53 protein-coding genes and 3 riboswitches (2 of these 56 only partly in view) are annotated in these 56,374 nt (G+C 65.6%); of the genes, 12 read left to right on the top strand and 41 right to left on the bottom strand.

Features of this window, described 5'->3' with window-relative positions; all coding sequences use genetic code 11:
- Positions 1-394 carry the start of a replicative DNA helicase gene (gene dnaB / locus ACIQLF_RS00785; RefSeq protein ID WP_400293683.1) on the bottom strand. 2,024 nt of this gene lie to the left of the window's left edge, so 394 of the gene's 2,418 nt are visible here — the first part of the coding sequence; it begins with the start codon at positions 392-394; its stop codon lies off the left edge, out of view.
- A 512-nt stretch (positions 395-906) separates the two neighbouring features.
- Between dnaB and ACIQLF_RS00780 the strand changes: the two genes are divergently transcribed.
- A complete protein-coding gene (locus ACIQLF_RS00780) occupies positions 907-1,332 on the top strand; it encodes a DUF1801 domain-containing protein (protein ID WP_400293682.1) in 426 nt (141 codons plus the stop codon).
- Between the two features lie 111 nt (positions 1,333-1,443).
- Here ACIQLF_RS00780 and ACIQLF_RS00775 read toward each other — a convergent pair whose 3' ends face one another.
- The 15 genes from ACIQLF_RS00775 to ACIQLF_RS00705 all read right to left on the bottom strand — a co-directional run bounded on the left by ACIQLF_RS00775 (position 1,444) and on the right by ACIQLF_RS00705 (position 18,343).
- Positions 1,444-1,953: a flavin reductase family protein gene (locus ACIQLF_RS00775; protein ID WP_400293681.1), complete on the bottom strand. Its 510-nt coding sequence runs from the start codon at positions 1,951-1,953 to the stop codon at positions 1,444-1,446.
- 72 nt (positions 1,954-2,025) lie between these two features.
- Positions 2,026-2,138: riboswitch (SAM riboswitch) on the bottom strand.
- A 266-nt stretch (positions 2,139-2,404) separates the two neighbouring features.
- Positions 2,405-2,860, bottom strand: coding sequence for a 50S ribosomal protein L9 (gene rplI / locus ACIQLF_RS00770; protein WP_400293680.1), 456 nt, complete (start codon positions 2,858-2,860; stop codon positions 2,405-2,407).
- Between the two features lie 15 nt (positions 2,861-2,875).
- The gene (gene rpsR, locus ACIQLF_RS00765) at positions 2,876-3,115 is read right to left on the bottom strand and encodes a 30S ribosomal protein S18 (protein ID WP_007269381.1); all 240 of its coding nucleotides are present in this window, start codon (positions 3,113-3,115) and stop codon (positions 2,876-2,878) included.
- A 62-nt stretch (positions 3,116-3,177) separates the two neighbouring features.
- Positions 3,178-3,771: a single-stranded DNA-binding protein gene (locus ACIQLF_RS00760; RefSeq protein WP_400293679.1), complete on the bottom strand. Its 594-nt coding sequence runs from the start codon at positions 3,769-3,771 to the stop codon at positions 3,178-3,180.
- A 46-nt stretch (positions 3,772-3,817) separates the two neighbouring features.
- A complete protein-coding gene (gene rpsF / locus ACIQLF_RS00755) occupies positions 3,818-4,123 on the bottom strand; it encodes a 30S ribosomal protein S6 (protein WP_209905970.1) in 306 nt (101 codons plus the stop codon).
- A 170-nt stretch (positions 4,124-4,293) separates the two neighbouring features.
- A complete protein-coding gene (locus ACIQLF_RS00750) occupies positions 4,294-6,402 on the bottom strand; it encodes an acyltransferase family protein (RefSeq protein ID WP_400293678.1) in 2,109 nt (702 codons plus the stop codon).
- 179 nt (positions 6,403-6,581) lie between these two features.
- Positions 6,582-9,341, bottom strand: a complete 2,760-nt coding sequence (locus ACIQLF_RS00745) for a hypothetical protein (RefSeq protein ID WP_400293677.1) — start codon at positions 9,339-9,341, stop codon at positions 6,582-6,584.
- Between the two features lie 1,535 nt (positions 9,342-10,876).
- Positions 10,877-12,157: a M18 family aminopeptidase gene (locus ACIQLF_RS00740; RefSeq protein WP_400293676.1), complete on the bottom strand. Its 1,281-nt coding sequence runs from the start codon at positions 12,155-12,157 to the stop codon at positions 10,877-10,879.
- 82 nt (positions 12,158-12,239) lie between these two features.
- Positions 12,240-12,404, bottom strand: a complete 165-nt coding sequence (locus ACIQLF_RS00735; RefSeq protein WP_400293675.1) for a hypothetical protein — start codon at positions 12,402-12,404, stop codon at positions 12,240-12,242.
- Positions 12,405-12,412: 8 nt separating this feature from the next.
- Positions 12,413-13,129 (bottom strand): response regulator, encoded by a 717-nt coding sequence (locus ACIQLF_RS00730; protein ID WP_400293674.1) that lies wholly within the window; start codon positions 13,127-13,129, stop codon positions 12,413-12,415.
- A complete protein-coding gene (locus tag ACIQLF_RS00725) occupies positions 13,126-14,457 on the bottom strand; it encodes a sensor histidine kinase (RefSeq protein ID WP_400293673.1) in 1,332 nt (443 codons plus the stop codon). The genes ACIQLF_RS00730 and ACIQLF_RS00725 overlap by 4 nt, the downstream gene beginning before the upstream one ends.
- Positions 14,458-14,488: 31 nt before the next feature.
- On the bottom strand, positions 14,489-15,352 hold the full coding sequence (locus ACIQLF_RS00720) for an ABC transporter permease (RefSeq protein ID WP_400293672.1): 864 nt from the start codon (positions 15,350-15,352) through the stop codon (positions 14,489-14,491).
- Entirely contained in the window at positions 15,349-16,299 is a 951-nt protein-coding gene (locus ACIQLF_RS00715; RefSeq protein ID WP_400293671.1) for an ABC transporter ATP-binding protein, read from the bottom strand. Before ACIQLF_RS00715 ends, ACIQLF_RS00720 begins: the two co-directional genes overlap by 4 nt.
- Before the next feature lie 155 nt (positions 16,300-16,454).
- On the bottom strand, positions 16,455-17,123 hold the full coding sequence (locus ACIQLF_RS00710; protein ID WP_400293670.1) for a response regulator: 669 nt from the start codon (positions 17,121-17,123) through the stop codon (positions 16,455-16,457).
- Entirely contained in the window at positions 17,111-18,343 is a 1,233-nt protein-coding gene (locus ACIQLF_RS00705; protein WP_400293669.1) for a sensor histidine kinase, read from the bottom strand. The genes ACIQLF_RS00710 and ACIQLF_RS00705 overlap by 13 nt, the downstream gene beginning before the upstream one ends.
- A gap of 132 nt (positions 18,344-18,475) precedes the next feature.
- On the opposite strand from ACIQLF_RS00705, the gene ACIQLF_RS00700 reads away from it, so the two are divergent.
- Entirely contained in the window at positions 18,476-19,531 is a 1,056-nt protein-coding gene (locus ACIQLF_RS00700; protein WP_400293668.1) for a lysostaphin resistance A-like protein, read from the top strand.
- Here the strand turns inward: ACIQLF_RS00700 and ACIQLF_RS00695 are convergent.
- The 16 genes from ACIQLF_RS00695 to ACIQLF_RS00620 form a co-directional block, all read right to left on the bottom strand.
- Positions 19,515-19,955: a hypothetical protein gene (locus ACIQLF_RS00695; RefSeq protein ID WP_400293667.1), complete on the bottom strand. Its 441-nt coding sequence runs from the start codon at positions 19,953-19,955 to the stop codon at positions 19,515-19,517. The genes ACIQLF_RS00700 and ACIQLF_RS00695 overlap by 17 nt on opposite strands.
- A 58-nt stretch (positions 19,956-20,013) precedes the next feature.
- Positions 20,014-20,649 carry a response regulator gene (locus tag ACIQLF_RS00690; protein ID WP_400293666.1) on the bottom strand — a complete coding sequence of 212 codons (636 nt, stop codon included), beginning with the start codon at positions 20,647-20,649 and terminating at the stop codon, positions 20,014-20,016.
- Positions 20,642-21,955, bottom strand: a complete 1,314-nt coding sequence (locus ACIQLF_RS00685; RefSeq protein ID WP_400293665.1) for a sensor histidine kinase — start codon at positions 21,953-21,955, stop codon at positions 20,642-20,644. Before ACIQLF_RS00685 ends, ACIQLF_RS00690 begins: the two co-directional genes overlap by 8 nt.
- A 104-nt stretch (positions 21,956-22,059) precedes the next feature.
- Positions 22,060-23,472 carry a phytoene desaturase family protein gene (locus ACIQLF_RS00680; RefSeq protein ID WP_400293664.1) on the bottom strand — a complete coding sequence of 471 codons (1,413 nt, stop codon included), beginning with the start codon at positions 23,470-23,472 and terminating at the stop codon, positions 22,060-22,062.
- Complete coding sequence (locus ACIQLF_RS00675) at positions 23,462-24,901, bottom strand: glycosyltransferase family 87 protein (RefSeq protein ID WP_400293663.1); 1,440 nt, start codon at positions 24,899-24,901, stop codon at positions 23,462-23,464. The genes ACIQLF_RS00680 and ACIQLF_RS00675 overlap by 11 nt, the downstream gene beginning before the upstream one ends.
- Positions 24,902-25,029: 128 nt before the next feature.
- Positions 25,030-25,476: an SRPBCC family protein gene (locus tag ACIQLF_RS00670; protein ID WP_400293662.1), complete on the bottom strand. Its 447-nt coding sequence runs from the start codon at positions 25,474-25,476 to the stop codon at positions 25,030-25,032.
- Positions 25,477-25,526: 50 nt separating this feature from the next.
- Complete coding sequence (locus ACIQLF_RS00665) at positions 25,527-26,480, bottom strand: acyl-CoA thioesterase (protein WP_400293661.1); 954 nt, start codon at positions 26,478-26,480, stop codon at positions 25,527-25,529.
- Positions 26,481-26,577: 97 nt separating this feature from the next.
- Entirely contained in the window at positions 26,578-26,988 is a 411-nt protein-coding gene (locus tag ACIQLF_RS00660) for a DUF302 domain-containing protein (protein ID WP_400293660.1), read from the bottom strand.
- Positions 26,989-27,111: 123 nt separating this feature from the next.
- Positions 27,112-28,380, bottom strand: coding sequence for an NERD domain-containing protein (locus ACIQLF_RS00655; RefSeq protein WP_400293659.1), 1,269 nt, complete (start codon positions 28,378-28,380; stop codon positions 27,112-27,114).
- Positions 28,381-28,568: 188 nt separating this feature from the next.
- Positions 28,569-29,765 carry a molybdopterin-synthase adenylyltransferase MoeB gene (gene moeB / locus ACIQLF_RS00650; protein ID WP_400293658.1) on the bottom strand — a complete coding sequence of 399 codons (1,197 nt, stop codon included), beginning with the start codon at positions 29,763-29,765 and terminating at the stop codon, positions 28,569-28,571.
- 172 nt (positions 29,766-29,937) lie between these two features.
- Positions 29,938-30,741, bottom strand: coding sequence for a thiazole synthase (locus ACIQLF_RS00645; protein ID WP_400293657.1), 804 nt, complete (start codon positions 30,739-30,741; stop codon positions 29,938-29,940).
- 64 nt (positions 30,742-30,805) lie between these two features.
- Entirely contained in the window at positions 30,806-31,045 is a 240-nt protein-coding gene (gene thiS, locus ACIQLF_RS00640; protein ID WP_400293656.1) for a sulfur carrier protein ThiS, read from the bottom strand.
- Positions 31,042-32,268, bottom strand: coding sequence for a glycine oxidase ThiO (thiO, locus tag ACIQLF_RS00635; RefSeq protein WP_400293655.1), 1,227 nt, complete (start codon positions 32,266-32,268; stop codon positions 31,042-31,044). The genes thiS and thiO overlap by 4 nt, the downstream gene beginning before the upstream one ends.
- Positions 32,262-32,393: riboswitch (TPP riboswitch) on the bottom strand. It overlaps the preceding gene by 7 nt.
- Before the next feature lie 112 nt (positions 32,394-32,505).
- Entirely contained in the window at positions 32,506-33,699 is a 1,194-nt protein-coding gene (locus ACIQLF_RS00630) for a serine hydrolase domain-containing protein (RefSeq protein WP_400293654.1), read from the bottom strand.
- Positions 33,700-33,750: 51 nt separating this feature from the next.
- Positions 33,751-35,403 carry an amidohydrolase gene (locus tag ACIQLF_RS00625; protein WP_400293653.1) on the bottom strand — a complete coding sequence of 551 codons (1,653 nt, stop codon included), beginning with the start codon at positions 35,401-35,403 and terminating at the stop codon, positions 33,751-33,753.
- A gap of 64 nt (positions 35,404-35,467) precedes the next feature.
- A complete protein-coding gene (locus ACIQLF_RS00620) occupies positions 35,468-36,721 on the bottom strand; it encodes an MFS transporter (protein WP_400293652.1) in 1,254 nt (417 codons plus the stop codon).
- A 259-nt stretch (positions 36,722-36,980) separates the two neighbouring features.
- Here ACIQLF_RS00620 and ACIQLF_RS00615 point away from each other — a divergent pair, with 259 nt between their 5' ends.
- The gene (locus ACIQLF_RS00615; protein ID WP_400293651.1) at positions 36,981-37,598 is read left to right on the top strand and encodes a TetR/AcrR family transcriptional regulator C-terminal domain-containing protein; all 618 of its coding nucleotides are present in this window, start codon (positions 36,981-36,983) and stop codon (positions 37,596-37,598) included.
- Positions 37,599-37,625: 27 nt separating this feature from the next.
- On the opposite strand, the gene ACIQLF_RS00610 is transcribed toward ACIQLF_RS00615, so the two are convergent.
- Positions 37,626-38,450, bottom strand: coding sequence for a DUF429 domain-containing protein (locus tag ACIQLF_RS00610; protein ID WP_400293650.1), 825 nt, complete (start codon positions 38,448-38,450; stop codon positions 37,626-37,628).
- A 116-nt stretch (positions 38,451-38,566) separates the two neighbouring features.
- Positions 38,567-38,881: a DMT family transporter gene (locus ACIQLF_RS00605; RefSeq protein WP_400293649.1), complete on the bottom strand. Its 315-nt coding sequence runs from the start codon at positions 38,879-38,881 to the stop codon at positions 38,567-38,569.
- Positions 38,882-38,891: 10 nt separating this feature from the next.
- Positions 38,892-38,957, bottom strand: a riboswitch (guanidine-III (ykkC-III) riboswitch).
- Between the two features lie 248 nt (positions 38,958-39,205).
- Here ACIQLF_RS00605 and ACIQLF_RS00600 point away from each other — a divergent pair.
- Positions 39,206-40,822 carry an alkaline phosphatase D family protein gene (locus ACIQLF_RS00600; RefSeq protein WP_400293648.1) on the top strand — a complete coding sequence of 539 codons (1,617 nt, stop codon included), beginning with the start codon at positions 39,206-39,208 and terminating at the stop codon, positions 40,820-40,822.
- Positions 40,823-40,896: 74 nt separating this feature from the next.
- On the opposite strand, the gene lhgO is transcribed toward ACIQLF_RS00600, so the two are convergent.
- The gene (gene lhgO / locus ACIQLF_RS00595) at positions 40,897-42,105 is read right to left on the bottom strand and encodes an L-2-hydroxyglutarate oxidase (RefSeq protein ID WP_400293647.1); all 1,209 of its coding nucleotides are present in this window, start codon (positions 42,103-42,105) and stop codon (positions 40,897-40,899) included.
- A 323-nt stretch (positions 42,106-42,428) separates the two neighbouring features.
- Here lhgO and ACIQLF_RS00590 point away from each other — a divergent pair, with 323 nt between their 5' ends.
- Both ACIQLF_RS00590 and ACIQLF_RS00585 read left to right on the top strand, forming a co-directional pair.
- Entirely contained in the window at positions 42,429-43,940 is a 1,512-nt protein-coding gene (locus tag ACIQLF_RS00590; protein ID WP_400293646.1) for a M16 family metallopeptidase, read from the top strand.
- Positions 43,941-44,065: 125 nt separating this feature from the next.
- Positions 44,066-44,896 (top strand): MerR family transcriptional regulator, encoded by an 831-nt coding sequence (locus tag ACIQLF_RS00585; protein WP_400293645.1) that lies wholly within the window; start codon positions 44,066-44,068, stop codon positions 44,894-44,896.
- Between the two features lie 25 nt (positions 44,897-44,921).
- Here ACIQLF_RS00585 and ACIQLF_RS00580 read toward each other — a convergent pair whose 3' ends face one another.
- The 6 genes from ACIQLF_RS00580 to ACIQLF_RS00555 all read right to left on the bottom strand — a co-directional run bounded on the left by ACIQLF_RS00580 (position 44,922) and on the right by ACIQLF_RS00555 (position 50,025).
- Positions 44,922-46,610: a long-chain-fatty-acid--CoA ligase gene (locus ACIQLF_RS00580; protein WP_400293644.1), complete on the bottom strand. Its 1,689-nt coding sequence runs from the start codon at positions 46,608-46,610 to the stop codon at positions 44,922-44,924.
- Positions 46,611-46,690: 80 nt separating this feature from the next.
- Positions 46,691-47,116, bottom strand: coding sequence for an aspartate 1-decarboxylase (gene panD / locus ACIQLF_RS00575; RefSeq protein ID WP_400293643.1), 426 nt, complete (start codon positions 47,114-47,116; stop codon positions 46,691-46,693).
- A gap of 471 nt (positions 47,117-47,587) precedes the next feature.
- Positions 47,588-48,247, bottom strand: coding sequence for a 4a-hydroxytetrahydrobiopterin dehydratase (locus ACIQLF_RS00570; RefSeq protein ID WP_400293642.1), 660 nt, complete (start codon positions 48,245-48,247; stop codon positions 47,588-47,590).
- Between the two features lie 299 nt (positions 48,248-48,546).
- Positions 48,547-48,846, bottom strand: coding sequence for a DUF4193 family protein (locus tag ACIQLF_RS00565; protein ID WP_387529446.1), 300 nt, complete (start codon positions 48,844-48,846; stop codon positions 48,547-48,549).
- A gap of 334 nt (positions 48,847-49,180) precedes the next feature.
- Positions 49,181-49,426, bottom strand: coding sequence for a hypothetical protein (locus ACIQLF_RS00560; RefSeq protein WP_387529449.1), 246 nt, complete (start codon positions 49,424-49,426; stop codon positions 49,181-49,183).
- Positions 49,427-49,572: 146 nt separating this feature from the next.
- The gene (locus ACIQLF_RS00555; protein ID WP_400293641.1) at positions 49,573-50,025 is read right to left on the bottom strand and encodes a MarR family winged helix-turn-helix transcriptional regulator; all 453 of its coding nucleotides are present in this window, start codon (positions 50,023-50,025) and stop codon (positions 49,573-49,575) included.
- A gap of 261 nt (positions 50,026-50,286) precedes the next feature.
- On the opposite strand from ACIQLF_RS00555, the gene ACIQLF_RS00550 reads away from it, so the two are divergent.
- The 6 genes from ACIQLF_RS00550 to ACIQLF_RS00525 form a co-directional block, all read left to right on the top strand.
- The gene (locus ACIQLF_RS00550; RefSeq protein ID WP_400293640.1) at positions 50,287-51,504 is read left to right on the top strand and encodes a cytidylyltransferase domain-containing protein; all 1,218 of its coding nucleotides are present in this window, start codon (positions 50,287-50,289) and stop codon (positions 51,502-51,504) included.
- A gap of 99 nt (positions 51,505-51,603) precedes the next feature.
- Positions 51,604-52,497, top strand: coding sequence for an N-acetylneuraminate synthase family protein (locus tag ACIQLF_RS00545; RefSeq protein ID WP_400293639.1), 894 nt, complete (start codon positions 51,604-51,606; stop codon positions 52,495-52,497).
- A gap of 155 nt (positions 52,498-52,652) precedes the next feature.
- A complete protein-coding gene (locus ACIQLF_RS00540) occupies positions 52,653-53,669 on the top strand; it encodes a glycosyltransferase family 2 protein (RefSeq protein WP_400293638.1) in 1,017 nt (338 codons plus the stop codon).
- Positions 53,666-55,036 carry a polysialyltransferase family glycosyltransferase gene (locus ACIQLF_RS00535; RefSeq protein ID WP_400293637.1) on the top strand — a complete coding sequence of 457 codons (1,371 nt, stop codon included), beginning with the start codon at positions 53,666-53,668 and terminating at the stop codon, positions 55,034-55,036. The genes ACIQLF_RS00540 and ACIQLF_RS00535 overlap by 4 nt, the downstream gene beginning before the upstream one ends.
- Positions 55,036-56,058 carry a hypothetical protein gene (locus ACIQLF_RS00530; protein WP_400293636.1) on the top strand — a complete coding sequence of 341 codons (1,023 nt, stop codon included), beginning with the start codon at positions 55,036-55,038 and terminating at the stop codon, positions 56,056-56,058. Before ACIQLF_RS00535 ends, ACIQLF_RS00530 begins: the two co-directional genes overlap by 1 nt.
- Positions 56,055-56,374, top strand: the 5' end (the start) of a protein-coding gene (locus tag ACIQLF_RS00525; RefSeq protein ID WP_400293635.1) for a DUF6716 putative glycosyltransferase. Its footprint extends 910 nt past the window's final position; the window shows 320 of its 1,230 coding nt (coding positions 1-320); the start codon lies at positions 56,055-56,057; its stop codon lies off the right edge, out of view. Before ACIQLF_RS00530 ends, ACIQLF_RS00525 begins: the two co-directional genes overlap by 4 nt.

Here is a 56,374-nt window from a genome sequence, read left to right as displayed (position 1 = left end):
TGGTCCCCGCATCAACCAAGCGACGCAGCACCGCTCGCTCACGAACAATTTCGGCATAGAAACCCGCGTTGGCCGCGGTCGGCACCGACTGAATCAAGGTGTGCAGATAGGCCGGGCCACCAATGCGAGTGATTTCTCCGCGCTTGGTGAGCAAGTCAGAGACGGTCACGGCGTCGGCAGGTTCGCCGCGTCCGTATAGGTCGATGATTGCTTCGAAGATCGATTCGTGAGCCGGGCGGTAGAAGTCCATGCCGCGCAGTACTTCAACGCAGTCGGCGATGGCATCCTTGGAGAGCATCATGCCGCCGAGCACACTCTGCTCCGCAACCAAATCCTGTGGCGGTGTACGGCCATAGTCGGATTCGGACGTGGCTTCCGTGCTGGACAGCGACATGGATTTTCCCTTCAAGCTTCGCGGGTTCCCGGTTTTCCGCATCATTATCTACTTCAGTGTCGCAGGGTCGGCCGACCTTTTGGTACGTCCAATCTCACGTGTGCGAAGAGACACGCAAGCCTGTGGAAATAGGTGGGGAACACTGTCACCTTAGACCCCATTTGCCTCAAACCCAACACCGTTATCCACAGGGGCTGTGCATAACCTGTGCACCTTGCGGCGTGTTGTGTGCACAGTCTGGGGAGAACATTGTGGATTACCGATGATTTTTGCCAAAAATATAGAGCTGACTAGGTATTATGCATTTACATGCCTGTGGACAGAAAGTAGTTATCCACAGGTTTGCGGAGTAAAAAACTTGGTTATACACGCAAAAACCCCGAGATTCCGCGGTTAATCTCCGTCGGTTTCCACGGTTACCCACAAACTATCCACAGCTATCCACGGGGTTCGGGGAAATCTGGGGATTAACAAGGTTGATGACCGTCGACAGCGCTGTAATACTGGCTCGCATGGCCGCCAATAAAACAACCCCCACCCGGGTTGATCCACACGAGTTCATCGCCTCCGTCACCCACCCCGTTCGGCGCGCCGACTCACGTGCGTTGCTGGAGATGATGGAGGAAGTCTCCGGGCAGCCGGCGACCATGTGGGGGCCGACGATCATCGGATTCGGAACCTACCACTACAAATACGATTCAGGCCGGGAAGGCGACGCCGGCGCGATCGGGTTCTCGCCCCGCTCAACGATCCTGGCTCTCTATGGCCTGACCATTGCGCCGGAGTCCGGGGAGCTCTTGGGCAAGCTGGGAAAGCACAAGCGCGGTGTCGCATGCCTGTATGTCAACAAGCTCGCTGACGTCGACTTCGGGGTTCTCACGGAGTTGGCGCGGTACGGGTACCGCCACATGATGGAAGTCGTCCACGACCCTTCCTAGTCGCAGGGGCGGTGCCTGCCTCGCTGCTTCCACCGAAAAGAGGAGGCCTGCCGGTAGACCCAACATGCGGTGCGGATCGCTACCGGCAGGCCCTGTGCTTCCGAGTGGCGTCTAGGAGACGAGCTGTTCGGCTTCCAGTCGACGGAATGCCGACCCGTGGAAGACCAGCGGGGAATTCGTTTCATCGCTCGTCTGGTGGCCGTGCACGCGCAGCAGCACGACGTGGTGGTCGCCCGCGGGAATCTCCTGCTCCACGGAGCAATCGAGCCACAGGCTTGCATCATGGAGCAGGAGGGCGCCCTCGTCGGTGGAATCCAGGCGGAGCCCCGCAAAGCGGTCTCCTGTCTTGGAAGCGATCTGGCGGCAAACCCCCTCGTTCTTCTCGCTGAGCACGGATACCCCGATGCGGGCACTGGATCGAACAACCGGCCAGGTGCGCGAGGTGTTCTGGACCGCGAACATCACCAACGGCGGATCCATCGAAACGCCGACGGTGAACGACGAGGCGACGATGCCCTGCGGCTCACCGTCGACGATGGCGCACAGTGCAGCAATGCCAGAGGGATGCTGGGCGAAAACGTTGCGCAAGGTGTCTGGGGTGAGGTCTGTTGCAAGAGTCATGGCTCGGTCCTTCGGCTTCATGCCCACCTTGAATCGGGTACGCGCCAAAAGCGCAGCTGCCCATCATCCAGTGTGCAGTACTTGCCCCCGGGGTCCCGCGGGCCGAATCGTCACCTGGAGCACCCCACTACCGCGAGAGGGTTGCCGGTCAACAAGCCAGGGCTTTTGCGTTGACACTCTTGATTCATGACTAACGTTAGGAGAAAGGTTTAGCTTCAGTCAAAGATTGTTTCGACACAATGGGTCACGAAGCGTAAGAATCGAACATTCTGCGACCAACATTCGCTTTTCGTCCTCATCTGTCGATATAGGGCCTCCGCACCATTTGGTCGATGCCGGCTCGTTGGCCCCATGCAGGCACCCAAGCGATCGGTTAACGCAATGAGGACCCCACCCGAAGGTGGAGTCCTCAATCGCTTATCGTCCCGAGGGGCGATGGGTGTGCAGAGAATTACTTCTTTGCAGCAACAACCAGCAGCGAGATGGTCGCGGATACATCGGTGTGCAGACGCACGGTAGCCGAGTAGTTACCCGTCGACTTGATGTGATCGTTGATCTCGATGTTGCGCTTGTCGATCGCGCCAACGCCGGCGGCTGCAACAGCCTTGGCGATGTCGTCGGTCTTGACGGTGCCGAAGAGGCGACCGGTAGCGCCGGCCTTGACGGTCAGCTTGACCGGCTTGGCGGAGATAGCGGCGGCAAGTGCCTGTGCTTCTTCCAAGGACGCAACGGCGCGAGCAGCACGGGCGGCCTTGATCGACTCAACCTGCTTCTCACCGCCCGGGGTCCAGGTGATGGCGAACGAGCGCGGGAGAAGGTAGTTACGTGCGTAACCGTTCTTCACCTCAACGATGTCGCCTGCGGCACCGAGGCCGGTAACTTCGTGGGTCAGAATGAGCTTTGCCATGTTTGTATACCTTCCTTAGCCGCGGCCAGCGCCGGAGTAAGGCAGCAAGGCTACTTCACGCGCGTTCTTGATGGCCTGTGCGATCTTGCGCTGTTCCTGAACGGAAACGCCGGTAACGCGACGGGCACGGATCTTTCCGCGATCCGAAATGAACTTGCGCAGCAATGCTACGTCCTTGTAGTCGATGACAGTGATGTCAGCGGCCTTCAAGGGGTTGGACTTTGGTTTGGGCTTACGGAGTTCAGCCTTAGCCATCGTGGAGCTCCTTTATCAGGTGGAGCCCGCAGAATTTTCTGCGGGATGGTGAATAATTTTGTTTAGAAGGGCGGTTCGTCAGAACCCGGGTTGCCCCATCCGCCGTTGTTTCCTCCGGCAGGAGCGCCCCAAGGATCGGCTGCAGGTGCATTCCAGCCGCCACCGCTGTTTCCGCCGGCGTTGCCGCCACCGAAACCACCCTGGCCGCCGGCGTTGCCGCCGCCGAATCCGCCGGCATTGGCGCCGGCATTCTGCTGTCCACCAAAGCCACCGTTGCCGCCAGTGCCGGAGCGCTGGGTGCGGGTGACCTTTGCGGAGGCGTAACGCAAGGACGGGCCGATTTCATCGACCTCGAGCTCGGTGACGTTACGCTTTTCGCCTTCTTTGGTTTCGTAAGAACGCGACTTGAGGCGGCCCTGAGCAATGACACGCATGCCCTTGGTCAACGTCTCAGCGACGTTTTCGGCAGCCTCACGCCACACCGATGCGCGGAGGAACAGCGTGTCGCCGTCCTTCCACTCATTGGACTGGCGATCGAAGGTTCGCGGGGTCGAAGCGATCGTGAAGTTCGCGACTGCCGACCCTGACGGGGTGAAACGTAGTTCTGGGTCACCGGTCAAATTACCGATTACCGTAATGACGGTCTCGCCTGCCATTGGAGCCTCCTAAAAGGTGTTGTTCTACGAAGATCGAAAAGCAGAATTACTCTGCAACGACCTTTGCCTCTTCCGGGCGGGTGATCTTGGTGCGCATGATGGTCTCATTGAGGCTCAACTGGCGATCAAGTTCCGCGGAAGTAGCGGGGGTGGCGGTGAAGTTAACTACCGCGTAAATGGCCTCATTCTTCTTCTGAATGTCGTAGGCCAGGCGGCGACGGCCCCAGATGTCAACGTTCTCGATGGTTCCACCATCGTTACGTACAACGTCCAGGAACTTACCGAGGGTCGGTTCAACGGTTCGCTCGTCGACCTCGGGGTCGATCAGCACCATCAATTCATAAGCACGCATGTGAACCCACCTCCTTTGGGCTAAACGGTCACGGCATTTCCGCAACAGGAGGTTCTTTGCATTTGCTGTCGTCGATACCCGATTGCCAGGTACGACAGAAACAGCCTTGTCCAGTCTAGCGGAAAATCGCTCCCTGACCCGACGGACCCGCGTGCGGTGCGTCACTGCGGTCACCGCACGCGGTCGTCCAGTCCGTCGGCGCGCAGCTTCGCCTCAAGTCGGGCGCCGAAGACCGGGGCAAGGGTGCGCATGTAGGTGTCGGAGATGTGGTGTTTGTCCCGGTATACCAGCACGTTCCCGATCACGGCCGGGCAGAATCCGCCGACACAGAACTGGTCGGAGAAATCCAGCACGCCGACCCGCGGCTCGCGCTTGGCCGCGGCGAGCGTGAAGTCGTTGGGCTCGAAGGCCCTGGATGCCGGGGCGCCGCAGGATTCCAGGTCATCCGGATGCTGCGCCACGCAGTCCCGCGCAAAAACCTTCGTCCCGGGGCGCGGGGTGTCAACGATCGGGTAGACCTTGATGCCGGCGTCCTCAAGCTTGCCCCAGTACTCGGCGAAGCCCTCTGCGGCACCCTTTTCCAGGACGGCCCCGGCCCAGTGACTGGTCACCACGGCATCCACGTCGCCGCGGGAGATGATCCGCTTCAAGGTGTCCGAGTTGGCCTGGTGGCACGAAATGCTGCCGTTTTTCTCGGCAATGCGCTCGGTGGCAGTGAACGGGCAGGAATTCTTCAGGTAGGTGAGCAGCGTCCAGCCGTGTTCCTTGGCGGTGGCTTCCAGCGCCCGGTACCAATGCGTGGCATGGGAGTCGCCCACCAGGGCGATGGTCAGGGTTCCGTCCTCCGCTCCCTCGGCGCATTCGCGGGTGAACGGGGAATCCGGTTTCTGCACGCACTCGCCCAGGTGCGGGCGGTCGCGCTCCGCGTCGGCGGGGACCGGGATGATCTGCTTCTTGCCCGGCAAATAGGGCGGCGCGCCGTCGGGGATCGAGGCGGCACCGAGCTCGGGCGGAGGTTCCGCCAACAGCGTGGCGGCCGCGTCTTCCTTCGCGACGGTGTCGCGTTGGGCCAGGGTCCCGGGGGCCAGGGACATCGCCGTAACCAGGGCGACCACGACCGCGCCGGCGCCCAATGTCCGCCACTTCGAGGAAGACAGCGGAGCCAGGGTGCGCACCGGGGTTTCGATCCAGCGGTGGCTGGCCCCGGCGAGCAGCAGCGACAGCACCAACAGCCCGGTTCCCTGGGCCGAGTCCGGCTCGCTGCCGGAGAAGTGCAGGAAGAAGATGAGTACCGGCCAGTGCCACAGGTACAGCGAGTAGGACACGTTGCCCACCCATTGCACCGGGGGAAGTTCGAGGATTTTCTGCGGGGCCAAAGCTCCACTGGTCTCCCCGGCCAGGATCACCGCCAGGGTTCCGGCCACCGGCAGCGCCGCGGACAGACCTGGGAAGGACGTGGCCGCGTCAAAACCAAAGGCCGCAGTGGCGATGGCGGCGAACCCTGCCCAGGCCAGCGCTGTACGGGCGCCTGGGGCATGGAACCAGCGGCCGTTGCGTCGTCGTCCGGGTTCGTGCGGGGCCAGCAGAAGCGCCAGGAGTCCGCCGGCGGCCAATTCCCAGACACGGGCCGGGGTGACGAAGTAGGCGGCAGGGCTCCCCGAGCCCACCAGTGCCATCGAGTAGGCAAGCGAGGCAACGACGACCGTGCCGAAGACCAGTAGGAGCGCGGTGCGCGGGAACGCGCCGGCGGTTTCCCGCCGGCCATACCGCATCTGGCCCAGCCATACGGCCAGCAACACCAGCAACGGCCAGACCAGGTAGAACTGCTCCTCGACACCGAGCGACCAGAAGTGGTTCAGCGCCGTGGGCGCGGAATCGGCCGCGAGGTAGTCCACGGAGTCGGCGGCCAGCACCCAGTTTTCCACCGAAAAGGCGGCGGCCAGGGCCGCGATTCCCACGGCTTTCCACTGCGTGGCCGGCAGGAAGGCCAGCGTGGCTCCCAGCACCGCGATGATCACCACGGCCGCGGCGGGCAGGATCCTGCGCACCCGCGCGGCCCAGAACCCCGGCAGGTCGATGCGACCCGTCTTGCGCACCTCGCGCAGCAGGTGCCCGGTGATCAGGAACCCCGAGATCGCAAAGAACACGTCGACCCCGATGAAACCGCCGGGAACCAGTTGCGGCGCGAGGTGGTAGGCCACCACGAGCAGCACCGCCACGGCGCGCAGCGCCTGGACCTCTGGCAGGACACTGCGCGGAAGCTTCGGTTCGGCGGTCATATCCGCGAGCAAAGCACGCTTCGGTGAACAGCGGGTAAAGCACCGGCGTCGGGAGGCCCCGACACTGCGCCCGTGCGAGCCCCTTCGGCGGCGAATCCGCAGTCCCCGACGCGGCGGAAAAGGCTGAAGCGCCCCAGGACAAGTGTCCCGGGGCGCTTCAGTGGATGGAGCAGGTGGTGCTAGTTGGCGGTGAGGTTCAGCTTCTTGGCCAGCTCGTCCACCAGTTCGTCGGCTGCGACCAGATCGGATTCAGCCTTGACCACGGCAGCTGCGGCCGCATTGGCGTCTGCAACGGCGTTTACGTGTGCGGTCTGGGCTGCATCACGAATCGCGGCGAGCGGGGCCAAGGTGGTTGCGGCCGCGGTCTGGGCGACCGTGGCGTTCTGCAGCTCGATGCCCTTGGTGAAGACCGTGTTCTGGGCGCCCATGAGGTTCATGATCGTGGCGCCCAGATCGGCGTTCAGGCCGGGGATGCTTGCCTGGACATCAGCCTTGGCAGCCTGGTCGCGAACTACGTCGCCCTGGGCAGCCAGGATTGCAGCAGCGTTGGCGTCGAGTGCGGACTGGGCCGCGTCGCGGACGTCCTTTGCGGACTGGGCGTCGTCCTCGGCGTCCTTGACGTCGCCCTCGACACCGGCAACATCAGCAGCCAGCTCCTCGGCGAAGTCCTTGGCGTCGTTGGCCGCATCCTGAGCGTTGTCGACAGCGGTCTCCAGCGCCGGGTTGACGTAGGCCGCGGCGACTGCGTCGTCGTGGTCTTCGGTGGCGTTGGAGAGAACCAGGGCGTCTGCAGATGCGGTCGCGGTCGCGGTCGCCTTTGCGGATTCCAGACCCGGAACCAAGGCCGCGGCGTTGGTCAGCTGGGTCGTCAGGGCGGCCAGCTCGTCTTCACGAGCGCTCTCGGCAGCCAGCGCATTGTTGAATGCGGTCTGCTTGGCAGCGACTGCATTGTGCGCAGCGGTGGCAGCCGACACAGCGTTGCTGTGGTTGGTCGTCGCAGTGTCCAGGATGCCGATGGCGGTGTTCAGCAACGCCGAGGCGGCGTCCTTGGCATCGATGAGGCCCTGGTTGGTCGGGTTGCCCAGGAGTGCGGCAACTGCGGCGTCGTAGGCGCCCTGCTTCTGATCCTTGTCCGACGAGGCGGCGATCTTCGCGTCCGTCGTGGTCACGACATCGAGGTCGGAGCCGGTCGCTGCCGTCTTGGCTGCGGCCAGTTCACCCGCGGCGGTGTCGACGTCATCGGTCGCGTTGTTGAGCTGGATCTGCTTGGCGGCCTTGTCAGCGGTCAGGGAAGTGACCTTTGCCTTGGCCTTGTTCAGGTCGTCGGTTGCCTTGGCGAGGGCGTCGGACGAAGCGGTCGACGCCGACTCAGCGGCCTCGAGGGCCGTCTTGGTGTCGGCGACGGTCTGGAGCTCTTCCGGCGTCGGGGTGGCAGTTGCCAACGCAGCCTTGGCATTTGCCAAGACCAGCTCCGCGGCGGCCTGGTCGGAGACGGCATCTGCATGGTTAGCCTGTACGTCGGCCAAGGCATCCTCGGCGTCAGCCAGATCGCTGTTGGCTGCGTTCAGGCCCGTGTTGGTCGTGTTGACGGTGGCCTGAAGGCCCGCCGTCTGCCCCTGCAGGGTCACGATCGAGGCCTGCTTGGTGCCGATACGGACAGTCAGGGACCCGACCAATGCATTGGCGCCATCGAGCTTCGTCTGTGCGTTCAAGACGGCATCCTGGGCTGCACCGTGGGCGTTGATCGCGGAGGCGTAGGCTGCCTGAGCGGCAGCCACTACGCCATCGGCGGAGTCCTTGGCCGACTGTGCCGGTGTGGCGGCAGCGTTGGCATTGGCGAAGGCAATTTGCATCGCAGCAGCTGTCGTTGCAGCACCGGCGCTGGCGATCTTGGCGTCGCCGACGGCCTTCTCGGCCTTGAAGAGGTCAGTCACTGCCGTACGGTAGTCGGCGGCGTCCTTGGAGGTCTGCGCAGCATCGGCAAGATCCTGGGCGGCCTTGTCGGCGGCGGCCTTTGCATCGGCGGCAGCAGCGTCTGCTGCTACCTTGTCCGCTGCGGCCTTGTCTGCCGCAGCCTTGGCTTCGGCGATCTGGGCATCGGAAGCGGTCTTGTCGGCGGCGGCCTTGTCGGCGAGAACCTTGGCCTCGGCGGCAGCCTTGTTGGCGGCAGCCTGAGCGGCGGCAGCCTCGTCCGCGGCAACCTTGGCCTCGGCAGCGGCCTTGGCGGCGGCGGCCTTGTCAGCTGCGGCCTGAGCGGTGGCGGCCTTGGCCTCGGCGGTTGCCTTCGCGGCGGCGGCCTTATCCTCGGCAGCCTTGGCGGTTGCGGCCTTTGCTTCTGCGGTCGCCTTCTCGGCGGCAACCTTTTCCTCTGCGGCCTTCGCTGCGGCGGCGGCCTTGTCTGCGGCAACCTTGGCAGCTGCGGCCTTCGTTGCGGCGGCCTTGGCGGCGGCGGCCTTGGCATCGGCAGACTTGGATGCTGCGGCGGCCTTGTCGGCGGCAGCCTTGGCCGCTTTGACGGCCTTGTCGGCGGCAACCTTCGCCTTGACCGAAGCCTTCTTCGCGGCAGCCTCGGCCTTCTTCAGCTTCGACTTTGCGGAGGCCTCTGCCTTGTCGGCCTTGTCGGCTGCAGCCTTGGCTTCAGCAGCCTTCTTGTCTGCGGATACCTTGGCCTTCGCTGCGTCATCGGCTGCTGTCTGGGCGCCTGAAGCCTTAACTGCTGCGGCTTTGTGCTGCGCGGCCTTCGCCTGTGCAGCGGTGATCGCGGTGTTCGTCGGGGTTGAGTATCCCGCCAGCTGGATGTTGTGCGCCGTCGGCGCAGTGGCCGATCCTGCGGCCGTACCGGATGCGGAAGTGCAACCGGTCAGCGCGAGCGATGCCAAGGTGGCAAACGATGCTACGGCCAGTACTGCTTTATTACGCTTGGGCGTGCTGTAGTTCAAGAGATACTCCATCGAGTCAAAGAGGGTTTTGAGCAAAAATGAGCGGACGTGTCCTGAACGGATTAGCGATCAGGCCCCAACACAATGAACCGCTCCGAGTTTAAGACACTCATTTTTAATGATTTCGAGGTACCAAAGAACTTGATTTTTTGTGAATATTTTTCAAATTCCCCCGGTGCAACACACTGTAACTCAAGAGATCAACGCTTTGGAAAACACTATTGGAGCGGATGAAAATTTCCCGCAAAAGAAATTAACAACCGCGCAAACAATTGTTCAACAATAAATTACCGTGCGATGAAATGTTTTTAATTTGCAGGCATTCTTTCCCTGGTTTCAGGGCGTCAAAATGCTTGAATTTTCAAGGTTATTTTGGGTTTTCCGGTGAGGCGGCCACAATATTCAAAAAAGGCCAATTTCCGCCGAGTTCCCGCAATCGCGAGAACCATTCACCCCACGATTCACCCTCTAATTCACCCTCTAATTGCCCCATAAATTTCCGCGTCATCTTCGGGTCACAATCGATAGACATAGCCTCGGGGACCCCGCGAATCGACCGCAAGGGGCGCGGGCAACCTTTTGTTGAGTTGGCAAAAGGCCCCTCCATGGCAACGTCCAGAGATTCGACATACCGCGGTTCCAGAATTTACCCTGGGCCCTCCGATCGATTTCCAGTCGAGGAATAGTCATAAAAACTTGACAGTGAACTGTTTCACACAACAATTTGCACTGCCATTGACAAGCACGTCGCGATACGAAGTCGGAGTCGTCTTCGGATCGAGTGAGGGCTTGCTCGGGAAAGGCCTCGGCACGATCGGGCCGAGGCAGCCTCGCCCTGTCCGGGATGCTGGTCGCAGATCTGCGGTACGGATTGCCCTACGGCTGGAAACATCCGAAATCAACGCGTGGTGCCGCCAGTTCCGGACCCACGGAAAATTCGATGGCAGGCGCGATGCCGTCCACGGCGCTCCCGATTTCGGATGGCACGTAGCGCCGGAGGCGTGACAATAGATCTTCGTTGCCGTTGACCCGCCGCAGGATTGCCACCTTCGCCAAGGAGCACTGCGGCAACCAGGAGCCTGCTTGCATAGGATCTGGAAGACAACGAGCCACCGGTGCAGCGGTCGGGCCTGTGGCCTCTGACCAAGAGCACAACCGGCAGCGTTCGTCACGGCGTCCTCAAAACCATCCAACGCGCTACCCGGAATTCCACGTCCTCGGGAACCATGGACTGGGTTCACACATTGCTCCGATGACCGGTAGCCCTCCCGAACCCACGGTCGACTTGCGCCGCTCAAGTCCGGAGCGACGGCAAACCGCCCAAGCTACCTTTGAAGTGGAAGCCGTCCGCCGGTTCCATTCCTCGATGTCTACTTTCTGGGGGACCGGATTCCTCGGCAGCTTGCCGGGCCTGTTCCAAGGCCCGGTAAGGACTGCGAAATCTCGACCGGCATGATCACAGGAGACCGGGAAATCGTCGAGGTTTCACCTGCCTTCCGGCACCGTGTTGCCAGCCGCCCCTGCGGAATGTAGCGCTATGCGGCGAAGAAGCCGGCGGCGACCTTGGCCAGACGCAGCGGATCCTCGACACCGCACAGTTCGCGGGCGGAGTGCATGGAAAGCAGCGGAATCCCCACGTCCACGGTGCGGATACCCAGGCGGGTGGCCGTCAGCGGGCCGATGGTGGAGCCGCACGGCATCTGGTTGTTGGAGACGAACTCCTGGTACGGGACCCCGGCCTGCTTGCACAGCGTGGCAAAGAGCGCGGCCCCCACGGCGTCGGTGGCGTAGCGCTGGTTGGCGTTGATCTTCAGCAGCGGGCCCTGCCCCAGCAGCGGGCGGTTGGCCGGGTCGTGGCGGCCGGCGTAGTTGGGGTGCACCGAGTGCCCGGCGTCGGCCGAGAGGCAGAAGGAATCCGCGTACGCGCGGTTGCGGTCCTCGGTGTTGGCGCCCAGGGCGTGGCCGATGCGCTCCAACACGTCCTGCAGGAACGGGCCGCAGGCGCCCGAGCGGGACTCGGAGCCGATTTCCTCGTGGTCGAAGGCCGCCAGGAGGGCGATGTGGTTCCCGCCGCCGGTGGCCGCGTGCTCGATCATCGCAACCAGCGAGGCGTGCACCGAGGAAAGGTTGTCCAGCCGCCCGCTGGCGAAGAACTCGTTGTGGCCGCCGAAGACCTCGCCGCGCTGCGCGTCGGCAATGACCACGTCGTAGCCGCCGACCTGCGCCGGATCGACGCCCGCGGACTCGGCCAGCACCGCAAGCACGTCGGCCTCGTCAGGGTTGCCGATCCCCCAGACCGGGTTCATGTGGGTCTGCTTGTCCAGTGCCAGGCCGTCGTTGACGGCGCGGTCCAGGTGGATGGCAAGCTGCGGGAAGCGCAGCATCGGGGCGGTGCGGGCCAGCACCGTGGTTCCGTCGGACATGGCCAGGCGCCCGGCGAGCAGCAGCTCGCGATCCAGCCAGGAGTTCAGCAGCGGGCCGCCGTAGACCTCCACGCCCGCCTGCAGCCAGCCGTACGCGCCGGTGGTCGGCTTGGGCTTGAGCTTGAAGGAGGGCGAGTCGGTGTGGGAGCCCAGGATGTGGAAGCCCGTGGTCGCGGTCGCGGATTCGGGCTGCACCCAGGCGATGATCGCCCCGTCGCGGACGACGAAGTACTTGCCGGCGCCCAGCTCCCAGGCCGCGCGCTCATCGAGTCCGGTGAAGCCGGCGTCTGACAGGCGCCGGGCCGCTTCGGCCGCCGCGTGGAAGCTGGAGGGCGAGGCCGCCACGAAGGAAGCGAGGTCGTTGACGTGGTCAAGTGCTGCTGCACTGGGCATGGGGGCGTTCCCTTGTGTCGTTGGGCCCGGGAGGGCCGTTGGTTTCAGGTTTCACGGAGCCGCCGGGAACAGCGGCCGGCCGCTAGATGCGGGTGCGGAGAACCGCTGTCACCAGTGAAAACACTCCAAGAACGATGCTAGCCCACCCGGCGAGCGGCCAGCCGAACACCGAGAGCAGGAAGGCGCCCGCCACCAGCAGGACCACGGAAAGCAGCAGCCACGGGCTGCGCAACAATTCGCTGTTCATTGCCGGCCCTAGTAGTCCAGTCCCTGGCTGGGGATGACCAGGCCCGTCTCGTAGGCGTAGACGACGGCCTGGACGCGGTCGCGCAGGTGCAGCTTGGTCAGGATCCTGCGCACGTGGGTCTTGACGGTTGCCTCCGAGAGGAAGAAGCGGTGCGCGATCTCGGCGTTGGAGAGCCCCTCGGACATGGCTCCGAGCACCTCGAGCTCGCGCGGGGTCAGGTCCTCGAGCAGCGGGTCGCGTTCCGGTGCGGGGGTCGCGCCGCGGGCCGGGGAGGCATTGCGCACGTAGGTTTCCAGCAGCCTGGCGGTGACCCGGGGCGCGACGACCGCGTCGCCGCTTGCCACCAGCCGCACGGCGTTGACCAGCTCCTCCGGGGCGACGTCCTTGAGCAGGAACGCGGAGGCGCCCGCCTGCAGCCCGGCGAACGCGTACTCGTCCAGGTCGAACGTGGTCAGGATGATGATCTTGGTGCCGAAGAGCTGTTCGGCGATGCGCTTGGTCGCCTCGATGCCGTCCATGTTCGGCATGCGCACGTCCATGAGCACCACGTCAGGCTTCAGTTCGAGCGCAAGCTTCACGCCCTCGGCCCCGTCGGAGGCCTCGCCGAGCACCTCGAGGTCGGCCTCGCCCTCGAGGATGAGCCGGAACCCCATGCGCAGCAGCGGCTGGTCGTCGACCAGCAGCACGCCGATCCGGGGCTTGGGGACGGTTTCTTCTGGATTCATGATTCGGTCCTGGTCTCGGTGGTCGGGACGGTGGCGGCAGCGCCAAGCGCATTCGCGCCGCCTGCCGGATGCGGGATTTTCAGGGTGGCGACAACACTCCAGCCGCCCTCGGCGGCGGGGCCGGCGGCCAGCGTGCCGTCAAAGAGGGCAGCGCGTTCGCCCATGCCGCGGATGCCCTGCGCGGAGCCGACGCCCTCGCGCCTGCCGCCCTGCTGGGTTCCGTCGTCGCTCACCCGGATGGTCACGTCGTCGCCCTCGCGTTCGACCAGCACGCCGACACGGGTGACGTTGCGGCCGTAGCGCAGCACGTTGGTGAGGGATTCCTGGATGATCCGGTAGACGGTCAGCTGGAAGGTCGCGTCCTTGGGCAGCGGCGGGCCAGATTGGGTGAAGCGCAGCGGCAGGCCCGCCACCGTGAACCCCTCGAGCATCTTTTCCATGGAATCCACGGCGGGTTGCGGTTCCAGCGGGGCGTCGTCGCCGGTGCGCAGTACGCCGATGACCCGCCGCATGTCAGCGAGCGCATGCCGCCCGGTGGCGGAGAGCTCGGCCAGCACCTCGCCGGCCCGTTGCGGGTCGCGCTTGAGCACCACGGAGGCGCCGTCGGACAGGGCGATCATCACGGAGAGCGAGTGGGCCACGACGTCGTGCATCTCGCGGGCGATCCGGTTACGTTCGCGCACCTGGGCGAGGGTTTGCACGCGGGCGGCCCAGTTCGCCAGTTCAGCCTCGTGCAGCCTGTGGTTCCGGACCGCGGAGCCAGCGGCCACGAAGAAGATGTTGGATCCGGCCAGGAAGGCCACGCCGAGGATCGTCAGGACTGTCCGGCCGCCGACGTCGGCCAGGGCCTGCTGGTCCTCGGGGGAATCGGTGAACATGCCGGGGACGCCGATCACCACGAAGATCAGGCACTGCAGGGCGCTGATCAGGATAGTGAGGACGAACATGCGCCTGGCGGCGTATTGCGTGGAGGCCGTGAAGAGCGCGATCCACAGGCCGGCGCTGCTGCCGAAGTAGGAGGAATCCAGGAGCGTTGCAACGCTGTCGGTCGCCGCCACCAGGATCAGGATGGCCATGGGCCAGCGGCGCCTGAAGTACAGGACGAACCCGGTCACGACCAGCAGCGCCACGGTCGGCCAGCGGGCTGCCAGCGCCGACTCGATGATGCTCGGCAGGGACAGCAGGAAATACAGCAGCACCACCACCGCGTCGACGCAGCGCGGCTTGCGGCGCATCAGGGAACGCAGGCGCCCCACGCGTTGGGCCGAGAGCTCGTCGAAGGAGACCTCCGGGGTTCCGGCGGCCTCCTTCGACGGGTTTTCGCTCATGTTCCGAGCCTATCCAGTGCTTGGCCCGAATCTAGATATCGCGGCGCTGAAGCACCAGCGCGGCGGCCGCCAGCGGGATGGCGACCCAGGCAGCGACCACGAGGCCGGACTGCCAGGTTTCGAGCATGTCCTCGCCGCCCGGAGCCACCATGAGCGCGGATGCCGCGTGGTCGGGCAGGAAACGGACCACGTCGGCAAGCCAGTCAACCATTCCGCTGAATATCGTGAGCGCGTTGGGAAGGACAAAGAACAGCGCGGCCAGGACGACGATGCCGCCGGCCGAGTTGCGCAGCAACGTGCCCAGCGCCAGACCGATCAGGGCGACCATCACCACGTACACCACGCCGAACCAGAGGTTGCGCTGGAAAACGTCGGACGTGAACTCGAGCGGCATGTTGTAGTTTGCCGCGATGGGCTTGGCTACGGCATATCCAAGCAGGATCGACACCAAGGCCACCGCCGCGGCGACCATCGTCGTCATCAGGGCCTTGGCCCACAAGACGGGTTGTCGTGTGGGGACCGCAACAAAGGTCGAGCGGGCGGAACCCGTCGCGAACTCGGAGCTCATGACCATGACGGCCAGCGCCCCGATGATCAACTGGGCAAAGACGATGCCGCTGGCGGGCAGCGACGCGGTCAACTCGTTGAGGTTGCCCATCTGCGCGGCCATTTCAGGCGAGGTGCTCGCCATGCCCAGGGTCGCTCCGATGCCCCAGGTGCTCAGGGCGGCAAACCCGGCCATGACCGCGATCGTGGAAAGGACCAGGACCAGGGTGGAGGGCAGCGACGTGAACTTGATGAACTCGCCGCGCAGGACGCCCCCGAAGGTGAGTTTCCCGTTTCCCGCGGCGCCGGGTGCCGTCGAACGGGGTCGGGTCATGGCTTCGGTGCTCATTTCAGGCCCTGCTTTCCGGTGGCGCTTGCGGCAAGTTCGTTTCCCAGATGGGAGTGGTATTCGACCTCGTCCTGGGTCAGCGACATGTAGGCGTCTTCCAGCGACTGCTGGATCGGCGTCAGTTCATGGAGCAGGATCTGGTGGTCCAGAGCGCGCCGGGCAATCATCCGGGATTCCAGCCCCACCACTTGGAGGGTTTCGGCGTCCACGCGGGTCAACTGGACGTGCTCGGCGGCCAGCGCGTTCATGAGGGATTCGACGTGGTCGGTCTTGACCCTGCTGGTGGGCAGGCCCCGGCCCTCGATGATCTGTTCGATCGGAGCGTCCGCGATGATGCGGCCGCGTCCGATCACGATCAGGTGGTCGGCGGTCAGCGCCATTTCGCTCATCAGGTGCGAGGAGATGAACACCGTCTTGCCTTGTGAGGCCAGGTGCCGCGCCAGGTTTCGCACCCAGAGCACGCCCTCGGGGTCCAGGCCGTTGACCGGCTCGTCGAGGATCAGCGTTTGCGGATCACCCAGCAGCGCCACGGCGATGCCCAGTCGCTGGCCCATGCCGAGCGAGAATCCACCGACTTTCTTTCTGGCAACTGCACCGAGGCCAGTCAGTTCGATGACCTCGTCGACCCGGGAGTTGGGAATCGAGTGTGTTGCGGCCAGTGCGCGCAGGTGGGTGCGGGCGCTGCGGGACTTGTGGACGGACTTGGCCTCAAGGAGGGCGCCGACCTCGCGCAGCGGGGCCGCGTGCTCGGCGTAGTGGCGCCCGTTGACCGAGACGGTGCCGGCCGTTGGCCGGTCCAGTCCGACGATCATGCGCATGGTGGTGGATTTTCCGGCGCCGTTCGGGCCGAGGAAGCCCGTGACCTTGCCGGGCTGGACGGTGAAGGAAACGCCGTCGACCGCTTGTTTGGTGCCGTAGGCTTTCGCCAATGCTTCAGCTCTGATCATGGCTTCAACGCTACGGAGAATCCGCTGCCCCGTCGCCGCCCCAGCGGATGATCTTGGATGAACCAACCGTCAGTCTTTCGGCGTACGGGTGAACCCCGAGACGCACCATTAGGGGTCGGGCCGGCACGGTTCTCCCGCACCCGGGACCGGAAGGGTCAGTGAGCCTCGGACTCGTAGATGCAGATCGCCACCTGCACCCGGTTCTCCGCGTCCAGCTTCTCCAGCACCCTGCCGATGTGGGTTTTCACGGTGGACAGGCTGATGAAGAGCTGCTCGGCGATCTCGGAATTCGACAGTCCCCGCGCGATGGCCGTGGCGATCTCGCGTTCGCGCTCGGTGAGCTGGCCCAGTTTTGCCAAGGCGCCGAGGCGCCGGGTGTTCGGCTGTGTTGAACCAGCCGCGTCGATCAGCGTGCGGGTCACCGACTCGGAGAGCATGGTCCGCCCCCCGGCCACCGCGTGGATGGCACTGACCAACTCGGCGGGCACCGTGTCCTTGAGCAGGAACCCGCTGACCCCCGTCTTGAGCGCGGTGAACACCGTTTCATCGACGTCGAAGGTGGTGAGCACCAGGATCTTGAGGTCCGGATGGTGCTCGAGGAGCCGCTGGCTGGCGGTGATCCCGTCCATCCGCGGCATGCGGATGTCCATGAGGACCAGGTCCGGGTCCAGCCTCTTGACCGCCGCGATGGCTTCGATCCCGTCGGAGCACTCCCCCACGATTTCGATCCCGGGGTCGCCCTCCAGGATCATCCGCAGCCCCACGCGCACCAGGTTTTCGTCGTCAACCAGCAGCACCCTGACGCGCTGTGTTACTTCTGCCATGGCAACCATGCCTTCAAAACAAACTCCTCGTTTTCCTGCGCCGAAACAACCATGCCGCCGTCGGCCAGGCGCAGCCGCTCCTGCAAGCCGGTCAACCCCAGACCGGAAATCGGCAACGTGCCCGCAGCTGCGCTTATCCCCGGCTCCGCCGACTGCGGCATGGGGTTGCTCATCCGGACCTGGATTCGTTTTCCCGGTCTTCCCTCAAGACACAGCTCCACCGGGACTCCCGGCGCATGCCGCCTGGCATTGGTCAGCCCCTCCTGGATCACCCGATAGAGGTGCCGGCCCGTGGAATCGGGCAGCAACGCCAGCCGATCTTCAAGACCCGGACCCAACGTCAGCTTCACTTCGGTGCCCACCTCATGGCTCTGCGAAATGAGCTCACGCAGCTGTCCCAGCGTCGGTTGCGGCCTGGCATCCTCATCGACGAACAACGTGTTGGGGTCGCGCAGCATGCCCAGCACCTCGCGTAGTTCACCCAACGCCATGTGCGCGTTCTCCCTGATCACCGTCGCGGTCCCGCGGGTGGCCTCGGCTGAAAGGTCGGTTCGGTACTCCAGGGCACCGGCGTGCAGGGCCACAAGCGAGAGCCGGTGCGCCAGGACATCATGCATTTCCCGTGCGATCCTGGTTCGCTCGTCCGCCCGGGCCGTATGGATGTGCGCCTGATTCTCACGTTCGGCGCTGCGCGCCTGGTCGCGCAGGCTCTGAAGCAACTGTCGACGACCTCCGATGTAGAGCCCGGTGAGCACAATGACGCCGATGAAGAGACCGTTGTAGAGCAGGGCCTCCCACCACATGACGGGCTCCGGGGCCGGCAACAATTTGTCACCAGCAATCGAACAGACCGCGAGGAGGAGGGTGATTCCGGCGATCTCATATTTTTTGCGGCGCGTGGCCAAGGAGATGACGGCCATCGCGCAGATCCCGGCGGACAGGGCCGAGAAGGTCGATAGAACCACGATTGCCGCAACCACCGGCACCGGATGGCGGCGCCTCAAGGGGTAGAGCAGGAATGTCGCGATGCCACAGACCACATCGAGCAAAATCAGCAAGTCCATGTGGGTTACGTTGCTGGCCGGTTCTGCGAGATACGACTCAAAGACCAGAAAAAAGGCACCGACACCGGAAATGATTCCCACGAGCAGCCGCCACGAATGTTCCCAAATGGTTCGCAGCGCTGAAGGCCGAGGATCGGCAACGGTGTCTGTAGTCATTTATTCAATGCTACCGACGGCGCACGTCCCGAGACATCGACCGAAAGGACCAATCGTTTTCCGTGCTGATGAGGCGCAAAGATCCTCCTTTGGGTCCACGAAAAGAGTACGTCCCTGATAAAGAATGGTCGTATGAGCAGCTATCCCCAGTTCCCGGTTCCGCCCGCGGGAGCACCGCACCCCGGCAACATGCCTCCCGTGTACACGCCAGCCGAGCGGCCACCGGCAGAACCCCTGCCGTACCACCGGCTCGCACGGACGTACCCCGTGTACCGCTGGTGGAAACCTATTGTGGTCGGCCTGATCGCGCTCGGTCTCTACATCGGCATGATTTTTCTGGCGACGATTGCATTCCTCATAGCAACCCTCGCGAACCCCTCGCTGGAAAGCTCCATGGAGGAGTCGCTGGAGACGTTCGAAAGCGTGGACATCGACATGAGCGATCCGACGACCTTCGCGTTCACCATGCTCTCGCTCATCCTCATGATTCCGGCGCTTTTCTGGGCCACTCGCATCATGAACTTCCAGAAGGTGGGGATGCTGACGTCGGTGCGCGGAACCATGCGCTGGGGTTGGCTTGGAACCTGCATGGCCGTCGCGTTCGGCGTCCTGCTCCTGAGCGTCGGAATAGCAACGGTGCTGGACCTGAGCCAGGGAATCCCGTTTGAACCCGATTTTTCGGCCCCTGACATGTGGACGCTCCTGCTGCTGACCATCCTGCTGGTGCCGTTCCAGGCGGCCGCCGAGGAGTATGTCTTCCGCGGTTACTTCATGCAACTCATTGGCGGCTGGCTGCGCCATCCGGCATTCGCGATCCTGCTGCCCATCCCGTTCTTTGTGTTCGGGCACATGTACGACATCTACGGTCAGCTCGATGTGGCACTGTTTGCGCTCGTGGCGGGTTGGCTGGCTTGGCGGACCGGCGGCCTCGAGGCCGCCATCGCCTTGCACGTCATCAACAATTCGGTCATCTTCTCCCTGGGCGCCATCGGATTGGCCGACGTGAACGCTACCGAAGGGAGTCTGGGCGGCCTGCTGATCTCAGCAGCCACCACGGCCATCTTCGTGCTCGTGGTCGTGAAGCTGGCAGAGAAGCGGAAGATCGAGCGGTTGAGTTTCTCGCCTGCCGCACCACCCGCCGCATCCATCGGATCGCCGAAGCAGGAAGGCCCTACCAACCCGTCGTGACGGGGAATTCCACGGCCAAGAGGGTTTCCTCCGGAAGCATCAGGATGCCCGCGGCATCGAGCTCCGAAACAACGATCCTTTGAGCGTTGCGGGGACGAACGGTTTCCCCGGGATTCCAGGTGCGCACGACGCAGACCCGGCTGGTGAAACGGGTGCGCCCCGGCAGTTCCTTCAGCCAGGCCGCGTAGTCTTCCGGACCGGGCACACCGGACCGCAATTTCCCCTCGCCGTAACCGACGGCGGAGTCGCAATCGCACATGTTCAGCGTCAGCGTGAAGGCGACGGCGGTCTTGTTGACCAGCTCCGGGGCGTCGATCCGCAACGCGCTCGCCTGGGGCTCCACGCCGAGCCGCTCGCCGGTCCATTCACGGAATCCGGGCGTGTACGCGGCGTGGTTGATCGCCCACAAGACGGTTGAGCACATGCCCACATCCTCGCACGCCACGGGACGGATTTGCCGCGAGTAGTGGCCGCGGGCGTGGCTAGCGGATCAGCCGGATGCTGCGCGCCCTGTCGATCGCTGCGGTGCGGTTGTCCACGCCGAGCTTGTCGTAGATGTGGATCAGGTGGGTCTTGACCGTCGACTGGGAGATGAACAGCTCCTGGGCGATTTCCTTGTTGCTCTGCCCGCGGGCCAGCAGCTGCAGCAGCTCGAGTTCACGCGGGCTCAGGTCGGTGGTGTTGGCGCGCGCCTCTGGGGCGATCCGGGCGGCGATGTCGGCGGAGAGCACCTGCTCCCCCTTGGCCGCCGATTCGACGGCGGCCAGCACGTCGGCCAGCGGGGCGTCCTTGAGCAGGTAGCCGGCGGCCCCCGCATCCAGCGCCGCACGGATGTCCGCGTCGGAGTCGAAGGTGGTGAGGATCAGCACCGGCGGCCCGTCCTGGGCACGGATCCGGGAGGTTGCGGTGACCCCATCCATGCCGTCCATTTGCAGGTCCATCAGCACCACGTCGACGCGCTGGCCGAGCGTTTCGAGGCGCGCCAGCTGGGCCAGCGCCGCGGCCCCGTCGGAGGCCTCGGCCAGCACGGTGAGCCCGCCCTGTTCGGTGAGCACCGCGCGCAACCCCGCGCGCACCACCGGGTGGTCATCGACCAGCAGGATCTTCAGTTCAGGCATCGTTCTCTCTTTCCGTTCCGTTCCAGGGGATGCGCACGGCCAGGACCGTGCCCTCGCCCGGGGCCGACTCGATGTCCAGGGTGCCGCCCAGCAGCGCCAGGCGTTCGCGCAGGCCGGCCAGGCCGAACCCGGTGCCGTCGGCCCGCGGCCCGCGGGGAAGTTCGCCCGGGTCCATGCCCCGGCCGTCGTCGAACACGTCGAGCGTGACAGCGTCGGGCAGGTAGCCCAGGCTGAGCACCGCGCGCGATGCCCGGGCGTGGGAGGCGACGTTGGCAAGCCCGCACTGGGCCGCGCGCAACAGCGCGGCGGAGACGGGCGCCGGCAGTGCCACGGCCGGGCCGTCCTGCTTGAAGACAACCTCGAAGCCCTGGCCCGCGGCCTCCGCGGTGCGCTCGGTGGAGACGCACAGCCTGCGCAGGCGCCCGGCCAGGCCCTGGGCCCCGGTCTCCCCGCCGGAGAGGTCGCGGACGAAGTCGCGGGCCTCGGCGAGGTTTTCCGCGGCCGTGGCGCCGATGGTTTCAAGCCGCTCGGCGGCCGCGGCGGTGTCCCCCGCGGCAAGGGCCGCGCTGGCCGAGCGGGAGACCAGCACGATGCTGGAGAAGCCCTGGGCCAGAGTGTCGTGGATTTCGCGGGCCAGCCGGGTGCGTTCGGACAGGGTTCCGGCTCGGTGCTGCTCCTGGGCGAGCGCCGCCCGGGTGGCCTGCAGCTCGATGAGCGCGCGGCGCTGGTTCACTCCCTCGGTGTACAGCGCCCGGTAGGCCATGCCCATGACCACCGCGAAGATCGCGCCGACCACCGGCCCGATCACCTGGGGTGCGCTCACCGAGCCCGAGTGGAAGGCGCCGGCGCCGATGACCACGGCGGTCAGCAGGGTCACGGCGATCAGCGAATGCCGGGGCCCCAGGATGTGCAGGTGCAGGAAGAAGAGCGGGAACGCCAGCCAGGAGTAGTCGGCGTTCAGGTACATCAGCACCAGCCAGAGCACCACCACCCCGCCTAGCCACCATTTGGCCCATTGCACGGTGCTTGGCGCACGGCCGCCGAAGTGGCGTTTTTCGGCAATGGTTCCGGCCAGGTACAGGGCCGCCAGCAGGCCGGTAAGGATGATCGCCAGCAGGCGCCGGCCCGGCGATTCCTCGGAGACGAGCATGCGGACCAGCCCGACGCCCAGCAGCGCGGCGAAACCCACGTGGAGCCCCACGCGCAAGACCCGAAGCACCAGGTCCCCAGCGGAGGCAGGCAGCTGGCCGGCATCCGCAGGGGCGGTGCCGGGGCTTGTCAGGTCATCGGGATTGCTGGTCTTCACAGCTCCAGCGTAGTGGGGTGTGCAACCCTTGCGGCTCAACCGTTTGGCTGAATCACAGTGGTTGAATCACGTGGGTTGAATCCGGGGTTCGCCGCGGACTCCGGCTATCCGGCGATCCCGAATTCGCGGCGCAGGGCGCTCAGCGCGGCGAGGTGGCCGTTCATGCCGTGCACGGCCGGACCCGGCGGGGTGGAACTCGAGGCCAGGTAGAGCCCCTTGGCAGGGGTGGCCCACGGATCTGCCGAGAACACCGGGCGCACCAGCATGCCGAGCATGTCCGTCATGCCGCCAGAGATGTCCCCGCCCACCAGATTGGGGTTCTGTGCCTGCAGCCCCGGGGCCGTGACGGCCTCCGAGTATTCGACGGTGTCCGTGAAGCCGGGGGCGACCGCCTCCAGCTGCCTGGTGATCGCCGCGGCCATGTCGCTTGGATCCCCGTTGGGGACGTGGCAGTAGGCCCACAGCACGTGTTTGCCCTCCGGGGCGCGGCTCGCATCGAAGCGACTTGGCTGCGAGACGATCGCGTACGGAGAGCCGGTAACGGCTATGCGGGCCTTGCGTTCCCCGCGGACGATCTGCGCGGCCGTGCCGCCCAGGTGCACGGTGCCGGCATCGGCAAGCGCGGCATTGCGCCACGGGACCGGGGCGTTGAGCACGTAGTGGACGACGCAGGACCCGGGGGCCCTGCGCGTTCCCCTGAGCCGCTTGGCGTACTTCTCTGGCAGCCGGGCGCCGGCGATGGCGGCCAGGGCCTCCGGCGAGGTGTCAAAGAGGACCGTCTTTTCCGGGACCTGCGCCAGGTCCGTGACCTCGGTGTCCAGCTCGATCCTGCCGCCCGCTTCCGTGAACATGTCCGCGAGCGCGTCGGAGATGGACTGGGACCCGCCCCGCGGGATCGGCCAGCCGGCCGAGTGGGCGGTGGCCGCCAGGAAGAGCCCCGCGCCCGTCGCCGAGGGCCCGCGTCCGCCGCCGGCGGTGTGGGCCCCGCAGCCGGCAAGCATGGCCGCCGACATTTCCCCGGTGCCGAGCCGCGGAACCATGAGTTGCGCCGCGCGCAGTCCGAAGGCCGCCAGCGCGCCGGGGTGCCGGGGAAGGCGCAGCAGCGGGTGCAGCAGCATGTCCGCCGTGGCATCCATGCGCCCGGCGATCGGGCCAAGGAGCCGCCGGTAGCCGGGGCCGTCGGCGCCCAGGCCCTGCACCGTCTTCTCCAGGTCGCGCCAGGCGATGCCGGCCCGGCCGTCGGCCAGCGGGTGGGCAAAGGAGATCTCCGGGACGATGAAGTCGACCTGTTGGCGCAACCCGACCCGTTCGAAGAACGGCGACACCAGGGACATCGGGTGCACCGCCGAGCCGAGGTCGTGCACGGCGCCGGGGTAGCCGAGCTCCCGGGTGCGCGCGGCGCCGCCGACGCCGGAATTCCTCTCGATGAGCCTGACACCCAACCCGGCCCTGGCCAGGGTGAGCGCCGCCGCCAGGCCGTTGGGGCCGGCGCCGATGACCGCCGCGTCAAAGGCCACGTCGGCCGCCCAGGACGAACTTGTCCGGCGCGCCGGCAAAGGCGCCCGCCTGCGGGTCGAGCTGCCCCACCCGGCGCACCGGGTCCAGCTCCGGCCTGAACATCGATTCGCCCACCCGGTACATCAGGTAGCCCGTGGCGATCATGTGTCCGAGCACCGCGAACACGTAGAACGACGTGGGGAACGTGTTGGACGCCTTGATGTCCGCGGTGGAGGCGTAGAGGTACATCCAGATCGCCCAGAAGTGCAGCACCTCGAAGAGCTGCCAGATGAGGAAGTCCTTCCACTTGGGCCAGGCCAGCGCGGCAAGCGGGATCAGCCACACCACGAACTGCGGCGAATAGACCTTGTTGAACATGACGAACGACGCCACGATCAGGAACACCAGTTGGCTCAGGCGCGGGGCCACCGGGGCGCGCAGCCCCAGGTAGGCGATGCCCGCGCAGCTGGCCACGAAGAGGCCCATCGCCAGCACGTTGATGAGGCTTGCATCGAGGGTGGCCATGCCCGGGACCGCCGCCGCGGTGACGTTCCAGATGTGCCAGAAGGAGGAGAGCCCGGCGCCGCGGTCCTCGGTGAAGGTGAAGAAGTGCTTCCACGCATCGAAGTTCACCACCGCCAGCGGCAGGTTGACGGCCGTCCAGGCCAGGGCCGCGCCGCCCAGGGACACCCACAGCGGCCGGTAGCGACCGGTGCGGATGGCCAGCACTATCACCGCGCCGAAGAAGAGTATGGGGAAGAGTTTCATGGCGGTGCCCAGCCCGATCAGCACCCCGGCCAGGAAGGCGTTTTGGCGCGACCACGCCAGCATCGCCAGGGCCAGGAAGGCCACGGCCCACATGTCCCAGTTGATGCTTCCGGCCAGGATGATGCCCGGTCCCAGCGCCACCATCGCCGCGTCCCAGGGCCGGCGCCCGGCGGTGCGTGCCGTGGCGATCACCACCACCATCCAGAGGCCCACCATCAGGAGGAAGTTCAGGTCGAAGAAGGCCAGCGCCCGGTTGTACTCCCCCGCGGGAATCAGCGCGGCGGTCAGCGACGCCACCACCGACATGAGCACCGGGTACTCGAACTCGGCCCCCGTGGCGAACGGGGCAAAGGGGTTCTCCGCGAACCCGCGGGCGTGGAACAGCGAGGTCCAGTCCGAGTAGCAGGCCCACGCGTAGGCATTGGTGCCGCCCCAGCCGTTCATCCGGCACGCGTTCTTGGAGGCCACGGCCAGCAGCGCGGCGATCACCGTGAGAATGATGAGGACGCGTTCGACGGTGAAGAAGCCGGGACTGATGCGCCCCGGGCTCGAATGCCTGCCCAGCGGCCCGCCAATGACCTCGGTGAATTTGCGCAGGAACGCGTCGCTGCGGCTCGGCACGGTGATGCGCACCGGGCCGATGCGCGGCTTCGGGGGGCCTTGGGTAGGGGTGTGGCTCATGGATTTCAGCCTAGTTGGTCGACCGGCCATAGCCTCCTCACGAATGCCTGTGGCGTGGTCCTGTGGACATCTGGTGGGGACGGCCTGCTGGTCCCTGTTCCCGCACGCGGGGCGGGCAAGGCGGTCTCCTACTTCTTGTTTTCGGCGAAGTGTGCGGCAAGCCGTTCCAGGGTTCGCTCCATGTTGGGTCCGGTGGTTCGGGTGTAACCCAGGAGCCGAAGCACCCATTTGTGCCGCAGGCGGCTGGCATCCCAGGTTTCACTGACCAGGGTTCCGCCCTCGCTTGGTTCCAGCTCGTAGCGCCAGCGGTGCCCGCTGAAGTGCCGCCAAGCAAGCAACGTATCCTGGTCGAATTCGACCACCGTGTTGCTGATCCGATACGGCACGCCCATGCGCATCTGCATCCCGAACTCACTGCCCGGCATGAGCTTGTCTCCCTTGCCCAGCGCGGCCCGAACCGTGCCGGAGCCGTCGATGAGAGGATGCATGGACGGATCCCTCAGCAGCTCGAAGACTTCATGGGGTGTTGCGTCGACGAAGCGGCTGCGGGTTTGCAGGAACGGGGATTGGTTCATCCGCCCATGCTATGCGTTGCACCGACCCATCTCCCCGTGTTCCGGTCGTTCTAGTACTTTCGTTCCTCGGCAAACTGCAGCGGCGACAGGCTGGCCCGCCGGCGGACCAGGTCCAGCGCGTGCTCGTCGAGCCGGCGGTCCTCGTCGCTGCGCAGCACCAGTTGCTGGACCTCTGAGGCGTGTCCCGATTCGTCGCGGGTGACGAAGATGCTCATGCATTGGGTCGTGTCGCGCCATTCGGTCCCGCGCGGATCCTTCGCACGGACATGCACGGCGATGTGCATGGAGTGCGGGCCGGTGTGGATCAGCCGGGCCTCGAGCTCGACGACGTCGCCGATGTGGATCGGGCTCAGGAAGTGGATGCCTCCGGAGTAGACGGCCACGGCGTCCTTCCCGCACCAGCTCATGGCGCAGGCCCGGGCCACCTCGTCGATCCAGCGCATGACAATCCCGCCGTGCGCATTCCCGCCCCAGTTCACGTCCGTCGGGGAAGCCAGGAACCTGAAGGTCTCGCGCGGCGTGGTGCCCGCATCCGTGTAGGCCTGGCCGAACATGGCATTGCGGATCTCCGCCCGCCCCGCAATGCGTTCGGCGGCACCGGCGGCCAGCTGCGCCGTTTCGGCGTCGGCCGGCTCGAAGTTCGGAATCTGCTTGGGCTTGCGGTCCTCGTCCATCGCAACAAAAACCAGGATGCAGTCCATGGCCGGGCGGAAGATGCGTTCGCGCACGTCGGCGGCGTCGACGGTAACGACCACCTGCATGCTGCTGCGCCCGGTGTAGACGATCCGGGCCGTGATCTCAATCAGATCGCCGTTTTCGATGGGCCTGGTGAAGTGCACGTTTCCGACGTATGCGGTCACGCAGTACCCGCCGCTGTAGCCGACGGCGCAGGCGTAACCCGCCTTGTCGATCCATTCGAGGACCCGGCCTGCCTGGACCGTGACACCGTCCTCGGAGACATCCGTCGGTGCCGCCAGGAAACGCAGCTTCATTACGTCGTTCATGGGGCAATCCTATCCGCGGGCCGCGCCACGGCGCGGAATGTTGCGTCGCGGGACCGCCCCGGACGGCGGCGCCCGACGGGCCGCACCGCGGGGGGGGTCAGCCGGCCCGCAACCGATCCAGCGCCGCCTTCAACCGGGTGTCCATGTCGTCGGCGACCTCACGAATGCCCGGGTTGCCGCTGATCCGGGCCAGGAGCTGTGCGTCGATGGCTTCTATCGTCGTTTCGGTCGCACCCAGGGCCCTGCGGACCACCACGTTGCAGGGCAGCAGCGCGCCAAGTTCGCGTTCGGTGAGCAGCCCGCGATTGGCCAGATGTGCGTTGAAGGCCCCAAGTATCACGTAGTCCCCGATCCTGTCGGCCGATTCCGGGCTGATCTCGGCGCTCAGGACTGCGCGCATGTCGATCTCGGTGAGCACCCCGAGTCCTTGGCGCCCCAGGGCCTCCTTGGTGCGGGCCACCGCCTCCTCCCACTCCAGTGGAACGGTGATGCTGTGCGTGTATCCCATGGCCGTGGTCCTCTCGCTGGTGCAGTGCGTTGCGCGTCGGCTTGCCGGTGTTGCGGCCCAGCCTAGCCGCGTTCAGGGGCGCTTGTCTGCCCCGGGGAACTTCCACCCCACCTCGTCCAGGGGCTACTTCAGCATCGCGATCATCCGCGCCATCAGGTAGCGGTCGACCAACCCGCATTTTTGCCCCTGCAACAGCCACTGCCCGATCATTTCGATGCCATCCTGGACCCCTGTTGCGGGGATGCCCGTCGGGGACACCTGCCCGCCGGGCGTGAACCTGATGGTTCCCGCCTCGTTGGGATGGATCAACACATGGCAGCCGACCTCGGCCGCGACCTTTGCGGTTGCGGGGTCCCGCTGGAGGTGGTCCATGTGGATGTCCCTGCGGTCGACGCGACTGCCGCGGACATAGCCCAGCTTGTCCGCCTCGAGCCACCGATACTCCCCCGGCTTCCAGTTCTTGGAGTCGATGAAGACCACCCTGTCGCCGTTGACCACGGCATGGTCGATGTCCGCCACCCTGCTGCCCGGAAATCGCAGGCCGTGGAAAATCCGTGTTCCCGGGATGTGCAGCAGCGATTCAAGGGCCAGGGCAGTACGCCTCTCCCCGATCACGCCCTTGGCCGTGTTTTCCTTGCCGAACCGGTTGCCGCCGTTCGACAATGCCCCTCCACCAATCCCGAACACCCTCTTTTTCACAACCCGTCGCGAGGCTGGCCGCGGCAATAGACGGCCGATCAGGACCAAACCCAGCCCACCCATGCAGCATGCCAGGAGGATGCCGGTCGACGGTGTTGCGGCCACCAAGTAGGTCACGAAATTGGCCACCAGGCCCAGCGTCGCGGCCACCATGCCAAGAAGAACCACCATGCGCGGCAGGTCGAATCCGGGCCCGACGCTTTCGCTGTGTTTCAGGCATTCTTCCCACCAGGACGGCTGCACCGCACTTGGCTGCGCAAGCCGTCCCGTAGATGCGGCGGCAAGAGGAACCCCGGACGAAGGAGGCGGGTTGCTTCCTGCAGAGGCCGAAGAGGCAGGGAACAAAGGTTCCGTCGAACTCGACATGGGCACGTCATCGGACACCCTTTCGGGCTGCAGCGGCCCCGACACATGCCGCTGCCCGGGCGCCCGCAGTACATCGGGTTCGGGAATCCGTTGCGGGGCGGCCCCGCGTTCAGCCGGCTCGAGGACTCCTTCGGGTGACGGGTGGGTCAGCAACCAGAAGTCGTAGTCGAAGCGCCGATCGGGGTCCCCGACGATGGACCAGGCGTCCATGATCCGCTCGGTCAGCTCCGCATCGGCGCCATAGCGCCACAGGGCCAGCCGTGCGGCGGCCTCGATTTGGTTGGGGGATGCGGAACGCCCGACCCCAAGGTACTGATAGTGATCCACTGCTTCTCCCCCAGGAAAACGGCCATCAACTCTCCCAGAGTTGCCCATAAGGGGACCGCGCACAAGAGGAACGGGGAGGGGAATATTTCCCCGAAACCTTGCGGAACGGACCGTGCCAGACCCGTTTGGGGTCCTCGCCGATCATCGAACGACCGCCCCGAGGGCGCCCGATAGAACCCGGAAAGGAACTACCGGTCCGCGCCGGGGAAACCAAGCTTCCAGGCATCGATCCCGCCCTCGAGGTGCAGAACGCCGCCGTAGCCGGCAGCGGCGAGGGCTTCCAACGCCTGCCCGGAACGTACACCCGCCTTGCAGTGCAGGATCAGCGGAACGTCCCGAGGAATCCGCCCCAGCGACGTCCCGTCCTTGATGCCTCCCGCCGGCACCAGCACGGATCCTGGGATGCGGGCAATTTCGAATTCCACAGGTTCGCGCACGTCGACCAGGACAAAGTCGTCCTCGCCCGATTCCCTTTTGGCCAGTCTGGTGGCCAGCTCTTCGACGCTGATCACCGTGCCGCTCGCGACAGCCTCGCCGGCCGGCTCGGGGAGCCCGCAGAAGGTTTCGTAGTCGACAAGTCCGGTGATGGGATCCGCTTCCGTGTCCTTGGATATGCGCAGCTCACGCCAGCGGGAGGAAAGCGCATCGAAGACCAGCAACCTGCCCAACAGCGTTTCGCCGACACCGGTGATGAGTTTGACGGCCTCGGTGACCATCATGGCCCCGATGGATGCGCACAGCATCCCGAAGACCCCGCCCTCGGCACAGGACGGGACCGAGCCCGGGGCCGGCGGATCCGGGTACAGGTCCCGGAGGTTGGGTCCGAACTTGTCCCAGAAAACGCTCACCTGACCGTCAAAGCGGAGGATGGAGCCCCAGACGCAGGGTTTGCCCAGCAATGCCGCGGCGTCGTTGACCAGGTACCGCGTGGCGAAGTTGTCGGTTCCGTCCAGGATGACGTCGTAGCCCTCGAAGACTTCCAGCACGTTGGTGGAGTCCAACCGAACCTGGTGAAGCCGTACCTCCACCCCGGGGTTGAGACCTGCAATGGAGTCCCTGGCCGATTCCAGCTTGCTGCGCCCGATATCGCCCACCCCGTGGATCACCTGGCGTTGCAGGTTGCTCAGTTCCACCTGGTCGTCGTCAACGATCCCGAGGGTTCCGACGCCGGCCGCAGCCAGGTACAGCAATGCCGGGGAGCCCAAGCCGCCGGCCCCGATGACCAGCACTTTTGCATTGCGCAGCCGCCGTTGCCCTTCGAGCCCGATCTGTGGAATCAGTGCATGCCGGGAGTACCTTTCGCAGTCTTCCGGGGAGAGCGGAGGCCCCGGCTCAACCAGTGGCGGTAGTTTGAAAATGACATTATTTACAGAGTTGCTTGCCATTGATTCTCGATTTCATTGGTATTTTTGCAGAACGACATCATGATTGTTTACGACGAGAAAAGCGTTAGATAACGTGTGTAAAGGACATGCTTTTCTGGGCATTTTTTGCAAGAAAAGATTATTTATCGTCGTTGTAAAATGCATTTCTACGTCGATCGACGCCGAGAAAAAATCACAGGCGAACGCGACCCTCCATGGCGGAGGAAGCCAAAGCGTGCTCGCGCTTGGGAATGCGTCCGGCGAGGGCGGCCAGCCGGCCGCCGAGAACCGAGTGCTTGAAGGCCTCGGCCATCCGGACCGGGTCTTGGGCTCGGGTCACGGCTGAGGCCAGCAAAACCGCGTCGCACCCCAATTCCATGGCCAATGCAGCATCCGAAGCGGTGCCGATCCCGGCATCGAGAATGACGGGGATTCCCGCCCGCGCCACGATCAATTCGATGTTGTGCGGATTCAGGATGCCCAGTCCCGTGCCGATGGGCGCACCCAGCGGCATGACCGCGGCCACCCCGAGCTGCTCCAGGCGCAGCGCCAGCACCGGGTCGTCGTTGGTGTAGGCAAAAACCTTGAAGCCGCGGTTCACCAGCTGTTCGGTGGCCTCGACCAACTCAACGGCGTCGGGAAGCAGGGTGTGCTCGTCCGCGATGACCTCAAGCTTCACCCAGTCGGTTTCCAGTGCCTCGCGGCCCAGTTCAGCGGTCATGAGCGCCTCGCGGGCGGTGAAGCATCCCGCGGTGTTGGGCAGCACGCGGATGTTGTTCTCGAGCAACAGGCCGAAGAGGTTGTTTCCACCGCTCGTCGCGGCATCGGGGGCGGTGTACCTGCGCATGGCGACCGTGGTGAGTTCGGTGCCCGAGGCGACCAGCGCCGCTCCCAGTCCCTCCAGGCTCGGGGCGCCGCCGGTGCCCATGATCAGGCGGGATCCCAGCGTGACGCCGTCGATGACCAGTGGGTCGGTCTGGGTGAGTACGTTGTTCATGATTCGCTGCTTTCTTCCAGAAAATTGTGTGGCGACAGCGCCGGCCGCCGGGCCAAGGGGAGCGTCAGCCGCCCTGCACTGCGGTGACGATTTCCACCTCGTCGTTGACTTGGAGTCCGGTGGAGGACCACTGGCTGCGCGGGACGATGCCCGCGTTCAGCGCCACGGCGACACCCAGCCTTCCGCCGTCGGCAGGGTGCCCGGTGGGCAGCAGGGTCCGGCCGGTCAGCTCGGCGATCAGTTCGGACAGGGTGCTTCCGGCGACCAGGGGACGGGTGGTGCCGTTGAGGTGGATGGTGGTCATGAAGTCTCCTGAAGGTGAAGGGCAGGTGAGAAACGGTCGGGGCGGAAACGGTCCCAGGCGGGGTCGCTCCTGCCGTGCAACAGCTCGGTGGCGATGTGGGCGGCAATCGGCGTCAGCAGCACGCCGTGCCTGAAGAAACCGGTGGCGAGGATGAGCCCGGGGATGTCCGTTCCGCGGGGATCGGCCACGCGGCCCAGCAGCGGCGCGTTGTCCGGCGTACCCGGTCGGGCCCGGGCGGTGGTTTCCAGCAGTTCGAGCTCGGCCACCGCCGGCAGGAGCACCTGGGCGTCCCGCAGGAGTTGGTGGACGCCCCCGGCACTGACCCCGGCGGATCCGTCCTCCCGCGAGGTCGCGCCGATGACCACGGTTCCGTCGCTGCGCGGGACCACGTACACGGGAAGTCCGCGGACCTGGCCGCGCAACGTGGCGGTGACCAGCGGCCGCAGGTTTTCGGGCACGCGCAGCCGCAGGATGTCACCGTACACGGGCCGCAGCGGAAGGCGCAGGCCCTCCGGCAGTCCGCCGAGGTGTGCGGCGCCAAGCCCGTTGGCCACGACGACTTCCTTGGCATGGACCTCGCGTCCGTCCGCAAGCAGCACCCCGGTGATCCGGGAATGGGTGTTCTCGGGGTCCTCGTGCAGCAGGGCGGCGGCGTTGGCGGCCACCAGGCAACCACCCTGCGTCGCGGCGTCGCCATCCTGGTCAACGGCCAGGCCGTCGAGGATTGCCCGGGCCACCGCGCGGGGATCGACCTGGTGGTCGCGCGGCACCAGGTAGGCCGCGGCAAGGTTCGGGGACAGCAGGGGTTCGAGTGCCCGGGCCTCCCGGAGGCTGAGCCGGCTGACCTCCAGGCCGTGCCGATGCTGCGCCTCGCACAGGTCGGCAAGCGCCTGGCGATCGGCGGGGTCGGCACCCACCACCAGCGTCGGCGTGGTCGAAAAGCAGCTCCCGGCCGGGCCCGTGGGCAGGGTTTCGGCGAAGGCCGGCCAGCGCCCCGCGGAGGCCAGCGTCAGTTCCAGCAGGTCTTCTTCCTGGTGGTGCAGCTCGCTGACCGGCGCCAGCATGCCGGCCGCGGCAAAGGTCGCGCCGGTTCCGGGGACGGGGTCGATGAGCACCACGCGGTGGCCGGCACGCCGTGCCTCCCACGCGATGCCGAGGCCCACGATTCCGCCGCCGACAACGGCAAGATCGGTGGTGATGTGGTCGGACAGGGTGCACGACATGAAGGCTCCTTCCCTACGCCGGCATGATCCGGATCAGGTTCCACGCCTTCCGCGTCGGAAGGCGTCTGTCGGTCGGCGCTCAAGGCGCCCTCTCAGCCAGCATCACTGGCTCCCGCGGTACGAAACCCAGTGTAGGGGATACGAGCCGGCCCACGCCGAACATGACGCCATGCCGTTCCGGTGGATCGGGAGGTACCCGCCCGGTCACCGTGGCACCGCGGGCAGGCGCCCGGACAGTCAGTCCCCCGGCGCGGGGGAGGTTGCCACGAGGTGGTCGCTGATCGCGCCGAACATCGCTTCCGCGGCCGGCCCCTCGAACGGGTCCACCGGCAGCGCGGTGGAGGAGAGCTTCACCCCGACCACGCCGCTTGCGCGGTTGATGTAGATCATCTGGCCGTGGATGCCCAGGCAGAAGGCCGCGTCCCGGTCCCCGGAGGGGAACCAGAACTGGCTCCGGTACATGCCGCCGGGCATGTCTTCCTCGTGGTCTCCCGCGGCGAAGGCCTCCCGGGAGTCAGCTCCCCCGGCGAAGATGTCATCCGCCCAGGCCCGGTCCACCACGCGTTGCCCGGTCAGCGACAACCCGCCGTCCCTGACCATCGCCCCGAACCTGGCCAGGTCGCCCAGCGTGGCGCAGATGCCGGCGTCGAACACCCCGGTGCCGTCTGCGTCCTGGACGAGGTAGGCGTCGTTTTCGGCGCCGATCCGTGACCAGAGCAGCTCCGAGGCCAAGTCCGCGAACGGCTTGCCGCCGGCCTCCTCGCAGAGCCAGCCAAGCACGTCGGTTTCGCAGCTGCGGTAGGCGAAGCTGCCGCCGTGTTCCCGCTCGCGCTGCAGGCTCCGCAGGAAATCCTTGAGCGTCTCGGGGGCTCCCTGAATCGGCGGCGCCCAGCCGATCGCCCGGTCGAGTTGCCGTACCTCCGACGCGGGGTCGAGGTATTCCTCGGAGAACCTGACGCCGCTGCGCATGTCCAGCAGGTCCCTCACGGTGGCGCCCTCGTACCCGGTGCCGCGCAGCCCTGGGATGCAGTGCTCGATTCCCGTGGCGACGTCGATGGCGCCGGAGCCGGCCAGGGAGCCGACGACGCAGGACACCAGGGACTTGCTCACCGACATCAGCAGATGGCGGGTGCCTGCACCCATCTCCCCGAAGTACTCCTCGGTGACCAGCCGGTCCCCGTGCAGCACCGCCCACGCGTCGGTGCGGGTCTCCGCCAGGATCTCGGCGACGCTCAGGCTGACGCCGCCGGGCAGCGGCACCTCAAGGGTCCTGAGGTCCCGCGGATGCCTGGCGAGTTCCGCCGCCGGGCCGGCGGCGCCGATGGTTGCGCTCGGGAAAAGCTCGTCCATGTGCTGGAACGACCAGCGCAGGTGCTCGGGTTCCTGCCATTGCGCGGCGGTGGGACGGTGCTGCTCGGTGGTCTCGGTCATGGGTTTCTCTCCTGTCGGGGGGGGCTGGCTCGGATTCGGGGCCGTACGGCGCTAGCCGGCCAGGCCGGACGCGGCGAGTTCCGCGTCGTAGGCGCCCTGCCCTGCCACCACGGTGCGCAGCACGCGCGCGGTGAGCAGCACGTCGTTGCCCTCGGTGAAGGGGTCCGCGTCGATGACCACGAAGTCCGCGGCGTACCCGGCGGCCAGGCGTCCGTGGGTGGCGCCGTCGCCCACGGATTCCGCGGAGTCGCGGGTGGCGTGGATGAGCGCGCTGGCCAGCGGCAGGGCCAGGTCCGGCTCGACGGCGCCGCGGGCGGGATCCAGCGCCGAACGACGGGTCGTGGCCACGTACAGGTTCGGCAGCGCCGCGTGGGGCGCCGTCGGTGCGTCGGAGGAGAACGCCAGCAGGGCGCCGGCAGCCTCGTACTCAGGCCAGGCGAAGCCGCGTTCGGTGCGCTCGTCCCCGAGCATCGCGTCCCAGTTCTCGCGCACCGCCGAGTCGGTGTGCACCGGCTGCATGGACGCGGTGACCCCGAGCTCCGCCATGCGTTCGGCGGTGCCGGGTGCGGCGTACTCAAGGTGTTCGATCCGGTGCCGGCGGGCCCGCGGTCCGTTGAGGTTGATGGCGTGTTCGATCGCGTCGAGGGCGATGGTGCTGGCCGCGTCGCCGATGGCGTGCACGGCGACCTGAAGCCCCGCGGCGTCCGCCGCGGCGAGAACCGGCTTGAGATGCTCCAGCGGCCAGATCGGCCCCTCGTTGCTGCCGTCGAAGTACGGTTCGTGCATGGCTGCGGTGCATGCGTCGATCACCCCGTCTGACACGAACTTCACGCCGACCACCCGGAATCCCGGGCCGAAGTCGCGGGCCGCCAGTTCGGCCGCGCGCCGCACCTGGGCGATGTTCGCCGCCTCGTTCCCGGTGTTTCCAACAAGCCAGTGCGCCGCCAACCGCAGCGGCAGCCGGCCGCCGCGGCGTTCAAGGGCACGTTCGATCGTGGCCAGGCCGATCTCGTCGAAGGCCATGTCCACGGCGCCGGTGACCCCGGCGGCGAGGTATGCGTCGATGGCCCTGTCGATGGCGAGGTCACGGTCCGCGTCGCTTGTCACGGAGGCCAGATATGGCCACACAATCTGTTCGACGGTGGTTTCCAGCAGCAGGCCCGTGGCATCCCCGTTCGAGTCGCGCACGATCCGCCCTCCGATCGGGTCCGGGGTGTCGCGGGTGATCCCCAGCTCGGCAAGCGCCGCGCTGTTGACCCAGCAGGAGTGGTAGTCGTTGCTGTCCAGGTACACCGGAACCCCGCCGAGCACCTCGTCGAGCATGGCGGCCGTTGGCCGGCCCTCGGGAACCGAATCGAAGAGCCAACCGCGACCAAGCACGCGGGCGTCTTCGGGTGCCGCAGCCCGCGCGGCAGCGAGCCGGGACTGGATCTCCTCCAGGGTGCGGGCGCAGGTGAGTTCGACCTTGGCCAGGGCCTCGCCGGTCATCAGCAGGTGGGTGTGCGAGTCGATGAAGCCGGGAACCACCAGGTTGCCGTCGAGGTCGACCTGTTCGGCGTCCGGGCCGGCGACGGCCAGGGCCTCGGTTGCGGTTCCCGCGAAGGTGATCTTTTCGTTTTCGACGACCAGGGCCTCGGCCCAGGACGCGGCCGGGTCGGTGTCGGCGGTGAAGATGCGGGCATTGGTGTAGAGCGTGGTGGTCATGCGGGGGTTCTCCTGGGTATTGAAGGTTTCGTGAAGGGCTGGCATTGCCGGCTGGGCCGGCTGCCTACTTGGCCAGGACATCCGGTGTCTCCACCAGGGCCGATGCGGACGGGGCGCGGTACAGGCGGGTGGCGAACACTGCGACGGCAACCGTCGGGACGGCCAGCAGCATGCTCGAGACGCCAAGGAAAATGGTGAAGCCGTGGCTGCCGAGCCATGCCAGCAAGGCGGCGCCGATGATCGGGGTCAGGCTGGAACCGACAAGGTAGACGGCAAGCAACGGGCCGGACCAGCGGCCGTCGGCCGAGAGCGCCGCGGACACCGCCACAAAGTACATGAACGCGACGGCGTAGACGGTGTTCCAGGCGATGAACAGGACGATGAACACGGTGGGATCGGTGGCAAACCCGGTGGCGATCTTCAGGGCGCTGCCGAGCAGTATCAGGATGGCCAACGGCACGGCGCGGCCGAGTTTGTCGCCGACGATCATCAGCAGGACCGAGCCGACCAGCCCGCCGGCGGTGGCACCGCTGAGCGCCAGGCCCAGGCCCTCCGGGGTCACCCCGGCCTGCGATTCGCCGAGCACCCCGCCCATGGCCCAGAGTGAATCCTCGGCCACGGCCCAGAGCGCGAAGACGACCAGCAAGGTGAAACCGGCAATTGTCACCCGGTGGTCGCCGGACCTCGTCGTTGTGCGGCCGCCTGGCATCGGCACGGCCTCGGCGATTGCGGCCGCGGTCTGCGGGTTCTCGACGGGCACCTGCGGCAGCCAGGCACTGAGCACCAGGCCGATCAGGCTGAACAGCGCCAGTGCGCCGAAGACGTTGATCGGGGCGAGGCCCAGCACCGGCAGCACGGCAAGCACCACGGTGATGATTGCGCGGTTGGCCAGCCCGTTGAACCCGGCAACACGGTCCGGGTTGATGAATGCGGCGAAGGCTGCGCCGGAGGCCGCAACGGCACCGCCGGCGCCGGCACCGCCGATCAGCAGGCCGGCGATGATCACCGCAGGGCTGGGGACCAGCGCGGCGGCGCCGAAGGCCAGCACGCCAAGGAGTAGCCCGCCGCGGGCCACGGAAAGCCGGGAGCGCCCGGCACACAGCGGCGCGACTGACAGGCCGACGATCGCGGTGGCCAGCAGCACCCCGGTGACGATCCACCCGGCGGTGATGAAGTCGACCCCGATGGACACCTCCAGCGCGGTGATCATGTACGGCGAGAGGTTGACGCCGAGGTAGCCGGCGATGGCAATGGCAAAGGTGGCCGAGGCGCTGGGCAGCCGCAGGGGGATGCGGCCGGCGTGGGGAGCGTGGGACATAGGGGGGTCTCTCCAGGATTCTGACACTGACGACGTGGAAACGGTGAGCGGGGAATGCGACCAAGGGGCGACATTCACGTAAACTAACGGTGTTAGTTTTAACGAGTATGACTGCCGTCACATCATTTGGGAAGACCCCTTTTGGAGTCCGCCGCCACATGACATTGCGCCGCACGGCGCCCGCCTTGTCCTAGGCTGGGTAAGCTGGCAGGTCACCGCCCGCCCACGACCGATTGCCCCCGACCCCAGGATGCAGCCCATGGCCCGACCGCACCGCGCTGTGCTCACGGCAGAAATCATCGCCGATGCCGCACTCACACTCATCGATTCCGGGGAACCCTTCGGAGTCAACGCCCTGGCCCGCGCATTGGGGGTCAAGCCGCCATCCCTGTACAACCACGTCCAGGGATTGGAGGCCATCATCGAATTGGTGCGCGGCCGCCTGGCCGACCGTTACTTGGTGGAGCTCCCCGCCGATGCGCCTTGGGACGTGACCGTCGAGTCGACCATCCGCGCCGAGCGACTCATGTACACCTCGCACCCACACGTCGTGCCGCTGATCGCCACCAGCACCGTGACCGACCAGCAGGCCATCAACGCCTACGACACCACCGCCTCGGCGCTGGTCGACGCCGGATTCCCGGACAGCGAGGTGCTGGTGCTCGTCCAGCTTCTCGACGCGTTCGCACTGGGTTCGGGCCTGGACTACGCGGCACCCGACGCCGTCTGGCGCCCGGAGGGCAAAACCCGAAACCTGGGACGGCTCCTGGAGCTCGAACCGCGGGGAAAGGTGCGCAGCGACCAAGCTTTTGAAATCGGACTTGCAATGCTGCTGACCGCCTTGCGTGCCCGGCTGGAGGAACACCTGCGGGCATAGTGCCTCTTGGGGAGCCTCCTCAGTCGGTCATTCCCTCGCTTCGACTGAGCCCTCGGTTTTCGTCGCAGGCAAGCCTACTACTGCTGTGGGTGCTTGAAATGCCGTAAAAACATCCCCTAGCTGACCGCTCGGAAGATGGATCCAGCCCTCGCTGCGCGCGCTGTTGGCCAGAGCCGGATCGACACCATACGTTGACGCAACGGACACCGCCCGGGCAGTAAGCGAAGCAATGACCGCGTCCAGGAGATCGTCAGAGGACACCATCTTCTCTTCATGCGCTCCCAGCTGAAGCCACGGAGCTTCGGCCTTCAACTGCTCGACCAGTTCTCGTCGCGCCAAGGTTTCCGCTGAACCGGTTCCCTTGTACTTGGTCGCCCTGAATCCCCATAACTTCAGTGATGCCGCAGGATAAACCTCGGCCAATTTACCCGCACCGTCACGCGACTGGATTCCATGCACTTGCCCGATTTTCGCCTGAATTGCCGCACATCGCATCGCGGTGTACCCAAGTCGATCGGCCGAGACGCTAAGTGGCCTGATTCCCGTAGTCGCAGTGACGAACCGGTCAGTGGCACGGTAAGCGAGATTCCGTCGGCCCGCCAGCCCGTCTTGTTCGAGCACCGCTTGTGGATCATTCCGCTGATGACCCATCAAAAACGGGAGAAGAGCTTCCGGCCAACCAAGCGGGCAATCGATTCCCGTGACGTCTGTTGTCCCGAAAAGATCAACGATTTCATCGTCGGTGACAGCAAGAGACAGATGAGTTAGTGCCGCATTTTCACCGGTCCAACGGATGACGGCAACCGCCGTTTTCTTCGGATCGGCTGCAAGATCTACACCAAGTGTCCTCATGTAGCACCAGCCTACCGATGCCGACCGACTGCTCATGGTGCTGGTGGACCAGTCTGCAATCGGAACCTGAATCGGGACCTGCGTTTATACGGATTTTTCGAATGCGCAGGAGCCTTCTAGTGAAGGGACTTGAGCCCCACGACGCCGCCGACAATCATGACGAGAAAGAGTATTTTCAGCAGCGAAACCGACTCGCCGCCCGTGGCCATGGCATAAACGACGGTCAGTGTCGCGCCGATTCCAACCCACACCGCGTAGGCGGTGCCCAGCGGAAGCTCCCTCATCGCGTACGCAAGCCCGAGCATGCTGGCGATCAGGCCGACCACAAAGACGATGGACGGGGCCAAGCGGGTGAAGCCCTCGGATTTGCCCAGGGCGGTGGCCCAAACGGCCTCCAGAACACCGGAAATAACAAGCACGAGCCAGGACATGGCAGTCTCCTAAGGGCCGTCTTGTCGCACACCGGGTACGGCACCCATCGTCCGGGTCCCCAGTCACGGGGTCTACCTCCTAAGGTCGCACACCCCCGGCCCCATGGCAACTTCGCACATCGAGCCGTCGCTGCGCAGGCGCCAACGCCAAGGCCGGAACCCCGCCGCGACCGGAAACCGGTCTATGGCAATCGGTTTTGATGTGCCAGTCTGGGTTCACCGGCACCACCAGAGGCGGGAAAACCGATGATCGCTGGATCCACAGAGGCGGGCAGCCCGCCCGAACGCGCACAAGGCCTGATACTCGGGCCGATGCTCCGTCACGTGGACAACTCTTGCGCCAGCATCTGGGTCGAAACCTCTGCGGCCTGCACCGTCGAGGTCCGTTGCGGCGAGGACGCTTGGCGGGCCAAGACCTTTGCGGCACACGGGCACCACTACGCTCTCGTTGAAGTGTCCGGGCTGACGGCCGGAAGCGTTCGCCCCTACGCCGTGCATCTGGACAGGGAGCTCGTCTGGCCCGTTGATGACGGATTTCCGGACTCGATGATCGCAACCCTCGATCCGGGCAAGCAGCCGCGGCTGGCCTTCGGTTCCTGCCGTACCAGTGTTCCGCATGACGAATCCGGAAATCGCAGACACGGGGTCGATGCGATGCGCGCCTACGCCCTGTCCATGGCCGGGTCCGAGCACGGCCGCTGGCCCGATCTGGCACTGTTCCTCGGCGACCAGGTCTATGCGGACTCCACCAGCCAGGAGATGCAGGATTTCATCCGCAAGCGCCGCAACATCGAGGAAGAGCCCGGGACCGAGCTGAAGGACTTCGAGGAATACGCCCACCTGTATCGGCTGGCCTGGTCGGACCCGGCCAACCGCTGGCTCCTCTCGACCCTGCCCAGCGCCATGATCTTCGACGACCACGACATCCGCGACGACTGGAACTCCTCGCTGGGCTGGAAACAAGGCATGCAGAAGACCAACTGGTGGCACGAACGCATTGTTGCCGGACTCGGCGCGTACTGGGTCTATCAGCATCTCGGCAACCTCTCGCCCAAGGAACGGGCAGCCGATCCGCTGTGGCGGCTCGTCTCCGCCCACACAGGTCCCGGCGAACTGGACCTGACGGCGGACCTGGACGCATTCGCCGAACGCGTCGACGCCGTGCCGGAAAGCTACAGGTGGAGCTACTGCCGCGACTGGGATCAGGTGCGCCTGATCGTGGTGGACTCCCGGGCCGCCCGCAAGCTTGAACCCGGGCAGCGCGCGCTGCTCGATCCGGCGGAGCTGGCGTGGCTCGACGAGCGGATGCGCGGCGGCTTCCGCCATTTGCTGATCGGCACGTCGCTGCCGTTCCTGCTGCCCATGGGCCTGCACCACGTGGAATCCTGGGACGAGGTTCTCGCATCGGGGAAACGCGGACGCCCCCAGGCCTGGCTCGGTGAACGCCTGCGCCTGGCCGTGGACCTTGAACACTGGGCAGCGTTCCAACGCAGCTTCCATGATGTGGCCCGCTTCGCCACGGAGGTCGCCGACGGCAAGCGAGGCCCGGCCCCGCAAACCGTCACGTTCCTCTCCGGCGACGTGCACTTCTCCTACGTCTCCGAGGTCGAGCGGGACAACGGGAGCCGAATCCTGCAGGCGGTCTGTTCGCCGATCCGCAACCCGCTGCCCCGGTTCCTGCGCTACTTTGCCGCAGCCATGGCCTTTGGGCCCGCCGTCCCGTTCGGGGCCTGGATGGCACGGGCCGCGCACGTGCCAAACCCGCCGTTTCGTTGGAACGAAATCGAGGGTCCATGGTTCGACAACAACCTCGCAATCCTGGAGGCCACCGGCGATGGGCTGGCGCTGAGCTGGCACACGGGAGTGGTTGTCGACGGGGACCAGCTGCACCCGCGGTTGGACACCGTCGCCGAGGCGACCCTTGAGGCCCGCCGGGGCTGAATCAGTGACGGAAGGGCAGGGGGCTGTGGCGGGCCTGCATCCCGCCCAAGGCTTCCCGAGGCCGGCGGCTGCCACTACGGCCGGGTGTTGACCTGCAGGTAGTTCTCCAGGATGTACTGGGCAATGGACAGGCTCGAGGTCGCCGCGGGCGATGGTGCGTTGCGCAGCAACGTCACCGGCCCCACCTGGTCCACCGCAAAGTCATCCACCAGAGAGCCGTCCCTCCCCCAGGCCTGTGCCCGGACACCGGCGGAGGCCTTCGCCGCGAGGTCCGCGGGCTTCAGTTCGGGGATGAACCGTTGCGCCTTTCTGTAGGAAAGGGACTTGACCAGCGATCCGCCGATCTCGTCGATGCCCATGCGCCAATGCTTCTTCGCAAAAGGAAGGGCGCCCGGCCAGCGCAGGGATTCGAGGGTGTCCCGCAGCGAAATCGCGGACCAGCTGTACCCCTCGCGGGCCAGCGCCGGCACCGCATTGGGGCCCATGTGCACGTCGTCGTAGACGCCGCGGGTGAAATGCACGCCCAGGAAGGGGAACCGCGGGTCAGGCACCGGATAGACCATGCCCTTGACCAGGTGGTTCGCCGCTCCTGACAGTTGCCAGTATTCGCCGCGGAACGGCAGGATCTTGGGCGAGGGGTCTCCCCCGACCATCCGCGCGACCAAGTCCGACTGCAGCCCGGCGCACGCGATGACCCTGTCGAAAACCCCGTCGAAAACCGGCGTGGACACCCGCACCTTCCCCTGCTCGATGGCCAGCGCCGTGACCTCCTGACCCAACAGGATCGTTCCGCCCGATGCACGCACGTCCTGCGCCATGGCCTCGGTGATCGCCGCATAGTCGACGACAGCGGTATGCGGCGAGTGCAGGGCGGCCACACCGGCAACGTGCGGTTCGATCTCGCGCAACCCGGCGGAATCCTCGATCCTCACCAGCCCGGGAACCCCGTTGGCGCGGGACCGCTTCTCGATGTCGGCCAGCGCCGCGAGCTCGGAGTCGTCGATGGCCACCACCAGTTTTCCGAGCTCGCGATATGGCAGCGACTTTTCCAGGCAGAATTCCTTGATCGCCACGCGTCCCGCGGCACATAGCTGGGCCTTGAGTGAACCCTCCGCGTAGTACAGGCCGGCATGCACAACCCCCGAGTTGTGGCCGGTTTGGTGCTTGGCCAGCCGATCTTCCTTTTCGAAGAGCGTGACCTCGCCGGCCTGCCGCTGGGAAAGGGCCCGCGCCAGGGCCACCCCGATGATTCCGCCACCAATGATTGCTATTCGTTGTGCCATCTCACGTCGTCCTTGTTCGCAGCGGTGGTGCCCGGCTCGTCCCCTGGTCGGCCCGGTTTCCGAGACGTGGCCAGTGCCCACTGGCATCAGGGAAACGATATGCGTATTCGAGGCTGTGTGTGAAGACCGTGACCCGGAGTCCAGGGCCGGTTGGTTGAAGCCCGCCGGCGCAATCACCGTAGGCGGACGGCTGCCAACAATAAGCGCGGCACGATATTGATTTGAAGCAATGCCAGATCAGAGGGCGTTGGGCTAGGATCGGGTGAAAACCGCCAGATGCCATATCTGAACCTTCGGATCCCTGATGAGAGGCCTGCATACCGATGATCCATTCCTCCGTGGTCGATGACGTGCCGGTCCGCTGGACCAACCAACCGGGCCGCTTCGGCGCATCGCTGGTGTTCCGGGTAGGCGTTCGAGATGAAACTTTTTCCACGGCAGGGATCACGCACTTGGTTGAGCATCTCGCCTTTTCCGGCGCCCCGGTGCCGAACCACGAATCGAATGGCGAGGTGGCGCTGGGCATCACGGAATTCACCTTCGACGGAACACCGACGGAAGTCGCAGAGTCCCTGAATGCGGTGTGCGAATCGCTCAGCGCACTTGCAAGCGGCCGCGTCGATGAATCGATGCTGGCCAAGGAACTCAACATCATGGAAGCCGAGGGGCAAACATCACCCGTGCCGCCGGAAATGGCCGAAGCACTCACTAACCATTACGGATTGTCCGGGCCGGGACTGGCTTTCGCCGATGAGAAGTACCTTGACCGGCTGGGGACCGAGGACGTGGCCAGGCATGCAGCCACATACTTCACCCGCGGCAACGCCGTCCTGGTCTGTAGTGCGGAGCCTCCGGCCAATTTGCGGCTCCCTCTTCCCGACGGCCCACGCCGGCCCTTGGCCGCCGCAAACCGCGTTGGTTCGCCAGGCCCGGCCGAGTACGTCAGCGGCGGAACGGAGCTGGTGATTTCGTTCAAGATTCCGGGCAACGCTGATGGCGCAACCGGCGTTGACAACTTGGTTCAGCAATCCCTTGAACGGCGGATCCATGAAGGACTGCGGCGCCAACATGGGTTGGTCTACGGAGCGGCCTGTTCAAGCGTGACCGTCGATGACGACTCCTCGCTATTTGTTGCAACCGTAGACGTGGCCCCGCGCAACGTAGCCGAAGTCGCCGGACGCGTCATCGACGAACTACGGGCGTTGAGGGACACCGGGATCACGCCCGAAGAAGTGGATCGATTCGCCGCAAATTTGTCATCCGACCGGGCCGAACCCGGTTCGGAACAGATGGAGGCGTACCAATGCGCGGTTTCCGAACTCTGCGGCCAACGCCCCTGGTTCTGGAAGGACTTCGCTCAATCGCTGGAAACCTACACGCCGGAGCTGACGGCCAAGCACCTTGCAGGGCTTGAATCCACCCTGTTGGTCGGCCTCCCGGAGGAATCAATTCCCGAGGAAGTGGATGAGCGCACCGGCGTCGTGTTCCCGCCGCGGCATTCGGAAACCAAGACCGGGCTGCAGGGTGAGGTCTACAAGCGCGGGCTCTTGGCGAGATTTGCCGGGGCCCCGGCCGATGCCCGGCTGGTGGTGGGCCAGGCAGGCGTCGAACTCACCTTGTTCGGAGCTACAACGGCCGTGCATTGGGAGGGAATCGTTGGCATGGAACGCGGACAGTTCGACGGTGGACCCGAGCTGATCACCCTCTACACACATGATGCGTTCCAGCTCGAATTCCTCTCGGCATGGTTCAAGCGGGGCGAGGATGCGGTTTCGCGAATCCGCGCCGCCGTGCCGGACCATCTCCAGCGCGTCGCCGCCATCGAGGACGACTGACTCCGGTTCGGGCCGGCCCAGCCTGCCCGCCGACGCTGCCTGACCGCAGATTCACGGCAACGCACCAGTCAAGCATGGAAACAAAAAGTTGACACTGCCCCAGGGGCAACGTTCAGGCTGGAACCATGAACCGCGAAAACCTTTTGGGCATAGGCGCCTTTGCCGAGTCGACAATGCTGTCACCCAAGGCCTTGCGCATCTACGACGAGCGCGGACTGCTGGTGCCCGTCTTCGTCGACCGGTTCAGCGGGTATCGCTACTACGCGCCGGAGCAATCCAGCCAAGGGCGGATCATCTCCATGCTGCGCGCCGCGGGCATGTCGTTGGATGCGATTGCCGCGTTCATGGGGAACGCTGCCGATGCCCCGGCAGCGGCCATGGAACAACTCCTCGAGCACGAAGCGGCGGTCCGCAACAACACCGAATCCATCTCCACGTTGCTCGCCCAGGTGCGGGCCCACCTGACGGGAAACCCCATGGAAAACGTTGCCCCCGTTCTTGAACCCGAACGCCACCTGCTCTCCGTGATGCTGCGCTGCACCGTCGGGGACCTGGACGACGGCATCGAGAATCGACTGGAACAGCTTCACGCCATTGCCCGGGACAACGGGCTGAACGTCGTCGGCCCGCCGTTCGGGATCTTCCACCGGGAGATCACCGAAGAATTGGACGGACCGCTCGAGGTGTGCCTGCCCGTCGATGCACTCACCGACCTTTTGCCCGGGCAGGGGGCAGACCCGGTGCGCAGCTACCGGCTGGCCGGCGGACGCTACGCAAGAGTCACCGTCAAGGGAACCGAAACCGATTTCCCCGCGATCCTCGCCGCCTACGACCAGGTGTGCGGTTGGATCGAGAAGGCGGGAGGCACCAGTGTCGGTCCGCCCCACGAAATCTGGCACGTCCTGCCGTGGGAGGCGGAACCTACGGAAATGACCGTCGCCTGGCCGTTCGCCTGAGTCCTTGAGGGGTTCTCCGGTGCCCCTAAAGCCTTGGCAACACCTGTTCGCGGACCTGCTTGCGCAGGATCTTGCCAAGCAATGAGCGCGGCAGGTCCTCGATCGCCACGATCCTCTTGGGCACCTTGTATCCGGCCAGCTGGCCGCGGCAGTGCTCGCGCAGGGCTTCCTCGTCGAGTTCTGTGTCCGGTTCCAGTTCGACGGCCGCAACCACCATTTCCCCGCCGCGTTCAAGCGGCTTGCCGAACACCGCGGCATCCTTGACGGCCGGGTGGAGGCGCAGCACCAATTCGACCTCGGTCGGGGCCACGTTGAAGCCGCCGGTGATGATCAATTCCTTGGCCCGGTCAACGATCTTGGTGAACCCGTCGGCATCGACTGTCACCACGTCTCCCGTGCGCAGCCAGCCATCCTTGGTCAGGGTCTTGGCGGTTTCCTCCGGGTTGTTCCAGTATCCCTGGAACACCTGCGGGCCCTTGATCAGCAGCTCACCGGGCTCGCCCTGTTCCACCTCGTGTTCCGGATCGTCAAGGTCCACGACCTTCATCAGCGTCGAGGGGAACGGCACGCCGATGGTCCCGGCGCGGCGGGTCGGGTGGAACGGATTGCCCAGGGCAACGGGCGAGGATTCGGTCATGCCGTAGCCCTCCACCAGCAGGCCGCCGGAAACCGATTCCCAGAGTTCCACCACGTGGTCCGGCAGGTTCATGGCGCCGGAAATGCAGTACTTGGCCGAGCGCAGCGAGACGCCCTTTTCCTTGGCGGCCATGGCCGTGCGCTCGTAGATCGGCGGCACGGCGCAGTAGACGGTGGCCGGGGACTTCTTCATCGCGGCCAGGATCAAGTCCGGGTCGAACTTCGGGAAGAGCACCAACAGGCCCTGCTTCTTGACGCCGAAGGTCAGGTACAGCGTCATGCCGAAGGCGTGGAACATTGGAAGGATCGCGTACAGGATCTCCTTGCGGTCCTGGGCTCCGGCCATCCAGGCTTCGCCCTGCAACGCATTGGCGTACAGGTTGAAGTGCGTGAGCATGGCGCCCTTCGGCGCCCCGGTGGTGCCGGAGGTGTACTGGATGACGGCAAGGTCCATCACGCCCGGACGCGGGTGTGCCGGGTCGATCCGCTCGGACCTCAGAAGGTCCTTCCAGGACATGGCGCCCGGGGCGGGAGCCGTCAGCGATGCCTTGGTCTCGCGCAGTTTTTTCACCGGCAGGTTCAGCGCCAACCGCTTGATGGTCGGGAAGGCATCGAGCAGGTTCACCGAGACCACGTGGTCGAGCTGCACGTCCTTGGGGAACTCGCGCACCGCGGCGGCTGCCTTGTCCCAGGAGATCACGACGCGGGCCTGGTGGTCCTCGAACTGGTGGCGCAGTTCGCGCGAGGTGTAGAGCGGGTTGTGTTCGACGACCACCGCGCCCAGGCGAAGCACCGCGTAGAACGCGACGACGTGTTGCGGGCAGTTCGGCAGGATCAGCGCGACCCTGTCCCCCGCCCTCACGCCGAGCTTGCGCAGGCCCTCGGCCGCACGATCCACCTGTTCGCCGAGCTCGCGGTAGCTGGTGCGCCGGCCGAAGAACTCGGTGGCAGGGCTGTCGCCCGCCTCGGACACGGAACGCTCAAACATTGCGCTCAGCGATTCGGTCGGCAACTCGATTTCGGCCGGGACTCCCGGCTGGTAGTTCTTGACCCAGGGTTGTGTTGCGGTGTTGTCCATGGAACTATCATGCCGCGAACCAAAGCCGCGCAACGACTGGTAACGGCGCGTCCTTGGCCACGTTTTGCGTGGCCGTCCCGCTATTCGGCGGCGGCGAAGAGCGCAAACGGCGGGGTGTACATGCCGTCGACAACGGCCTCCGCCGGCTCCGACCCCAGCATGACCATGCGGTTTTGCGCGTCCACGTGCACCACTGCCGGCTCGAAGACGCGTGCCTCGGCATCGTCCATGGCCGCATAGGTAATGAGGATGACAAGGTCTCCCACGTTGACCAGGTGGGCAGCAGCCCCGTTGATTCCGATGACGCCCGAACCGCGTTCACCGGCGATGGTGTACGTTTCCAGCCGGGCACCGTTGGTGATATCGACGATGGAAACCAGTTCACCGGGAAGGATGTTTGCCGCGTCCAGGAGATCCGAATCGACGGTGACGGATCCTACGTAGTGCAGGTCGGCATGGGTGACTGTTGCGCGGTGGATCTTGGACTTGAACATGGTTCGCTGCATGGTGGTTCCCGGGTGTGTAGAAGGCAAGGCATGGACCGGCGAATGGTTCCGGTTCGAGCGGCAACGATTCCTCCGACGGAAAGTAGGGGTAGATTCCCCTCGAACCATTACCTCGCTGGCTCGCGTTTCCGACACAGTGATTCTAGGTGCCGGGCCAAGACAGTTTCCAGAGCTTTGTGTCGTATATGACAGTCTTCGGGCAAGCCCGGCACATCGCTTGCCGTCTCGCGGGTTCCCAGTTGCACAGTCCGAAAGCGGTCTCGAGTGATCTGGAATGGAGATCATTCAGATGGTTGACCTGACGATTCGCTGCGGCACTGGATTCTGCGAGCTGCCCCTGAACTGCACTCCAGGCAGGCGGAAACCTTCCGCCTGCCTCGATCGTGGAATACGTGAATATGAACGAACCCGAGGCTTCCGCGGAACCGCTTGCGCAGCTGCGCGACGTCGGTTTGCTCCGGGTTTGTTCAGCTACCCCAGGTCCCGCCCCGCCTCCGTGGAGATGCAAAGCCGGTTTCCCTGGGCATCCGTGGCGACAACCCACATCGGCGCATGCTCATAGTCGAGCGCCACGCCGTCCGCGCTCAAGACCTCCAGAACCGCCGCGCTTTCGACAAAGGGAATCATGACGTCAACGTGGAATCGATTCGAGTTGGGAGTCTCCGTTTCCTGGAACCACAGCGCCGGACCACGCCCGAACGGGTCGGCCAGGGTTCCGTCTTTCCGCGCCTTGTAACCCAATGCGGTTTTCCAGGTCGCGGAAATGCCTTCCGCGTTGTCCGTGTCGATGGCGATCTCCACGGTGCGCAGGAGTTCCGGGCGCGCCACGGCACCGTACACCGCGGCCTGGCTGGAGATCGAACGCGCCAGCGCGGCATCCCTAGCGGTCACTTTTCCTCCGGCATCGTGCGAGGTGAGCGTGACGAAGAGGGTGTCATATCTCCAGTCAACGTCGGGATGGTGGTTCGCGTCCTGGGCCAACTCGCCAATGACGGCAAACAGCGACAGTGCCGCGGCCGAGGATTCACATTTCAAGGCGGTGCGCAGTGCCCCGAGCCCGTAGCGCCACAAGGGCAATTGGAGCAGGTTTGCATGGATCTGTTCGGTACTCAGAACATCTTTTGCTGGCATGATGCGCTCCTTCTGGTTCCGGCCTTCGACTCCGGGCATCCCCTCAGCGGCCAATGGTGCGAAGTCATGCGCACCCCCGGGGATTCGCCCGCCTATGCCGCAAGTCTCCCACCAATGCGGCCCTGCCCAAAGGCCTCGCAGGCCCGGATTGGAACCAGGGACGCGGCCTAGTTCCGCATACGACAAAGGGTCGGCACCTTGAGGTTCCTCAAGGTGCCGACCCTTTGCTTCAACCCTCCGATGGAGGCCTGCCGTTTCCGGCCGGGCCTCGCACCCCGGGGATGTTGAAACCTAGAAAATTAGCCTTCGCATTCGCGGCAGAACTTCATGCCGTCCTTTTCGGCGGCAATCTGGCTGCGGTGGCGCACCAAGAAGCATGAACCACAGGTGAATTCGTCCTCAGCCTGCGGGATAACCTCAACCACGAGCTCATCGAGAACGATGGCGCCGGGGAGTTCCTGCCCTTCGGAGTGGTCGACCTCTTCAAGGTCGGACTGCACGCTCTTGGCAGTTGGCGCATCCATGCTCTGGACCTGCTGCAGGGTCTTTTCGGACGCCTCGGCTACGTCTGGTCGTACTTCGTCATAGTCCTGGGCCATGGCCATACCTTTGCTCGTGGTGCTGGAATCGAGAGTAATCATAGGCGAGGAATCAGGGAGAAACCTAAACGATTGTCGCTAATTTGTGTGATTCGACGCCGAGAATCGGGTATAAGGGGTTGAATTTCGTACCCGGATGAGCAATGTCACCCGCCTGAGGCGTGAAACAGCCGGACTTTTGCCCGAAACCACGCGTTATGCCACCGGCGTAGTTGGGCTGGTGCGTCTGTGTATTAAGCAGTCACAACTTCGGAAACGCTTGGACATCGCAGACAAGGTTAAAGGCGTTCGGGTCCGTCGCGAATGGCACCAGACCCGAACGTTGAGGCGAGGCCTATTCCGCGGTATTGATTCTGGCCGTCTCAATGACTTCTTCGGGAGCCGGGGTTCCCTGGGCCTCATGGGCACGAAGCACCTTGCGTGCCCGGTCAATTTTCAGGCGTTCACGCGGATCCCGGCTCGGAAGCTGGTCGGCCGGGCCAAAAATGGAGAATCCCAGAAATTGCAGGCGCCACCGCAGGCGATAACCCCGGCTAAGCCCGGTGATGTCTTCAACGATGGGAAGTCGCTTGTCGCTCATGATTTTCGAGTCTCTTCTGTAAAGAATCAGCCGGCATGCACTGGCCGAATACCCCCGGGAAATCCGGTTTCACAATTAAACTGTAGTCCAATGATTGGTGCACCAACTAATTATGCGCAGGCAATCCGTGCCAAGTGAATCAAGGGCTAGTTCGGCGCCTGCAGCGCCGCTGCAATGACTTTCTTCATGCTCGCGTGTAGCCCCGCAAGTTCATCGGCGTCCATGTCAAGGCGGCGCATCATTTCCTTGGGCACTTCCAGTGCAACCTCGCGAGCGTCCTTGCCTTTTTGGGTCAGGACGATTTCGAGGGTGCGTTCATCCGATGCGCTCCTGCTCCGCTGCACGTATCCCATCGATTCAATGCGCTTGACCAGTGGGGAAAGGGTTCCCGGATCCAGGTGCAGCAGACCGCTCAATTCCTTGATGGACAGGGGCTCGTGTTCCCAGAGCGTCAACATCACCAAATATTGTGGGTGCGTCAGGCCCAGCGGCTCAAGCACGGGCTTGTAAGCGGCAATGACGCTGCGCGATGCAAGGGAAAGAGCAAAACAGACCTGGTTCTCCAGTGCCAGCGGATCTGCCAGAGGTTTTTCGCTCACTATGTTCCCTGCTTTGGTGGATGACTCGATCTATCCATCATAGGTACCCGGCCCGCTTCGCCGGCCACGCGCGGCAAGCTCCCGAACGGCCCCAAACCCAATTGCATGCAAACGGGCAACACCCGACACGTACCTCTTTCGTCCATCCCGCAAGCGCAATCCCCGGCCTGAAGACACCTGCTTCATTTCGTTCCCCACTCGTCTTCTGCCGTTAACCTAAATGCCGGTCGGGCGTTGTTTTGCCTCGATAGCGTCCTTGATGTGAGCACGAACAGTGAAGCGAAAACCTTGGTCATCATCCCCGCACGGGGCGGATCCAAGGGAATCCCGCTAAAAAACATGCGCAGGATCGGCGGCCAAACCTTGTTGGCCCGGGCCATTGAATCCGCGTTTGCCACGCCGTCAGTTATCGACGTCGTGGTCAGCACGGACCACCCGGACATCAAGGCCGAGGCACTGGCCCACGGTGCAACAGTCATCGACCGCCCGGCAGAGATCGCCGGAGACACAGCAAGCAGCGAATCGGTGTTGTTACACGCCCTGGGCACGCTGGACGTACTCCCCCAAATCACCATCTTCATCCAATGCACCTCCCCGGTGATCGACCCGGCGGACCTGCAGGCAGCCATCACCACGGTGGCCAGCGGCGCAGCGGATGTGAGCTTCTCAGTGGTTCCCGACCACGGGTTCCATTGGGCCTGCGATGAAACCGGATCCGCACATGCCATCGGCCACGACGTGGCACGGCGCCCGCGCCGCCAGGACCGCGAGCCGCGCTTCAGGGAAACAGGCGCCTTCTACGTCATGGACACCGAGGGCTTCCTCGATGCCGGGCATCGATTCTTCGGATCGCTCGCGCTGGCGCGGGTTCCGGAGGAACACGGCATCGACATCGACACCATGGCCGACCTGGAATTGGCGCAATGGCGTCTGGCTCGAACCACCCCGGCCCTTGGCCTGGACGTTGATGCGCTTGTCACCGACTTCGACGGTGTCCACACCGCGGACACCGCCTACCTGGGACAGGACGGCATGGAATCCGTGCGCATCTCGCGTGCCGACGGCATGGGCATCTCCTTGCTGAAGAAAGCGGGCATCCACCTCATGATCCTCTCCAGCGAAACCAATCCGGTGGTCACGGCCCGGGCAACAAAGCTCGGCATCGACGTGGCCCAGGGCGTGAACGACAAGGCCCGCGTGCTGAAGCGCTGGATGGCCGAGCGCGGACTGGATCCGGAGCGCGTCGCCTACCTCGGCAACGACGTCAACGACCTCGACCCCATGAGCCTGGTCGGCTGGCCGCTGACCGTGGCCGACGCCCGGGAGGAAGTCCATGCCGCGGCCCGGCACCGGCTCGCCACGCCCGGCGGGCACGGAGCCGTGCGCGAAGCGGCCGACCTCATCCTCACTGGACGCACCGCAACCAACCAATCCGCGGCACCCAGCCACCTGGCCGTCGTACCGGCCTGGGCCAACTAAGCGCCCCGCAGCCACCCAAAGATTTTCCATACCCACCGCCCCGTGACCTTAACCCAAACACAATCACCGGTCCGGGTAACTTCCGAAAGGCAAGAAACCATGAGCATCACCACCCTAGAAACCGCACCCGTCGCCATCGGAGACCAGCTGCTGGGCGCCGGCCAGCAGGTCTACGTGATCGGCGAGATCGGCATCAACCACAACGGTGACATGGAGATCGCCAAGCAGCTCATCGACGTCTCCGCCAAGGCCGGCGCCAACGCCGTGAAGTTCCAGAAGCGCACCCCGGACATCTCCACCCCGATGGACATGCGCGACAAGATCCGCTCCACCCCGTGGGGCGACATGACCTACCTGGACTACCGCTACAAGGTCGAGTTCGACGCAGCCCAGTACAAGGAACTGATCCGCTACGCAGCAGCGCAGGGCCTGCACGCCTTCGCCTCCCCGTGGGACGTTCCGTCCGTGCACTTCATGGAAGAGCAGGGCGCCGTGACCCACAAGGTCGCTTCCGCCTCGGTCACCGACATCGAGCTGCTCAAGGCCCTGGCCGAGACCGGCAAGCCGATCATCCTCTCCACCGGCATGTCCACCATCGAACAGATCGACAAGGCCGTGGAAACCCTCGGCACCGACAACCTGGTCCTGATGCACGCCACCTCCACCTACCCGCTGCCTCCCGAAGAGGCAAACCTGCGCATGATCACCACGCTGCAGGAGCGCTACCAGGTGCCGGTCGGCTACTCGGGCCACGAGCGCGGCCTGCAGATCTCACTGGCCGCCGTCGCCCTGGGCGCCGTCACCGTCGAACGCCACATCACCCTTGACCGCACCATGTGGGGCTCGGACCAGGCATCCTCGCTGGAGCCGAAGGGCTTCGAGGCACTGATCCGCGACATCCGCATCCTCGAGGAAGCCATGGGCGACGGCGTCAAGCGCGTCTTCCCGGGCGAGCTTGCACCGCTGTCCCGCCTGCGCCGCGTCGACGCCTAGCAAATGCCCCACGGCGGGGAGGACGGCCCGGCTGATGCCGCCGTCCTCCCCGCCGCCGGCGTTTGATCCCCCGAACGGGGCCCGCCGGCGCCCCGGGCACCGTGTCCCCGCACCGCAACGATTTTTCGCCGACGATCAAGGATCCACCCCACGCAATGTCGCAAACCGCGCACCGCATCAGCGTTATCATTCCCGCCAAGGACCAGGCGTCCTTCATCCGCGACTGCCTGGCCAGCCTTGAACGCCAGCTCGCAGACCCCGCAGCCCTCGAGGTGCTGGTGATCGACGACGGATCAAGCGACAGAACCGGTGAGCTGGCCGCGGGATTCCGGGACAGGCTGCCCGGACTGCGGATCATCCGCAACGACTCCCCGCGCGGGCTGGCCACGGCACGCAACCAGGGGCTGGACGCCAGCACCGCCCCGCACATCGCCTACCTGGACGGCGACGACTGGCTGGCCCCCGGACACCTGGAGGCCTGCAGCCGCAGCCTCGACGAGCTCGACGTGGACTTTGTGCGCACCGACCACATCCGCGTTACCGCCGGCACCCGCGTGCTGTACCGGGCTCCCCAGGCGCTGCGCAACGTCGCCCTGGACCCACGGGCGTCCATCCTTCCCCACACCGAATCCACCATGGTCGACTACCCCTACGCCTGGGCCGGCATGTTCCAGCGGCGGGTGGCCGATCGCGGCCTGCTGCGTTTCCCCGACGGGCTACACACGGCCGAGGACCGGGCCTGGATCTGGCGGCTGCACCTGGAATGCGACTCCTACGCCGTCAACAACGCCCCAGGGATCCTCTACCGGCGCGGGATCGACACCTCGCTGACGCAGATCTTCGACGCGCGCCAACTAGACTTCGTCCCGGCGTACCAACTCGCCTTCGGGATCCTGCGCGAAGAACCCGACGCCGCGCTCTACTGGCCCAAGATGATCCGCCAGTTCCTGGCGATCACCGCACACCACAACTCGCGAAAAGCCAACATGTCCCCCGCGGTCGCCGCGGACCTGGACCGCCTGGTCACCGACGCCATGGGCACCCTGCCCGAGGCCGAGCTCCGCGAGGCCTTCGCCGGGCTGGACCCGGAACGCGCCGCAGAGCTGGCGCCGATGCTGCCCGACTCCATCGACGTCACCGACCTCATCGACCCGGAGCGGAGCAACGCATGATCCAGCTGCTGATGGCCTCCACCGCCTACCAGGTCGCCTCGCTGGCGGCCATGATCGATTCGGGCACGCTGCCGGCAAGCGACGGGGAACGCATCCTGGTGCTGGCCGACGGGTCGCAGGTGCCGGAACTGACCACGCCCATCACCGAGTCCGCGGGGTTTGCGCAGCTGGCCGCCCGTTTCGACCGCGTGGTGGACCTCGCCGCACTGCTCTGGCCCCGCCGCCCGCACCAATTCAAGCCACGCTCCGAGGAGCTCGGGATGTGGGAGAAGCTGCTGCGCTCGCATTGGTCCCTGGGCACCGAAACCCTGCAGTTGGTGGTGGAGTCGATCCAGGTCAACCCGGCCATGGCCATGTGCCGGATCTTCCACGACGCCACCCTCCTGGTTCATTCGGACGGGCTGATGTCCTACGGTCCCACCCGCAACCGCGTCTCCCCCTCGATCAGCCAGCGGCTGGCCGGTGTCGCCTACCCGCAGCTGGTTCCCGGGCTGGAACCCCTGCTCCTGCGCGAGGCGCGGCCTCGGCTGCTACCCATGGACCCTGCACACCTCGGCACGGTCTTTGCCGCCCTGGCCGCGGAGGCCGAGGATCCGCGCCTTGACGCGCTGGCGCGGAAATCCGCCGGCTGCGTGCTGGTGCTCGGCCAATACCTGCACAGCCTGGGCCTGATCGACGAGCAGGCCGAACAGCATCTGCATGAACAGATGATGGAAGCCGCCCGCGACGCGGGCGCCGACACCGTCGTCTTCAAGCCGCATCCCGCCGCATCCCCGACCTCCGCGCTTCGCCTGGCGGAGGCGGCCCGGCGGATCGGGCTGGATCTGGAAGTCTACGAATCCGCGCTGGGCGCGGAGGTCGTGGCTCTGAAGCTGCGTCCGCTGGCGGTGGTCAGCTGCTTCTCCACCGCGCTGGTCACCTGCTCCACGCTCCTGGGCATCCCCGCACATGCCGTGGGCACCGCCGGCCTGCTGCAGGAGCTCGCCCCGTTCGAGAACAGCAACCGCATCCCGCTGACCCTGGTCGACGCGATGTTTGTCCACCGGATCGCCGCGGGCGCGGACATGCAGGCGCTCCTGGAGGCCACGGGGTACGCCATGCAGCCGGCGCTCCTGCCGGAACTGCACGGGGCCGCCGAGGCCTATCTGGGCAGCCACCCGGTCGAACGCGGACGCTACTTCAAGCAGCGCCGGCTGCACCGCCTTGGCCTGCCCAACACCTTGCCCCCGGCAGCCCCCACGACCCCGCCCGCCCGCGGACTGCTGGACCGCGTGGGACGGGCAGCGCGGCGCGGCACGCTGCCCCCGGCCAGGTTCATTCGCCGCCAGCTCGATCGCGTCGGGCTCCAACGGCCGGCGGAGCGCTGATGACCGCCCGGTTCGACGTCGCGGCGGTGGCCAGGCCGCGCTTCGGCCATGCCGAGGTGTGGGTGGAATCGCCCCTGCAGATGCTTTCCGCCGTGGAGGCGCACGGGGCCGGACTGCTGGGCAGCACCAGCCGCATCCACCCGCGCGGCGGCACCACGATGCTCGATGCCACCCTGCAAACGCTCATGGCACAAGCGCCGGAGGGCGTGGAGTTCGCGCCCTCCAGCACCGCCCCGCCGGCTCCCGGTTCCACGGGCGCCCAGCGCTGGGCGACCGGCGACGCGTTCTCCGGCCGCGTGCAGCGGGCCCTGCTCGGGTACCTCGCGGTGCGCGAGATCGTCGTCATCGACGACGGGATGGCCACGCTCGGGCTCCTCGACGCGCTGGTCAGCGACGAACCCACGGCGCTCGTGCGCCCGCGCTCGACCCCCGGCACCGCACGCCGTGCCCTCGGCGTGGCCTGCTGGTTCCGGCTGCGGGCGCTGGCCCGGGCCGGCCGGCTGCTGGTCTTCACCGGCCTGCCGGTGCCCGCCGACACCGCACGGAAATTCCGCGAACTCGGCGGGCACCTGGAACACCACGGCTTCGAATGGCTCAACACCCAGCCGGCCACCGAGCGCATCGCCGAACCCACCGTGGTGGTGGGTTCGGCGCTGGCCGCCGACGGGCTGATCGACGCCGAGCAGTACTTCCACTGGCTGCGGGCCCTGGCCGACGAGGGGCCTCTGGCCTACTTCCCGCACCGTCGCGAATCCGGTGCCTTCCTGGACCGGCTTGCCGCGCAGGGAGGCGCCACGGTCCACGCACACACCATTCCCGTGGAAATGCGCCTGCGCTCGCTGCGCCGCGGGCAGATCGTCCGCGCGCTGCCTTCGACGGCACTGCCCTCGCTGCGCCTGCTGCTCGGTTCCAACGGCGTGCGGGTCCTGGGCCAGGACGTTCCCGAGCACTGGTGGAAACCCGCCGCCTCCCCCGCCCTGCGGGCACACCTTTCCTCGTCATTGGAGTTTTTCACGACATGAACACAGCAGATTTCCGCCCCCGCATCGTCGCCGTCGCCGACTCTGATTCCTACCTGAAACTCGCGTGCACCACCCTCGCGGCACTTGGCCCCGGCTGGGACCGCAGGGTGGTGCTGGTGCGGACCCCGCTGGTCCCCACCGACGAGCAGATCGACGCCGCCGCCCTCGGCACACCCTTCGCCGGCGACGACATCGAGGTGCTGCCGCTCTCCGCGCTCGACTTCGGGTCCCTGGACGCGGACGTGGTCTTTGCCGCGGCTACGGGCCCGGTGGTCAAGGACGTCTTTGCCAAGCTGCTGCGCACCCGGGGCAACCG

It is taken from the genome of Paeniglutamicibacter sp. NPDC091659 (assembly GCF_044756805.1).
In the GTDB taxonomy this organism is placed as follows: Bacteria; Actinomycetota; Actinomycetes; order Actinomycetales; family Micrococcaceae; genus Paeniglutamicibacter.
The sequence above is the reverse complement of the archived record's forward strand: the minus strand, read 5'-3'. Positions and strand labels throughout refer to the sequence as shown.

Excerpts from the sequence above, each read along its gene's own strand:
- ACIQLF_RS00780 (WP_400293682.1), top strand. The coding sequence starts at position 907 with ATGGCCGCCAATAAAACAACCCCCACCCGGGTTGATCCACACGAGTTC.
- ACIQLF_RS00775 (WP_400293681.1), bottom strand. The coding sequence starts at position 1,953 with ATGACTCTTGCAACAGACCTCACCCCAGACACCTTGCGCAACGTTTTC.
- rplI (WP_400293680.1), bottom strand. The coding sequence starts at position 2,860 with ATGGCAAAGCTCATTCTGACCCACGAAGTTACCGGCCTCGGTGCCGCA.
- rpsR (WP_007269381.1), bottom strand. The coding sequence starts at position 3,115 with ATGGCTAAGGCTGAACTCCGTAAGCCCAAACCAAAGTCCAACCCCTTG.
- ACIQLF_RS00760 (WP_400293679.1), bottom strand. The coding sequence starts at position 3,771 with ATGGCAGGCGAGACCGTCATTACGGTAATCGGTAATTTGACCGGTGAC.
- rpsF (WP_209905970.1), bottom strand. The coding sequence starts at position 4,123 with ATGCGTGCTTATGAATTGATGGTGCTGATCGACCCCGAGGTCGACGAG.
- ACIQLF_RS00750 (WP_400293678.1), bottom strand. The coding sequence starts at position 6,402 with ATGACCGCCGAACCGAAGCTTCCGCGCAGTGTCCTGCCAGAGGTCCAG.
- ACIQLF_RS00740 (WP_400293676.1), bottom strand. The coding sequence starts at position 12,157 with ATGCCCAGTGCAGCAGCACTTGACCACGTCAACGACCTCGCTTCCTTC.
- ACIQLF_RS00735 (WP_400293675.1), bottom strand. The coding sequence starts at position 12,404 with ATGAACAGCGAATTGTTGCGCAGCCCGTGGCTGCTGCTTTCCGTGGTC.
- ACIQLF_RS00730 (WP_400293674.1), bottom strand. The coding sequence starts at position 13,129 with ATGAATCCAGAAGAAACCGTCCCCAAGCCCCGGATCGGCGTGCTGCTG.
- ACIQLF_RS00725 (WP_400293673.1), bottom strand. The coding sequence starts at position 14,457 with ATGAGCGAAAACCCGTCGAAGGAGGCCGCCGGAACCCCGGAGGTCTCC.
- ACIQLF_RS00720 (WP_400293672.1), bottom strand. The coding sequence starts at position 15,352 with ATGAGCACCGAAGCCATGACCCGACCCCGTTCGACGGCACCCGGCGCC.
- ACIQLF_RS00715 (WP_400293671.1), bottom strand. The coding sequence starts at position 16,299 with ATGATCAGAGCTGAAGCATTGGCGAAAGCCTACGGCACCAAACAAGCG.
- ACIQLF_RS00710 (WP_400293670.1), bottom strand. The coding sequence starts at position 17,123 with ATGGCAGAAGTAACACAGCGCGTCAGGGTGCTGCTGGTTGACGACGAA.
- ACIQLF_RS00705 (WP_400293669.1), bottom strand. The coding sequence starts at position 18,343 with ATGACTACAGACACCGTTGCCGATCCTCGGCCTTCAGCGCTGCGAACC.
- ACIQLF_RS00700 (WP_400293668.1), top strand. The coding sequence starts at position 18,476 with ATGAGCAGCTATCCCCAGTTCCCGGTTCCGCCCGCGGGAGCACCGCAC.
- ACIQLF_RS00695 (WP_400293667.1), bottom strand. The coding sequence starts at position 19,955 with ATGTGCTCAACCGTCTTGTGGGCGATCAACCACGCCGCGTACACGCCC.
- ACIQLF_RS00690 (WP_400293666.1), bottom strand. The coding sequence starts at position 20,649 with ATGCCTGAACTGAAGATCCTGCTGGTCGATGACCACCCGGTGGTGCGC.
- ACIQLF_RS00675 (WP_400293663.1), bottom strand. The coding sequence starts at position 24,901 with ATGAGCCACACCCCTACCCAAGGCCCCCCGAAGCCGCGCATCGGCCCG.
- ACIQLF_RS00670 (WP_400293662.1), bottom strand. The coding sequence starts at position 25,476 with ATGAACCAATCCCCGTTCCTGCAAACCCGCAGCCGCTTCGTCGACGCA.
- ACIQLF_RS00665 (WP_400293661.1), bottom strand. The coding sequence starts at position 26,480 with ATGAACGACGTAATGAAGCTGCGTTTCCTGGCGGCACCGACGGATGTC.
- ACIQLF_RS00660 (WP_400293660.1), bottom strand. The coding sequence starts at position 26,988 with ATGGGATACACGCACAGCATCACCGTTCCACTGGAGTGGGAGGAGGCG.
- moeB (WP_400293658.1), bottom strand. The coding sequence starts at position 29,765 with ATGGCAAGCAACTCTGTAAATAATGTCATTTTCAAACTACCGCCACTG.
- ACIQLF_RS00645 (WP_400293657.1), bottom strand. The coding sequence starts at position 30,741 with ATGAACAACGTACTCACCCAGACCGACCCACTGGTCATCGACGGCGTC.
- thiS (WP_400293656.1), bottom strand. The coding sequence starts at position 31,045 with ATGACCACCATCCACCTCAACGGCACCACCCGTCCCCTGGTCGCCGGA.
- thiO (WP_400293655.1), bottom strand. The coding sequence starts at position 32,268 with ATGTCGTGCACCCTGTCCGACCACATCACCACCGATCTTGCCGTTGTC.
- ACIQLF_RS00630 (WP_400293654.1), bottom strand. The coding sequence starts at position 33,699 with ATGACCGAGACCACCGAGCAGCACCGTCCCACCGCCGCGCAATGGCAG.
- ACIQLF_RS00625 (WP_400293653.1), bottom strand. The coding sequence starts at position 35,403 with ATGACCACCACGCTCTACACCAATGCCCGCATCTTCACCGCCGACACC.
- ACIQLF_RS00620 (WP_400293652.1), bottom strand. The coding sequence starts at position 36,721 with ATGTCCCACGCTCCCCACGCCGGCCGCATCCCCCTGCGGCTGCCCAGC.
- ACIQLF_RS00615 (WP_400293651.1), top strand. The coding sequence starts at position 36,981 with ATGGCCCGACCGCACCGCGCTGTGCTCACGGCAGAAATCATCGCCGAT.
- ACIQLF_RS00610 (WP_400293650.1), bottom strand. The coding sequence starts at position 38,450 with ATGAGGACACTTGGTGTAGATCTTGCAGCCGATCCGAAGAAAACGGCG.
- ACIQLF_RS00605 (WP_400293649.1), bottom strand. The coding sequence starts at position 38,881 with ATGTCCTGGCTCGTGCTTGTTATTTCCGGTGTTCTGGAGGCCGTTTGG.
- lhgO (WP_400293647.1), bottom strand. The coding sequence starts at position 42,105 with ATGGCACAACGAATAGCAATCATTGGTGGCGGAATCATCGGGGTGGCC.
- ACIQLF_RS00590 (WP_400293646.1), top strand. The coding sequence starts at position 42,429 with ATGATCCATTCCTCCGTGGTCGATGACGTGCCGGTCCGCTGGACCAAC.
- ACIQLF_RS00585 (WP_400293645.1), top strand. The coding sequence starts at position 44,066 with ATGAACCGCGAAAACCTTTTGGGCATAGGCGCCTTTGCCGAGTCGACA.
- ACIQLF_RS00580 (WP_400293644.1), bottom strand. The coding sequence starts at position 46,610 with ATGGACAACACCGCAACACAACCCTGGGTCAAGAACTACCAGCCGGGA.
- panD (WP_400293643.1), bottom strand. The coding sequence starts at position 47,116 with ATGCAGCGAACCATGTTCAAGTCCAAGATCCACCGCGCAACAGTCACC.
- ACIQLF_RS00570 (WP_400293642.1), bottom strand. The coding sequence starts at position 48,247 with ATGCCAGCAAAAGATGTTCTGAGTACCGAACAGATCCATGCAAACCTG.
- ACIQLF_RS00565 (WP_387529446.1), bottom strand. The coding sequence starts at position 48,846 with ATGGCCCAGGACTATGACGAAGTACGACCAGACGTAGCCGAGGCGTCC.
- ACIQLF_RS00560 (WP_387529449.1), bottom strand. The coding sequence starts at position 49,426 with ATGAGCGACAAGCGACTTCCCATCGTTGAAGACATCACCGGGCTTAGC.
- ACIQLF_RS00545 (WP_400293639.1), top strand. The coding sequence starts at position 51,604 with ATGAGCATCACCACCCTAGAAACCGCACCCGTCGCCATCGGAGACCAG.
- ACIQLF_RS00540 (WP_400293638.1), top strand. The coding sequence starts at position 52,653 with ATGTCGCAAACCGCGCACCGCATCAGCGTTATCATTCCCGCCAAGGAC.
- ACIQLF_RS00535 (WP_400293637.1), top strand. The coding sequence starts at position 53,666 with ATGATCCAGCTGCTGATGGCCTCCACCGCCTACCAGGTCGCCTCGCTG.
- ACIQLF_RS00530 (WP_400293636.1), top strand. The coding sequence starts at position 55,036 with ATGACCGCCCGGTTCGACGTCGCGGCGGTGGCCAGGCCGCGCTTCGGC.